This is a genomic window from Streptomyces winkii (genome assembly GCF_032248595.1).
In the GTDB taxonomy this organism is placed as follows: Bacteria; Actinomycetota; Actinomycetes; order Streptomycetales; family Streptomycetaceae; genus Streptomyces; species Streptomyces winkii.
The window spans coordinates 224768-282438 of the sequence record NZ_JASTTH010000003.1 but is presented as its reverse complement, the minus strand read 5'-3'; the positions used below and the strand labels follow the sequence as shown (position 1 = coordinate 282438).

46 protein-coding genes and 4 pseudogenes (2 of these 50 running past the window's edge) are annotated in these 57671 nt (G+C 71.3%); 16 read left to right on the top strand and 34 right to left on the bottom strand.

From position 1 onward, the window contains the following. A protein-coding gene (locus QQM67_RS09745) for a helical backbone metal receptor (protein ID WP_314173283.1) crosses the window boundary here: on the bottom strand, nt 1-575 show its 5' portion. The gene continues 172 nt to the left of window position 1, outside the view; the window shows 575 of its 747 coding nt (coding positions 1-575); the start codon lies at nt 573-575; the stop codon falls past the left edge of the window. A gap of 291 nt (nt 576-866) precedes the next feature. Here QQM67_RS09745 and QQM67_RS09740 point away from each other — a divergent pair, with 291 nt between their 5' ends. After that, nucleotides 867-1781: a 5'-3' exonuclease gene (locus tag QQM67_RS09740; RefSeq protein WP_314173750.1), complete on the top strand. Its 915-nt coding sequence runs from the start codon at nt 867-869 to the stop codon at nt 1779-1781. Nucleotides 1782-1999: 218 nt separating this feature from the next. Next, nucleotides 2000-2854, top strand: coding sequence for a siderophore-interacting protein (locus QQM67_RS09735; RefSeq protein ID WP_314173282.1), 855 nt, complete (start codon nt 2000-2002; stop codon nt 2852-2854). 71 nt (nt 2855-2925) lie between these two features. Here the strand turns inward: QQM67_RS09735 and QQM67_RS09730 are convergent, their stop codons facing one another. The 13 genes and pseudogenes from QQM67_RS09730 to QQM67_RS09670 form a co-directional block, all read right to left on the bottom strand. Continuing rightward, nucleotides 2926-4071 (bottom strand): serine hydrolase domain-containing protein, encoded by a 1146-nt coding sequence (locus QQM67_RS09730; protein ID WP_314173281.1) that lies wholly within the window; start codon nt 4069-4071, stop codon nt 2926-2928. Between the two features lie 100 nt (nt 4072-4171). Beyond that, complete coding sequence (locus tag QQM67_RS09725) at nt 4172-5287, bottom strand: phosphatidylinositol-specific phospholipase C1-like protein (RefSeq protein ID WP_314173280.1); 1116 nt, start codon at nt 5285-5287, stop codon at nt 4172-4174. Nucleotides 5288-5589: 302 nt separating this feature from the next. Beyond that, complete coding sequence (locus tag QQM67_RS09720; protein WP_314173279.1) at nt 5590-8400, bottom strand: DEAD/DEAH box helicase; 2811 nt, start codon at nt 8398-8400, stop codon at nt 5590-5592. A 45-nt stretch (nt 8401-8445) separates the two neighbouring features. Next, nucleotides 8446-9339, bottom strand: coding sequence for a diacylglycerol kinase (locus tag QQM67_RS09715; protein WP_314173278.1), 894 nt, complete (start codon nt 9337-9339; stop codon nt 8446-8448). A gap of 17 nt (nt 9340-9356) precedes the next feature. Continuing rightward, nucleotides 9357-10331: a twin-arginine translocase subunit TatC gene (gene tatC / locus QQM67_RS09710; RefSeq protein ID WP_314173277.1), complete on the bottom strand. Its 975-nt coding sequence runs from the start codon at nt 10329-10331 to the stop codon at nt 9357-9359. A gap of 77 nt (nt 10332-10408) precedes the next feature. Next, complete coding sequence (tatA, locus tag QQM67_RS09705) at nt 10409-10708, bottom strand: Sec-independent protein translocase subunit TatA (protein WP_314173276.1); 300 nt, start codon at nt 10706-10708, stop codon at nt 10409-10411. Between the two features lie 410 nt (nt 10709-11118). Continuing rightward, nucleotides 11119-11313, bottom strand: a pseudogene (locus QQM67_RS09700) (hypothetical protein); the annotation flags it as partial. A 44-nt stretch (nt 11314-11357) separates the two neighbouring features. After that, nucleotides 11358-12320, bottom strand: a complete 963-nt coding sequence (locus QQM67_RS09695; protein WP_314173275.1) for a helix-turn-helix transcriptional regulator — start codon at nt 12318-12320, stop codon at nt 11358-11360. 16 nt (nt 12321-12336) lie between these two features. After that, nucleotides 12337-13311 (bottom strand): helix-turn-helix transcriptional regulator, encoded by a 975-nt coding sequence (locus tag QQM67_RS09690; protein ID WP_314173274.1) that lies wholly within the window; start codon nt 13309-13311, stop codon nt 12337-12339. A gap of 147 nt (nt 13312-13458) precedes the next feature. After that, nucleotides 13459-13833, bottom strand: a complete 375-nt coding sequence (locus QQM67_RS09685) for an FKBP-type peptidyl-prolyl cis-trans isomerase (RefSeq protein WP_314173273.1) — start codon at nt 13831-13833, stop codon at nt 13459-13461. A 61-nt stretch (nt 13834-13894) separates the two neighbouring features. Next, nucleotides 13895-14800, bottom strand: a complete 906-nt coding sequence (locus QQM67_RS09680; RefSeq protein ID WP_314173272.1) for an FKBP-type peptidyl-prolyl cis-trans isomerase — start codon at nt 14798-14800, stop codon at nt 13895-13897. A 136-nt stretch (nt 14801-14936) separates the two neighbouring features. Beyond that, nucleotides 14937-16298 (bottom strand): Pup--protein ligase, encoded by a 1362-nt coding sequence (gene pafA / locus QQM67_RS09675; RefSeq protein WP_314173271.1) that lies wholly within the window; start codon nt 16296-16298, stop codon nt 14937-14939. Nucleotides 16299-16307: 9 nt separating this feature from the next. Further along, the gene (locus tag QQM67_RS09670) at nt 16308-17615 is read right to left on the bottom strand and encodes an MFS transporter (RefSeq protein ID WP_314173270.1); all 1308 of its coding nucleotides are present in this window, start codon (nt 17613-17615) and stop codon (nt 16308-16310) included. Nucleotides 17616-17757: 142 nt separating this feature from the next. Between QQM67_RS09670 and QQM67_RS09665 the strand changes: the two genes are divergently transcribed. Continuing rightward, the gene (locus QQM67_RS09665) at nt 17758-18822 is read left to right on the top strand and encodes a LacI family DNA-binding transcriptional regulator (protein ID WP_314173269.1); all 1065 of its coding nucleotides are present in this window, start codon (nt 17758-17760) and stop codon (nt 18820-18822) included. Nucleotides 18823-18948: 126 nt separating this feature from the next. On the opposite strand, the gene prcA is transcribed toward QQM67_RS09665, so the two are convergent. The 5 genes from prcA to arc form a co-directional block, all read right to left on the bottom strand. Beyond that, nucleotides 18949-19725 (bottom strand): proteasome subunit alpha, encoded by a 777-nt coding sequence (gene prcA, locus QQM67_RS09660; protein ID WP_314173268.1) that lies wholly within the window; start codon nt 19723-19725, stop codon nt 18949-18951. A gap of 57 nt (nt 19726-19782) precedes the next feature. Then, nucleotides 19783-20628, bottom strand: a complete 846-nt coding sequence (prcB, locus tag QQM67_RS09655) for a proteasome subunit beta (protein ID WP_314173266.1) — start codon at nt 20626-20628, stop codon at nt 19783-19785. A gap of 129 nt (nt 20629-20757) precedes the next feature. Next, on the bottom strand, nt 20758-20976 hold the full coding sequence (locus QQM67_RS09650) for a ubiquitin-like protein Pup (RefSeq protein WP_314173265.1): 219 nt from the start codon (nt 20974-20976) through the stop codon (nt 20758-20760). A gap of 140 nt (nt 20977-21116) precedes the next feature. Further along, nucleotides 21117-22628, bottom strand: coding sequence for a depupylase/deamidase Dop (dop, locus tag QQM67_RS09645; RefSeq protein ID WP_314173264.1), 1512 nt, complete (start codon nt 22626-22628; stop codon nt 21117-21119). Nucleotides 22629-22881: 253 nt separating this feature from the next. Further along, entirely contained in the window at nt 22882-24648 is a 1767-nt protein-coding gene (gene arc / locus QQM67_RS09640; RefSeq protein WP_314173263.1) for a proteasome ATPase, read from the bottom strand. Between the two features lie 243 nt (nt 24649-24891). On the opposite strand from arc, the gene QQM67_RS09635 reads away from it, so the two are divergent. Further along, the gene (locus QQM67_RS09635; protein ID WP_314173262.1) at nt 24892-25179 is read left to right on the top strand and encodes a ferredoxin; all 288 of its coding nucleotides are present in this window, start codon (nt 24892-24894) and stop codon (nt 25177-25179) included. A gap of 78 nt (nt 25180-25257) precedes the next feature. Here QQM67_RS09635 and QQM67_RS09630 read toward each other — a convergent pair whose 3' ends face one another. From QQM67_RS09630 to QQM67_RS09620, 3 genes are all read right to left on the bottom strand, one after another. Then, nucleotides 25258-25842 (bottom strand): hypothetical protein, encoded by a 585-nt coding sequence (locus QQM67_RS09630; RefSeq protein ID WP_314173261.1) that lies wholly within the window; start codon nt 25840-25842, stop codon nt 25258-25260. 259 nt (nt 25843-26101) lie between these two features. Next, nucleotides 26102-27001, bottom strand: a complete 900-nt coding sequence (locus QQM67_RS09625) for a tRNA (adenine-N1)-methyltransferase (protein WP_314173260.1) — start codon at nt 26999-27001, stop codon at nt 26102-26104. 32 nt (nt 27002-27033) lie between these two features. Beyond that, nucleotides 27034-28728: a site-2 protease family protein gene (locus tag QQM67_RS09620; protein ID WP_314173259.1), complete on the bottom strand. Its 1695-nt coding sequence runs from the start codon at nt 28726-28728 to the stop codon at nt 27034-27036. 124 nt (nt 28729-28852) lie between these two features. On the opposite strand from QQM67_RS09620, the gene QQM67_RS09615 reads away from it, so the two are divergent. Together QQM67_RS09615 and QQM67_RS09610 are read left to right on the top strand one after the other, a co-directional pair. Continuing rightward, complete coding sequence (locus QQM67_RS09615) at nt 28853-29740, top strand: RecB family exonuclease (protein ID WP_314173258.1); 888 nt, start codon at nt 28853-28855, stop codon at nt 29738-29740. A gap of 44 nt (nt 29741-29784) precedes the next feature. After that, nucleotides 29785-30453 (top strand): response regulator transcription factor, encoded by a 669-nt coding sequence (locus QQM67_RS09610; protein WP_314173256.1) that lies wholly within the window; start codon nt 29785-29787, stop codon nt 30451-30453. A gap of 55 nt (nt 30454-30508) precedes the next feature. Here QQM67_RS09610 and QQM67_RS09605 read toward each other — a convergent pair whose 3' ends face one another. The 3 genes from QQM67_RS09605 to metH form a co-directional block, all read right to left on the bottom strand. Further along, nucleotides 30509-32098, bottom strand: a complete 1590-nt coding sequence (locus tag QQM67_RS09605; RefSeq protein WP_314173255.1) for an ABC transporter substrate-binding protein — start codon at nt 32096-32098, stop codon at nt 30509-30511. A gap of 423 nt (nt 32099-32521) precedes the next feature. After that, nucleotides 32522-33235, bottom strand: coding sequence for an HAD family hydrolase (locus tag QQM67_RS09600; RefSeq protein ID WP_314173254.1), 714 nt, complete (start codon nt 33233-33235; stop codon nt 32522-32524). Nucleotides 33236-33341: 106 nt separating this feature from the next. After that, nucleotides 33342-36866: a methionine synthase gene (gene metH, locus QQM67_RS09595; protein ID WP_314173253.1), complete on the bottom strand. Its 3525-nt coding sequence runs from the start codon at nt 36864-36866 to the stop codon at nt 33342-33344. A 317-nt stretch (nt 36867-37183) separates the two neighbouring features. On the opposite strand from metH, the pseudogene QQM67_RS09590 reads away from it, so the two are divergent. The 5 genes and pseudogenes from QQM67_RS09590 to QQM67_RS09575 all read left to right on the top strand — a co-directional run. Further along, nucleotides 37184-37859, top strand: a pseudogene (locus QQM67_RS09590) (IclR family transcriptional regulator); the annotation flags it as partial. An 83-nt stretch (nt 37860-37942) separates the two neighbouring features. Then, nucleotides 37943-38026 (top strand): annotated as a pseudogene (locus QQM67_RS30625) (IclR family transcriptional regulator); the annotation flags it as partial. Nucleotides 38027-38267: 241 nt separating this feature from the next. Then, nucleotides 38268-39020, top strand: coding sequence for an MIP/aquaporin family protein (locus QQM67_RS09585; protein WP_314173251.1), 753 nt, complete (start codon nt 38268-38270; stop codon nt 39018-39020). 180 nt (nt 39021-39200) lie between these two features. Further along, nucleotides 39201-40748, top strand: coding sequence for a glycerol kinase GlpK (gene glpK / locus QQM67_RS09580; protein WP_314173250.1), 1548 nt, complete (start codon nt 39201-39203; stop codon nt 40746-40748). A gap of 5 nt (nt 40749-40753) precedes the next feature. Further along, nucleotides 40754-42370 (top strand): glycerol-3-phosphate dehydrogenase/oxidase, encoded by a 1617-nt coding sequence (locus QQM67_RS09575; protein ID WP_314173249.1) that lies wholly within the window; start codon nt 40754-40756, stop codon nt 42368-42370. Nucleotides 42371-42633: 263 nt separating this feature from the next. Here the strand turns inward: QQM67_RS09575 and QQM67_RS09570 are convergent, their stop codons facing one another. Beyond that, nucleotides 42634-44367: a glycoside hydrolase family 13 protein gene (locus QQM67_RS09570; RefSeq protein WP_314173248.1), complete on the bottom strand. Its 1734-nt coding sequence runs from the start codon at nt 44365-44367 to the stop codon at nt 42634-42636. A 343-nt stretch (nt 44368-44710) separates the two neighbouring features. Between QQM67_RS09570 and QQM67_RS09565 the strand changes: the two are divergent. Then, a pseudogene (locus QQM67_RS09565) lies at nt 44711-45802 on the top strand (PAC2 family protein); the annotation flags it as partial. Between the two features lie 583 nt (nt 45803-46385). Here QQM67_RS09565 and mshC read toward each other — a convergent pair. The 4 genes from mshC to QQM67_RS09545 all read right to left on the bottom strand — a co-directional run bounded on the left by mshC (nt 46386) and on the right by QQM67_RS09545 (nt 50128). Further along, nucleotides 46386-47615: a cysteine--1-D-myo-inosityl 2-amino-2-deoxy-alpha-D-glucopyranoside ligase gene (mshC, locus tag QQM67_RS09560; protein ID WP_314173247.1), complete on the bottom strand. Its 1230-nt coding sequence runs from the start codon at nt 47613-47615 to the stop codon at nt 46386-46388. Between the two features lie 143 nt (nt 47616-47758). Next, nucleotides 47759-48778 carry an SCO1664 family protein gene (locus tag QQM67_RS09555; RefSeq protein WP_399065984.1) on the bottom strand — a complete coding sequence of 340 codons (1020 nt, stop codon included), beginning with the start codon at nt 48776-48778 and terminating at the stop codon, nt 47759-47761. Further along, nucleotides 48742-49332, bottom strand: a complete 591-nt coding sequence (locus QQM67_RS09550) for a DUF3090 domain-containing protein (RefSeq protein WP_314173245.1) — start codon at nt 49330-49332, stop codon at nt 48742-48744. The genes QQM67_RS09555 and QQM67_RS09550 overlap by 37 nt, the downstream gene beginning before the upstream one ends. A gap of 67 nt (nt 49333-49399) precedes the next feature. Beyond that, nucleotides 49400-50128 carry a histidine phosphatase family protein gene (locus QQM67_RS09545; RefSeq protein ID WP_314173244.1) on the bottom strand — a complete coding sequence of 243 codons (729 nt, stop codon included), beginning with the start codon at nt 50126-50128 and terminating at the stop codon, nt 49400-49402. Nucleotides 50129-50183: 55 nt separating this feature from the next. On the opposite strand from QQM67_RS09545, the gene corA reads away from it, so the two are divergent. After that, nucleotides 50184-51188 carry a magnesium/cobalt transporter CorA gene (corA, locus tag QQM67_RS09540; RefSeq protein WP_314173749.1) on the top strand — a complete coding sequence of 335 codons (1005 nt, stop codon included), beginning with the start codon at nt 50184-50186 and terminating at the stop codon, nt 51186-51188. Between the two features lie 137 nt (nt 51189-51325). Here the strand turns inward: corA and QQM67_RS09535 are convergent, their stop codons facing one another. Further along, complete coding sequence (locus tag QQM67_RS09535) at nt 51326-52390, bottom strand: LLM class F420-dependent oxidoreductase (protein ID WP_314173243.1); 1065 nt, start codon at nt 52388-52390, stop codon at nt 51326-51328. 75 nt (nt 52391-52465) lie between these two features. Here QQM67_RS09535 and QQM67_RS09530 point away from each other — a divergent pair, with 75 nt between their 5' ends. Both QQM67_RS09530 and QQM67_RS09525 read left to right on the top strand, forming a co-directional pair. Then, the gene (locus QQM67_RS09530; protein WP_314173242.1) at nt 52466-53452 is read left to right on the top strand and encodes an aldo/keto reductase; all 987 of its coding nucleotides are present in this window, start codon (nt 52466-52468) and stop codon (nt 53450-53452) included. After that, nucleotides 53449-55572, top strand: a complete 2124-nt coding sequence (locus tag QQM67_RS09525) for a helix-hairpin-helix domain-containing protein (RefSeq protein ID WP_314173241.1) — start codon at nt 53449-53451, stop codon at nt 55570-55572. The genes QQM67_RS09530 and QQM67_RS09525 overlap by 4 nt, the downstream gene beginning before the upstream one ends. A 148-nt stretch (nt 55573-55720) precedes the next feature. On the opposite strand, the gene QQM67_RS09520 is transcribed toward QQM67_RS09525, so the two are convergent. After that, nucleotides 55721-56392: a hypothetical protein gene (locus tag QQM67_RS09520; RefSeq protein ID WP_314173240.1), complete on the bottom strand. Its 672-nt coding sequence runs from the start codon at nt 56390-56392 to the stop codon at nt 55721-55723. 47 nt (nt 56393-56439) lie between these two features. On the opposite strand from QQM67_RS09520, the gene QQM67_RS09515 reads away from it, so the two are divergent. Next, nucleotides 56440-56628: a DUF5703 family protein gene (locus QQM67_RS09515; protein WP_037976561.1), complete on the top strand. Its 189-nt coding sequence runs from the start codon at nt 56440-56442 to the stop codon at nt 56626-56628. A 109-nt stretch (nt 56629-56737) separates the two neighbouring features. On the opposite strand, the gene QQM67_RS09510 is transcribed toward QQM67_RS09515, so the two are convergent. Beyond that, nucleotides 56738-57457 carry a chaplin gene (locus QQM67_RS09510; protein WP_314173239.1) on the bottom strand — a complete coding sequence of 240 codons (720 nt, stop codon included), beginning with the start codon at nt 57455-57457 and terminating at the stop codon, nt 56738-56740. Nucleotides 57458-57628: 171 nt separating this feature from the next. Continuing rightward, nucleotides 57629-57671: the final stretch of a chaplin gene (locus tag QQM67_RS09505; protein WP_314173238.1), read on the bottom strand. 182 nt of this gene lie beyond the right edge of the window; only the last 43 of its 225 coding nucleotides appear in the window; the start codon falls outside the window, past its right edge — the gene reads right to left on this strand; its stop codon occupies nt 57629-57631.

Sequence of the window (57671 nt, the reverse complement as noted above, 5' to 3'; positions counted from 1 at the left end):
TCGGCACGGCCCGGCCCGTTCAACTCGCCGACGGGTACGCGCGGATAGCGATCGGCATGCCGGTCGTAGACGTTGCACACTCCGAGGTGCGCCAGCAGCGCACCGGCGAAGGTGTCGCGGCCCAGCACCATCCACGGCCGGCGCCAGACGGGCACGACGGCCCGCACGTCGAACTCCGCGCTCACCTCGCGCCACGCGTCCTCCGCGTCGTCGAGCCAACCGGGGCGCGGCAGTCCGCAGCCCGCCGTGAACATCCGCTCCAGTTCGGCGAACGCCTGCGGCAGCGTGCGTACTTCGGTGACGAGGATCTCCACTCCGGCGGCGCGCAGCGCGGCGAGATCGCTCTCCCGGTTCTCCTCCTCGTTGGCGACGACGAGATCAGGGCCGAGTGAGACGATCCGCGCGACGTCCGGGTTCTTTGTGCCGCCGATGCGGGCGGCCTCCAGCCCGGGCGGATGGCTGCACCAGTCGGTGACGCCGACCAGGAGTCCGGGCGCTGTCGCCGCCAGCGCCTCGGTCAGGGACGGGACGAGGGAGACGACGCGTCGCACGGTGCCGGTACTTCTGTGCGCCATACCGGCACCGTACGCCCCCCGTGCGGCCCAAGGTGCCGCTCCCCCGTACGGCGGCCCGCCTCGCGGTGGTCGCCCGCCGGGATGCCCCGGCGGCCGGGAGGCGCGTTCCTCGTACGGAGAAGAGCGTAGACCCGGATCGGCCGATGAGGCAGGCCAATTCGCGCCACCCGTGCACGCGGGGCGGTGGCCGCGGCACCTGTGTGGCGGCCCTCCCCGCTGCGTCTCGGCGGCCCGGTTGTCGGACCCGTACGGCATCATCGGTGCGTGACTACGACGACCGCACGACGCCTGATGCTCCTGGACACCTCGTCCCTCTACTTCCGTGCCTACTTCGGGGTGCCGGACTCGGTGAGGGCGCCCGACGGCACCCCGGTCAACGCGGTGCGCGGGCTGCTCGACTTCATCGCGCGGCTGGTGAGCAACCGCGGCCCGGAATCCCTCGTGGCCTGCATGGACTTCGACTGGCGCCCGCAGTGGCGCGTCGAGCTCATCCCGTCGTACAAGGCGCACCGCGTCGCCGAGGAGGTGGCCGCCGGTCCTGACGCGGAGGAGATCCCGGACACGCTCAGCCCCCAGGTGCCGGTCATCGACGAGGTGCTGGACGCGATCGGCATCGCCCGTGTCGGCGCGGCGGGCTACGAGGCGGACGACGTCATCGGCACCCTCACCGCCCGCGCCGACTCGCCCGTGGACATCGTCACCGGCGACCGCGACCTGTTCCAGCTGATCGACGACGAGCGGGGCGTGCGGGTGCTGTATCCGGTCAAGGGCGTGGGCACCCTCGACGTCTACGACGGCGCGGCGCTGCGCTCCAAGTACGGCGTGGACGGCGGGGGTTACGCCGATCTGGCCCTGCTGCGCGGCGACCCGAGCGACGGGCTGCCCGGCGTGCAGGGCATCGGCGAGAAGACCGCCGCGAAGCTTCTGGAGCGCTACGGCGACCTGGCGGGAATCATCGCCGCGGCCGAGGACCCGGGCTCCGCGATCACGCCCGCACAGCGCAAGCGCCTCGCCGAGGCGCGTCCCTATCTGGCCGTGGCGCCGAAGGTGGTGCGGGTCGCGGGAGACGTCGAGCTGCCCGAGTTCGACGCCTCGCTGCCGGTCGAGCCGCGCGATCCGCGGGCCCTGGACGCGCTGGCGGAGCGGTGGGGGCTGGGCGGCTCGCTGGAGCGGCTGCTGAACGTGCTGGCGGAGAGGGCGCGCTGAACCGCGTCGGCGACCGCCGGGGCCCGCAGCCCCCGGGCCGGTACGGGCCGGACCGCCGCGGGGCTCTTCCTCGCTGAGCCGGTCCCTCGCCGAGCCGGTACGGGCCGGTCCGCGCGAGGCCGTGAGCGGGCCGGAGTGGTACGTTGGGAGAACTTAGGTAACCCTAACCACCCTGGTCTCTCCGATTTCCCGCTTCCGCGCCCTTCCTGGAGTCCCACGTGGCAGACCGCACGGCCCGCAGCAAGAATCTGGTCCACCACGCCCGCGTGGTCCGCACCGAGCAGTTGACGCCGCACATGGTGCGCGTCGTGCTCGGCGGCCCCGGCCTGGCGGAGTTCGAGGCGGGCGAGCACACGGATCACTACGTCAAGCTGCTCTTCCCGGTCCCGGGCGTGGAGTATCCCGAGCCCTTCGACATCGCCCGCATCCGAGCGGACTTCCCGCGCGACCAGTGGCCCGTGACCCGTACGTACACGGTGCGGACCTGGGCGCCCTCGGCGAGGGAGCTGACGCTCGACTTCGTCGTCCACGGCGACGAGGGCCTGGCCGGACCGTGGGCGCGGAGCGCACGGCCCGGCGACGAGATCCGCTTCCTCGGCCCGGGCGGCGCCTACTCCCCCTCGCCGGACGCCGACTGGCATCTGCTCGCCGGCGACGAGAGCGCCCTGCCCGCCATCGGCGCGGCGCTCGAAGCGATGCCCGCGGACGCGTGCGTACGGGCGCTGATCGAGGTCGAGGACGCGCGCGAGGAGCAGAAGCTGAGCGCCCCCGACACCGCGAGCGTGGTGTGGCTGCACCGCCGGGGGGCCCGCGTCGGGAAGGCCCTGATCGAGGCCGTACGGGCGCTGGAGTTCCCGCCCGGCACGCCGCAGGCGTTCGTGCACGGTGAGGCGGGCTTCGTGAAGGAGCTCCGCCGCCATCTGCGCCTCGAACGCGGCCTGGAGCGCGATCAGTTGTCCGTCTCGGGCTACTGGCGACTGGGCCACGACGAGGACGGCTGGCAGGAGTCGAAGAAGGAGTGGAAGGCCCAGGTGGAGGCGGAGCAGGAGGCTCCGGGCAGCTCGCGGCCCTGACGGACACCGGGCCGCGGACCCTGGGGCCGCGGGCGGTGACACCGCCCGGCCTCGCCCCGGTCGGCGGGCGGTCAGGCGCCGAGACAGCCGCGCAGGGCGTCGGTCAGCCGCCTGGCGCGGGCGTCTCCGTAACCGATCATCCGGTTTGCCACGTACCCGAAGCCCACGCCCGCCTCGTCGTCGCCGAAGCCGAACTGGCCTCCCGCTCCGTCGTTGGCGAAGCTGCGCGCACCGAGCAGCGGGCGGGACTCCGAGTCGAGCAGGAAGCCCGATCCCCAGCGCTGGCCGAGGTCGAGTCCGGACCACGTCTCGCCCGACGAGGTCTCACGCACGGCCGCGCCGACGGTCTCCGCGGCGAGCAGCCGCGGCCCTCCGTCGATGCCCGTCACCGCCGCCGCGTACAGCCCGGCGAGCCCGCTCGCGGAGGCCGCGCCGCCCGCCCCCGGCAGCTCCATGCCGAGCAGCGCCGGATCGTTCCACCCGTGCGGCTCGTCGAGCCCGGGGAAGGTCAGCGCACCGTTCATCGTCACAATGCGCGTGATCAGCGAGTCCGGGGGCGGCAGTTCGGGACGCCCCTCGGCCTCGACCAGCCGTGCCAGGTCGCCGGTCTCCGCGCGGGGCACCGCGATCCAGGCCCGCAGCCCCAGCGGATCGCCGACGGTGCGGCGGAAGTACGCGCCCGGGGTGAGCCCGGTGATGCGCCGGACGACCTCCCCGATGAGGAAGCCGAAGACGTGGCCGTGGTACTCGTACGCCGTGCCGGGCTCCCACAGGGGCTTCTGCTCCTCGATGGCCCGGATCACGGGCGTCCATGCGGCGATCTCCTCGAATCCCGGCGACCGGTCCAGCACCGGCAGCCCGGCCCGGTGCCCGAGGACCATTCGGCAGGTGACGGCCTCCTTGCCGTGCTGCGCGAACTCGGGCCAGTAACGGCTCACCGGCGCGTCGAGGTCCAAGTGGCCTTCCTGCGCGAGGAGATGGGCGCACAGGCTCACGATGCCCTTGGCGCAGGAGAAGACCGGGACGGCCGTCTCCTGGCGCCACGGCCGCCCGGTGCGCTCGTCCGCGATGCCGCCCCACAGATCGACGACTTTGCGTCCGCCCACGAACACCGCTACGGCCGCCCCCAGTTCGGGCGCTTCGGCGACGTTGCGTGAGAAGGCGTCGGCGACGGCTCCGAAGCCCTCGTCCGCCCACCCCTCGCCGTGCTGAACCATGGCGCCGCTCCCCCGTTCCGTGTCGTCGACGTTCCGTGTGTCATCGACGCGGTCACGGTACGGGGGAGCGGCCGGGCCCCACGAGCGGTTTTCCGGGAGCTCAGCGCTCCATGCGGACGCCCGGGCACACCGGCTCCGGAGCCGTGACCGGATTGCACCTCACCGGGCCGCTGCCACGCGGGAGTTCGGCCACGTAGTCGGAGCCGTAGCGTGCGGCGAGACCGGGGACGGGGAAGTCGGTCGAGACCATCTGGGCGCCGGAGGCGAGCGCGTCGCGCAGCATGCCGGTGTCGCCGCCGGCCGCCTGGTCGAGCGGTTCGTCGGAGCGGGTCCGTACGAAGTAACCCTGCTTCACCAGATCCTGGATGACGGCCTTGTTGGGGCCGGTCGGATCGTTGACCTTCATGAACGCGGCGTCGGGGCGGCCCGGTTCGGAGTCGGTGAACAGCACCCTGCCCTGGAGGCTCTCCCGGCCGCCGGCACGGTAGGCGTCCTGGAGCTTCTGGTCGTCGTTGTCCATCAGGAACATCACCTTGCCGCGGGCGGCGGACAGCCGGGGCCAGCCGTGCTCGCGCACGGACTCCTCCAGCGTCTCGCCGGGGCGGCGGATGTCGTCGGCCGTCAGCGTCGCGTCGTCCGGGAAGACGGTACGGATCTCGGCGTCCAGCGCGTCGAGCATCTTCGTGTCCCAGGGCGGGCTCTTCGCGCCGCCGCGGGCCTCCATCTCCGGGTCGGTCTCCTTGAGTTCGAGGAGGACGGGCACCGGGACGTGGCCGGGGCGCCGCTCGGACCACTGCTTCACCTGCGTCAGGCAGCGCTTCAGGCTGACGCAGCTGCTGTGGTAGTCGAAGTCGGCCCAGTGCATCACCTTGAAGCCCGGCTCGCGCAGCTCCGGATCGTCCTGCGGGGGCAGCCCGGCGTCCTTGCGGATCAGGGGGTCGGCGTAGAGACCGCCGTCCGGGTCGGGGAAGACGTCCAGCTCGATGCCGCGGGCCTGCTGGCGTGAGAACTGCATCGGCAGCGACGCGTGGCTGTAGAGCAGCGTGGAGAAGCCGGGGTCGTGTCGGGCCATCAACTGCTGCTCGGCGAAGGGTGCTTCACGGTGGTAGCTGTTGTGCGTGGCCATCGCCTGGATCTGGGTGACGCGGAGTCCGTCGGCCCCGGACGGCGCCTGAGCGGGCCGTGCTGCGGGCGACGCCGACGAGAGCGTCGCCACCGCGGCGAGGGCGGCCGTCGCGGCCGCCCAGCGCCCGGCCCGGGACCGGGACGAGAGCGACGGCGCGGGCGGCGACGTCGACGCGCTCCGGGGTCTGACGCCGAGCCGGAAGCCGCGCCCGAGTCTTCCTCTGAACCTGCGCCTGGCACTGGATCCGGACGTGGTGCGCACATCGGCCTCCCGCGGCACGAGACATCAGGGCGCGATGTACATGCCCGCACGGCGCGCCCGGCCAACATGCGCCACCTCCGGGCCTGTTCAGCTGTGCGGAGCCCGCGAGCCGTTCGGCGGCCCCCGCCGGGTCAGCCCACGCTCGTGTACGCCACGACCCCGCGCCGCATCGACTCGAGCGCCCTGCGCGCGTTCTTCGCCACGTCCCCGCCGTCCGGCGCCGCCACCGCTATCTGCCCCAGCACGTCGATGCACTGCTTGCACCAGCGCACGAAGTCTCCGGCGGGCATGTCGGCGTCGCGCAGCACCGAATCCAGGCCGTGGCCCTCGGCCCACCGGTACGCGGCCCAGGCGAAGCCCAGATCGGGCTCGCGCTGACCGACGCCCTCGGTCTGGCTGATGCCGTGCTCCTCCTCCAGCGCGTCCAGACGGCCCCAGATGCGGACCATCTCCTCCAGGGCCTCGCGTGCGCCGCCACCCGGCAGCTTCGGCGGCAGCGCGTCGTCGGCAGCACGCGACTCGTACACCAACGCCGAGACGCAGGCGGCCAGTTCGGACGGCGGCAGGCCCTCCCAGACTCGGTCGCGGAGGCACTCGCTCGCCAGCAGATCCAGCTCTCCGTAGAGCCGCGCCAGCCGGCGTCCGTCCTCCGTGACCTCGTCGCCGCGGAGGTAGCCCAGCTCCGTCAGCAGCGCCGAGACCCGGTCGAAGGTGCGGGCGATGGTGTTCGTACGGCCCTCGATCTTGCGCTCCAGCTGGCGCGTGTCCCGCTTGAGGCGGTGGTACCGCTCCGCCCACCGGGCGTGGTCCTCCCGCTCGTCGCAGCCGTGGCAGGGGTGGCGGCGGATCTCGGCGCGCAGCTTCGCGATCTCCTCGTCGTCCGCTCCCGCCGCGCGCTGCTTGCGGTGCCGCGGAGGCGCGTGGTGCCCGGCCTTCGTGCGGAGGGCCGAGGCCAGGTCGCGGCGCGAGGCGGGGCTGCGGGCGTTGAACGAGCGCGGGATGCGCATCCGCTCCAGCGGCTCGACGGGCACCGGGAAGTCGATGGCCCCCAGCCGCTTCACCTGCCGCTGCGCCGTCAGTACGAGAGGACGCGGCCCCTCCTGCTGCTGCCAGCCGCGGTGCTGTGCGGGACCGCGGCCGCCCCCGCCCGTCCCGGGGTCGAGGACCAGCGCCAGCCCGGCGTACTTGCCCGTGGGCACATGGATCACGTCGCCCGGCTTCAGCTTCTCCAGCGCCGCGGCCGCCTGAGCCCTGCGCTGCAACGCGCCCTGCTTGGCGAGTTCCGTCTCGCGGTCCTTCAGCCGGCGGCGCAGCCGCGAGTACTCCTCGAAGTCGCCGAGGTGGCACGTCATGGACTCGCGGTAGCCCTCCAGGCCCTCCTCGTTGCGCTGCACCTGCCGGGAGATGCCCACGACCGAGCGGTCCGCCTGGAACTGCGCGAAGGACGTCTCCAGCAGTTCACGCGAGGTGTGCCGCCCGAACTGGCCGACGAGGTTGACGGCCATGTTGTACGACGGCTTGAAGGACGACCGCAGCGGATACGTGCGCGTGCCGGCCAGCCCCGCCAGCGCCCCCGGGTCCATGCCGCGCTGCCACAGCACCACCGCGTGGCCCTCGATGTCGATGCCGCGGCGCCCGGCCCGTCCGGTCAGCTGTGTGAACTCGCCGGGCGTGATGTCCGCGTGCTGCTCCCCGTTCCACTTGACCAGCTTCTCCAGCACCACCGAACGGGCCGGCATGTTGATCCCGAGCGCGAGGGTCTCCGTCGCGAAGACGGCCTTGACCAGGCCCCGTACGAACAGCTCCTCCACGACCTCCTTGAAGGTGGGCAGCATGCCCGCGTGGTGAGCCGCGATGCCCCGCTCCAGGCCCTCCAGCCACTCGAAGTACCCGAGGACGTGCAGGTCGGAGTCGGGGATGTCGGCCGTGCGCTCCTCGACGATGTCGCGTACGCGCGCCCGCGCCGCGCTGTCGTTGAGCCGCAGCCCGGCGTAGAGGCACTGCTGCACCGCGGCCTCGCAGCCCGCACGGCTGAAGATGAAGGTGATGGCCGGAAGCAGGCCCTCCGAGTCCAGCCTGTCGATGACCTCGGGGCGGCCCGGCGTCCACACGCGCGCTCGCTGGCGCCGCTCCCGCTCCCGGTCGGCCTCTCTGCGCGGGCTGCCGCGGCGGCGGTCGCGCGGACCGGTGATGCGGCTGTTCTCCATGCGGGCCATGCGCACCAGGTCGGGGTTGACCTCGCGCTTGTCGCCCTTCTCCTCGAACAGGTCGTACATGCGGCGCCCCGCCAGCACGTGCTGCCACAGGGGCACCGGCCGGTGCTCGGAGACGATCACCTCGGTGTCGCCGCGGACGGTGTCCAGCCAGTCCCCGAACTCCTCGGCGTTGGAGACGGTGGCCGACAGCGAGACCAGCGTCACCGATTCGGGAAGGTGGATGATCACCTCTTCCCAGACGGCGCCGCGGAACCGGTCGGAGAGATAGTGCACCTCGTCCATGACCACGTAGCCGAGACCGGCGAGCGCCTGAGATCCGGCGTAGAGCATGTTCCGCAGGACCTCTGTGGTCATGACGATGACGGGGGCGTCGGCGTTGACGCTGTTGTCCCCGGTCAGCAGGCCCACCCGGTCCGCGCCGTGCCGCCTGACCAGGTCGTTGAACTTCTGGTTGGACAGCGCCTTGATCGGCGTCGTGTAGAAGCACTTGCGGCCCTGCGTGAGCGCGAGATGCACGGCGAATTCGCCGACGATCGTCTTGCCCGAGCCCGTCGGCGCCGCGACCAGCACTCCCTTCCCGGCTTCGAGCGCTCGGCACGCCTCGATCTGGAACTCGTCGAGATCGAAGTCGTACAGGTCACGGAAGGGGGCGAGAGCGGTGGCCTGCTCTGCGGCGCGCAGCCGCGCCAGTGCATACCGCTCTGCGGGGGAGAGGTCCTCGGTCATCGTGACTACGAGCCTACCGGGCACCTCCGACACCGCTCACGATCACTACTCCCCTACCAGCAGCCGCACCGCCCGCGGAACGACCTGCGCCGTCAGCGGCAGTGGCCCAAGCGGTTCACCGTCCGCGTACCCCGTCACATCCGGCGCCTCCAGGCGCACGCTCCGCGCCCGGTAAGTCGTGACGACGGGATGGGACAGATGGGTGCCCTTGTAGACGCGGGGGAAGACGCGCAGCAGCGTCGCACGGCTGCACTCCCCTACGACCGTCACGTCGAAGAGACCGTCGTCCATCTCGGCGCCGTGACATATGCGCATGCCGCCGCCGTACGACGGGCCGTTGCCGACGGCCACCAGCGTGGCCTCGATCTCCATCGGCTCGCCGTCGTCGAGCGTGATCCGGTACGGGATGGTCTTGAAGGCAGCCAGTTCGGCGAGGATCGCCAGGTCGTACTTGATCTTGCCGGCGGGCCAGCGCATCCGGTTGCCCCGGTCGTTGACGCGTGAGTCGAAGCCCGAGGCGAGCACCGAGCCGAACCAGCGCTCTCCCGCTCTGCCGAGGTCGATGCGGCGCTCGTGCCCGGCCTTGAGCGCCTCGGCGACGAGCCGCCCGGCCTCGGCGGGCTGCCGCACGGGCAGCCCGGTGGAGCGCGCGAAGTCGTTGCCCGTGCCCACGCCGACGACGCCGAGCGGAGTGTCCGTACCGGCGACGGCCTGGAGCGCCAGGGAGGACATGCCGTCGCCGCCGACGGCGATCAGCGCGCCGGTGCCGGCCTGCACGGCCTCGCGCGCCCGCACGAGCGCGTCATCGGCGTCGTTGCCGACGACGGTACGTACGGCGAAGCCGGCCTGGCGCAGTGCCTCAGCGGCGGGCTGCGCGGCGCCGGCGGCACGGCCGCGGCCCGCGGTGGGATTGACGAAGAGGGTGATCTCGCTGGTCACGCGCGGACCATACCGGCTCAGGTCGCGTCGCCGTAACCGTCCTGTCCGTCCCGCCCGCGGGAGCCGCCCGCGTCGCCGGACTCGCCCTCGGGCAGTGCGCGCGGCGCGGGGACGCTCTCGCCCTCCTCCAGGGCGTCGGGGTTGTCGATCTGCGACGCCTCGTCGTCGTCCAGCGCGGCGTACGGGTCGTTACGGCTGCGGCGCCGGTCGTTGAAGAAGCAGACCGCCACGGCCCCGAAGTAGAGCAGCACGATCGGCGCCGCCAGGGCCGCCATCGTCAGCGGATCGCCCGTGGGCGTGGCGATGGCGGAGAAGATCGTGATGCACAGCACCATCACCCGCCACCAGCTCAGCAGCCGGCGCGCGCTGAGGACGCCGGTGAGGTTGAGCATCACCAGCAGCAGCGGAAGTTCGAAGGCGAGCCCGAAGACGATCACCAGCCGCGTGACGATGTCGATGAAGTCGTCCAGCGGGATCAGGTTGCCGGTGCCTTCCGGAGTGAACTCGAGGAGAGCCGCGGCCGCCTGGGGAAGGATCAGGTACGCGAGATAGGCGCCGCCGAGGAAGAGCGGGACGCCGGCGCCGACGAAGGCGCGCGCGTACTTCTTCTCGTGCTTGTGCAGACCGGGGGCGAGGAACGCCCACAGCTGGTGGAGCCAGATCGGGGAGGCGGCAACCACGCCGGCCATCAGCGCGACCTTGAGCATGATCGTGAACGGCGCGATCAAGCCGTTGATGGTGATCTCGGCGCAGGACTCGCCGTCCTCGGCGGCGCGCCCGAAGCCCTGCGTGCAGCCGACGGAATCCCGCACCGGATCGGTGAGGAAGTCGGCGATCGGCTTGTAGTAGATCATCGCCACGACGGTGACGACGAGGATCGCCAGCACCGCCTTCATCAGCCGGTTGCGCAGCTCCCGCAAGTGGTCCGCGAGGGGCATCCGCCCCTCGGGGTCCTTCTCCCTTTTGCCCTGTCTACGGGCCGACTTGAGCAACCCAGGTCCTCGTTGTCTGAAGTGTCGGAAATGCCGGAAGGACCGTACCGCTCGGGTACGGCGGACTCACTCAGCGGTCAGGACGACTGGTTCTGCTGCTTCTGGTTGGCCGGCTCGGTGACGGGCCGCGAACTCGCGACGTCGCCGGGAGCGGCCTGGATGGTCCTCGGCGCCTGCTGGGAGTCGGCGGAGGCGCCCGTGCCGGTGCCGGTCTCGCCGTCGTCGCCGTCCTTCTTCATCTGCTTGGCCTCGCTCTTGAGGATGCGGGCAGACTTGCCGAGCGAACGGGCCATGTCCGGAAGCTTCTTGGCGCCGAACAGCAGCAGGATGACCAGGACGATCAGAACGATCTCCAGGGGCTTCAGGTTGCCGATCATGTGCCACTACCTTCTCGCCGGGGCCGGCGTGTGTCCTTGCCTGCCGTATGAATCGGACGGGCTGCGTCAAGCGAGTGCTCTCAGCGATCGTAACCCTGTGGCCTGAACGACGGGCAATGCCCGTAAGGACGCGAGGTTGCGCTCGCCCACCGCCGCGACGCGGCTCAGTGCAGCTTACCGCTCAAAGGTACGGGCCAGGCAGGGCGCGTGCGCACAGCCGCCGCCCACGCGCTTGTGCTATAGGCCGGGCTCGCACCGAGGCGTGTGCCGTGGGCCACGTACCGGACCGCGCATCACGGGTGTTCGCGGCCCGCCGCGCGTCCGCCGGCCTGCGGATGCCCGCCCGCGTCACCGCGTACGTCACCCGGCCCGTCGCTCCGTACGTCACCGTTCACGTCGCCCCGTGCGTCACGTGCGGCACCCGCCCGCCCGGCCAGCGGCACGGCCGCCCGTTCGAGGTCCTCCGCGGCGCGGGTGATCCGCTCCGAGCTGTCGCCGACCGCCCGGCTGAAGTTGCGCACCTCCAGGCCGACCCGGACGGCCAGCACGCCGAGCACGGCGATTCCGCAGAAGGCGAGCGCGAGAAAGAACATGGGCCAGAGCATGAGCCGAGCCTAGTGGGGCGGCCGGAGGAGCCCCGCGAGCAGTCTCACTCCCCGTACGCCGCCAGCGCCGTGCGCGCCGCTTCCCGTGCGCTGTCGGCGAGTTCACGTGGCTCGACGATCCTGCCGTCGCGGCCCAGCCGCAGCGCGAGCCGCCGCAGCGACGCCGGGTCGGGGGTGCGCAGGGTGACGCGCAGCCCTCCGTCGGGCAACTCCTCGGCGCTGTCGTACGGGTAGTACTCGGCGACCCAGCGGCCTCCGGGGCCGACCTCGACGACGACCTCCGGGTCCTCCGCGGAGGGCTGCACGAGCCCTTCGCTCAGATCGCGGACCTCCATCGGGGGCGGGTCGGCGGGCTCCTGGAGCAGCCGGATCTCCGCGACCCGGTCCAGCCGGAACGTACGGCGGGCCTCCGAGAGCCTGCACCACGCCTCGAGATACGTGTGGCCGACGGCGAAGAGCCGGATCGGATCCACTTCACGCTCGGTGAGCTCGTCGCGCGCCGGCGAGTAGTAGCGCAGCCAGAGCCTGCGCTGCTCGGCGATGGCGCGGTCCACGTCGGCGAAGACCCCGCCCTCCGACTCGAAGGTGACGGACAGCCGCGAGCTGGCGCCGGCGCTCTCCCCCGCCGCCTCCTCCAGCTTGGCGGTGGCCCGCCGCAGCGCGTCGCGGTCGCTCTCGCGCAGACCCGGCAGCGTGGCCACGGCCCGGGCGGCGACGAGCAGGGCCGTGGCCTCGTCGGAGGCGAGGCGCAGCGGCTGCGCCGTGTCGCTGCCCAGGGCGTCGGCGTTGCGCCACCAGATCCGCTCGCCGTCGGTGTCGATCTCCAGCAGGTCGCCGCCGCGGAAGCTGGTGCCGCACATCGGCAGCACGTCGAGATCGGAGATCAGCTCGTCGGAGCTGATGCCGAAGGCGCGGGCCACGTCGTCGATACGGGCGCCGGGACGGTCGCGAAGGTAGGTGACCAGGGACAGCATCCTGCGCGTCTGGTCGATGGCGTTCGGTGCCACGGTCCTTAACTCCCCCTCAGCCCTTCGCGACGGCGCGCAGGCGGTCGACCACTTCGGCGCGCAGCTCGGCCGGCTCCAGCACGATCACGTCCGGCCCGAACTCCACCAGCCAGGCGTCCAGCCCGTGACCGTACGGGATCTCCAACTCCTCCCAGCCGCCGGGCAGTTCCCGGATCTCGGTGGCGCGGGCCCGCAGCGGATAGCCGGCGCCCGCGCGCAGCCGGATGCGCGCGCTGCGCGACGCGCTCTCCCCCGCCCAGCGCTCGACGGTCTCCCGCACGGTCACCTGGTCGGGCACCGGGGCGGTGAACGCCGAGGCGCGCGAGCGCACGGGCCCCGTGATGCGTGAGAGGCGGAAGACGCGCTCCGCCCGCCGCTCCCGGTCGAAGCCCGCGAGATACCAGTGGCCGCGCCAGCACTCCAGCGTCCAGGGCTCGACCTGGCGGCGCTCGGGGCGGGCGGCGTTGGACTTCCGGTAGTCGAAGACGACGGGACGCCGATCCCGGCACGCCAGCATCAGCGGCTCGAAGGCGGCCTCGCGGGCGGGGATGTACGGCTCCAGCGTGCTGTGCGGGACGGACGGTGCGTCGCCGCCCTCCCCGTCGCCGTGCTGCGGCATGCCGCCGGCCGCGTGCAGCTTCTGAAGGGCGCCGCTCGCCGCTCCCGCGAGGCGTGCCTGCTGCCACACGCGCGCGGCCAGGCCGAGGGCGGTGGCCTCCTCGGCGTCGAGGGCGACGGGCGGCAGCCGGTTGCTGTCGCGCTGGGCGCGGTAGCCGATGTCGCCGTCCAGGCTCTCCACCGTGTCGATGACGAGGCCGAGTTCGCGCAGATCGTCCTTGTCGCGCTCGAACATCCTGTTGAAGGCCTCGTCGCCGCCGGCCTCGAGATAGGCCTCGATCGAGGTACGCAGCTCACGCTTCGTCAGCGGGCGCCGGGTCCCGAGCAGGCACAGCGCCAGGTTCATCAGCCGCTCGGCCTTGGCAATCGCCATGGGCTCCCTCGTGCTCCCGTACTTCTCGTACTGCTCTGTGCTCTTCTCGGCAATTGACCGTACCGCTCGCCGCGTCCCCGGCAAAAGCAAAGACCGAGGGCCCCGCCCGCCGGCGGGACCCTCGGCGAAGCCGCTGTGCGGCCCGGCTCAGACGGAGACCAGATCGCAGACGAAGATCAGGGTCTCGTTCGGCTTGATACGGCCGCCGCCCGCGCCCTGCTCGCCGTAGGCAAGGTGCGCGGGAATGGTCAGCCGGCGGCGCCCGCCGACCTTCATGCCCTGCACTCCGCGGTCCCAGCCGGGAATGACCTGGCCGGCGCCGAGCTGGAACTGCAGCGGCTTGCCGCGGTTCCAGCTGGCGTCGAACTCCTCGCCGCTGGAGAAGGAGACGCCCACGTAGTGGACGGAGACGTTGTCGCCGGCCTTGGCCTCGGGCCCGTCGCCCTCCCAGAGATCCACGATCTCCAGGTCGGCAGGCGGCGCGCCCTCGGGGAAGTCGACCTCGGGCTTGTCCATGCTCACGAAATGGCTCCTAGCAACGAATCATTCGGACAACCGCGCCAGTCTTTCACGCCGCGCGGGGTCAGTTGACGTTCAGTACGTCCACGGAGAAGACCACGCCGGAGGAGAACTGCTTCTGCTGCTGCTTCGGGAACTCGCTCTTCGGTACGGAGATCACGACGCGGCTGCCGGCCTTCTTCCCCTTGAGCGCCTCGGCCCAGCCGGGGATCTTGGACACGGGGATCTCCTGCGGGCCGCCCTGCGCCCAGGTGTCGTCGAGCTGCTTGCCGCCCTTCCACAGCTTCGCCGAGAACTGGGTGAGCACCGTGCTCTTCTCCGTGACCTTCTTGCCGTCGCCCTGGATGATCGTCTCGTCGAGCAGCTTGTCCGGAGCCTTGTCCTTGCCCTTGGGCATGGTGATCTCGGGCGCCTTGTCCTTCTCGACCTTGGTGCTGACCTTGGGCAGGTCGGGGTTGTGGTCGAGCTTGGCGGGCTTGCCGTCGATCTTGTTCGGCATGATCTTCTCGAGGTCCACCACGAAGACGAGCGTGGAGTTCTTCGGGATCGTCGGGGGCTGGCCCTGCTTGCCGTAACCCTTCGACGGCGGCACGACGAGTTCGACGCGGCTGCCGAGCTTCTTGCCCACGAGGGCCTCGTCCCAGCCCTTGATCACCTTGCCGGTGCCGATCTGGAACGTCGCGGGCTGACCCCGCTTCCAGCTGCTGTCGAACTCCTTACCGTTCCACAGCTGCCCGTGGTAGTTCGCGTTGAGCGAGTCGCCCTTCTTGACCTTCTGCCCCTTGCCCTCCTTCAGGACCTTGACCTTCAGATCCTTCGGGGGCTTGCCCTTGCCCTTGGCCACCTTGGGCTTCTGGTCCGAGGAACCGGTGACCTGCGGGGGCTGCCCGTTCTCGTCCTTGTCGCTGCCGCAGGCGGCGGCGGAGGCGACCAGTGCGGGCACGGCGAGTGCCACGACCAGGCGGCGCACGAAGGGTTTCCTGGGGCGGGGGGTCGTTCCCCGGGGGGTATGCAGCATTGTGTCCAACTCGCGTCTAGGGATTGTCCGGACGGTCGGTGGCAACCCTACGGCCCCGTCCGGACATCCCGTCCCCCGTCGACACGTCTCACATCCCGGCGATGAGCTTCTCCACGCGCTCGTCGACCGACCGGAACGGGTCTTTGCACAGCACAGTCCGCTGTGCCTGGTCGTTGAGCTTGAGGTGGACCCAGTCGACGGTGAAGTCCCGGCGCTGCTCCTGGGCCCGCCTGATGAAGTCGCCGCGCAGCCGCGCCCGGGTCGTCTGCGGCGGCACCGACTTGCCTTCGAAGATCTTCAGGTCGTTGCAGATGCGGGATGCCTGGCCGTTGCGCTCCAGCAGGTAGTAGAGGCCGCGGCGGCGGTGGATGTCGTGGTACGCGAGATCTATCTGCGCGATGCGCGGGTGCGACATCGTGATGTTGTTCTTGTTCCGGTACCGCTCGATCAACTGGTACTTCATGACCCAGTCGATCTCCGTGTTGATCTTGTCGAGCTCCTGGGTGCGGATGGCGTCGAGCGAGCGGCCCCACAGCTCCAGTACGCGCTCTACGCGGCCGGTACGGATGCCGCGCCGGTCGCAGAAGTCCAGCGCCTTCTCGAAGTACTCCTGCTGCACCTCCAGCGCCGAGGCCTCACGGCCGCTGGCCAGGCGCACCTTGCGCTGACCCGTGATGTCGTGGCTCACCTCGCGGATGGCACGGATCGGGTTCTCCAGCGTCAGGTCGCGCATCACGGTGCCCGCCTCGATCATGCGGAGCACGAGGTCGGTGGCGCCGACCTTCAGCAGCATGGTCGTCTCGGACATGTTGGAGTCGCCCACGATGACGTGGAGACGGCGGTAGCGCTCGGCGTCCGCGTGCGGTTCGTCGCGGGTGTTGATGATCGGACGCGAGCGCGTGGTCGCGGAGCTGACCCCTTCCCAGATGTGCTCGGCGCGCTGGCTGACGCAGTAGACGGCGCCCCGCGGGGTCTGGAGCACCTTGCCCGCGCCGCACACGAGCTGCCGCGTGACGAGGAACGGGATCAGGACGTCCGCCAGCCGCGAGAACTCGCCGTGCCGCGCCACGAGATAGTTCTCGTGGCAGCCGTAGGAGTTGCCCGCCGAGTCGGTGTTGTTCTTGAAGAGAAAGACGTCGCCCGCGATTCCTTCCTCGTGCAGGCGTCGCTCGGCATCGACGAGGAGGCCCTCGAGGATGCGCTCGCCGGACTTGTCGTGGGTGACCAACTCGGTCACGTTGTCGCACTCGGGAGTCGCGTATTCGGGGTGGGAGCCAACGTCCAGGTAGAGGCGGGCACCGTTGCGCAGAAAGACGTTGCTGCTGCGGCCCCATGACACGACACGGCGGAAGAGATACCGCGCCACTTCGTCGGGGGACAGACGGCGCTGGCCCCGGAACGTACACGTGACGCCGTACTCGTTCTCAAGCCCGAAGATTCGGCGGTCCATGACTGAACATTACGCCTGAGGGCCTGTTCTGAAACCGGGTTCGGGGGCAGCATTGCGATCATTTTCCGCCTCGGTGACCGGCGCTGACGCATGGCCAGGACCCGCTGCGGAGCCGGTGAAAGGGGCCGTTCGGGAGGCGCTGGGGGCCGCCGGAAGCGCCCGTGCCGTCAGCAGCAGTACGAGAAACGCCGCCAGTCCTCCCCCGCCGACGACGGCGAAGCCCGCGGAGGCGCCGCCCCGCTCGATGACGGGCCCCACCACGGCCGTACCGGCGGCCGCACCGACCCCGAACGTCGTGACCAGCCACGAGAACGCCTCGGTGACCGTGCCCGAGGGAGCGTGACGGTCGACCACCACGAAGGCGCACGCGAGGGCGGGCGCCAGGAAGAGTCCCGCGATCCCGGCCAGAGCGGTCATGGCGACCACGCCGGGGACGAGGATGAGCGGCAGGTACCCCGCGGCAAGGGCGAAAACAAGCCAAGCCAGCCGTCGTTCGGGCGCGCCGGGCCAGTGCCGCGCCCCGTAGACGACTCCGCCGATGAGCGCGCCGAAGCCCAGTGCGGAGAGCAGATAGCTGGAGATGAGGGCCTCGCCGTGGTCGTCCGCGTAGCTCACGGACGCGACGGCGATGGCGCCCAGCGCGAGTCCCACGAAGAAGAACGTGCCGAGCAGGGCCAGCAGCCCCGGCGAGCGGAGCGCGCCCAGCCAGTGGGGTTCGCGCGGAGCGGAACGCCACGCCCGCGAGGGCGGGGAGACGACGACGGAGAGCGCGCCGAGGACGCCGAGCGCGTTGACGACCAGCAGCGCCGCCGCCTCGTTCCAGAGCGCGACCAGCACCGTCACCAGCAGCGGCCCGACCGCGAACATCACCTCCTGGGCGACGGCGTCGAGCGCGTACGCCCTGTGCACCTTCTCCGGACCCTTGAGGACACTCGGCCACAGTGCGCGCAGTCCGCCCTCCAGAGGCGGCGTGCACACCCCCGCGATCAGCACCCCCAGGGCGGCGGCCCAGACCGGGTCGGTGCCCGCGACGGCGAGCAGCAGCATGCCAAGGGCCGAGAGAACGGCCGCGGGCAGCATCACGCGCGGCTGCCCGTGGAGGTCGACGAGGCGTCCGAGCAAGGGCTGTCCGACGGCGGTCGCCAGGCCGTACACGGCGGAGAGCACGCCCGCGAGGGTGTAACTGCCGCCCTCGGCGCGGGTGAAGAGCACGATCGCCAGGGGGCCGGTGGCGTTGGGCAGCCTGCCCGTCAGGGTGCCGGCGAGCAGCCGCACCGCGTGCCGCGCGCGCAGCAGCTCGGCATAGCCCGTCGCCATGGCTCTCGGCTCCTTCCGGTGCTCACGGGGTAAGTGAGGGTCGTGGGTTGTACGTATAACTCCCGGCGTCATACGTATCATTTCGCTGACCCACGGTCCACCCCGGGCGTCCGGAGCCACGGGCGGCGAAGGAGCGGTACGGATGGCGAGCACCCGGGGGCCCGGCACGGCGGGCCCGCCGGCCGGCGGGGACTCCCCGGGCCGGCCCCGCCCCACCAGCCGTGACGTCGCCCGGCACGCGAACGTCTCGCAGGCGACGGTCTCCCTCGTACTGGGCGGCAAGTGGCGGGGACGGGTCTCCGCCCGTACCGCCGAGACCGTCCGGGACTCCGCGCGGGCGCTCGGCTACCGCCCCAATCTGGCCGCCCGGAGCCTGCGTCTCGGGCGGACCCGCACCGCGCTCCTCGTGGTCCCCGCCCTCACCCACGATTACTTCGCGCGCGTGCACGCCGGGGCCTCGCGGGTGGCCGCCGAGCACGACTTCGGCGTGGTCCTCTACCCCTCGCCCGAAGGCACCGGGCCCGCCGTGGATCCGTTCGGTTCCGCGCGCGCGGCGCTCGACGGCGTGATCGCCTCATCGATGGCTCCGGAGGCGCTGGCCGCCCTGCGGGAGGGCGGTCTGCCGCTCGTGATGCTGGACACCGACCCGGAGGGCGACCGTGCCGCCGCCACGGTGAACCTCGACATCGCCGACGGCATGCACCAGGCGGCCGGGCACCTCCTCGGCCTCGGCCACCGGCGCCTGGCGCACCTGGCGGCGGACGTCGACACCTGGACCTTCGGGGTACGGGCGCGGGCCCTCGCGGAGGCGGTCGCCGGGACGGACGGGGCCGTCGTCGAGACCCGTCGCAGCGACCTCAGCGTGACGGACGCCCTGCGCGCGGCCACGCTCGCCCTCTCGGCGGACCCGCGGCCCACGGCGGTGATCTGCGACGACGATCTGCTGGCCGCGGGCGCCTGCAAGGCGGCGCGGCGGCTGGGGCTGCGCGTGCCGGAGGACGTCTCGGTGACGGGCTTCGACGATCTGAGCCTGGCGACGGCGCTGGAACCGGAGTTGACGACGGTGCGGTTGCCGGCCGAGGAAGTCGGTGCGGCGGGCATGGGCGCGCTGCTGGACGTACTGGCGGGGCATGCGGCGGTCACCCCCGTGCTCCCCGTACAGCTCGTGCGCCGCGGCTCGACGGCGGAGCCGCCCGCCGACCGCTGAGGACCGCTGAGGCACCCGGGGCGGGGGGCCAAGGAGGCGACTCAACACCGCGTGCCCCGCGGGGTGTTGAACCCGCGGGGCACGCGCACGGAACGGAGAGACGGACGGGTAAGCAGCGGCGGCGGGCTACTCCTCCGAGCCTTCGCCGGAGGATTCCTCGCCCTCGTCGCCCGACGACGAGGAGCCCGATCCGCCCGAGCTCTCGTCCTCCCCCAGCAGTCGCCGCAGCTGACTGCCGAGCACCCGCTTGAACTTGCGCTGCTGGACGCGGCTGCGGTCGAGCAGCGCCACCTCCAACTGGTCGGCGGTCACCTCGCGTTCGCCGCCGTTGTTGTCGCGGGCCAGGGACTCCTTGCCGAGCTTGACGGCCTCCGCGAGCGTCATGTCGTCGCGGTGGCGCTGCTCGAGATAGCTGTTGATCTGGTCCGAGTTGCCGCCGACGGCGAGCGAGCCGTGCTCGTCCACGATCGAACCGTCATGCGGAAGCCGGTAGATCTGGTCGTCCTCGGGGCCGGGGCCGACCTCGGCGACGATCAGCTCCACCTCGTAGGGCTTCTCGGCCGCGCTGGAGAAGATCGTGCCCAGCGTCTGTGCGTAGACGTTCGCCAGGCCACGCGCCGTCACATCGGCCCGGTCATAGGTGAATCCGCGCAGATCCGCGTAGCGGACGCCGCCGATGCGCAGATTCTCGAACTCGTTGTACTTGCCCACCGCGGCGAACGCGATGCGGTCGTAGATCTCGCTGATCTTATGGAGCGACCGCGAGGGATTCTCGGCGACGAACACGATGCCGTCGGTGTACTGGAGCACGACCACGCTGCGGCCCCGCGCGATGCCCTTGCGGGCGTACTCGGCGCGGTCCGCCATGGCCTGCTGGGGTGAGACGTAGAACGGCGTCGACACCGGCTATCCGTCCCTTCCTTCTCCTGTCAGAGGGCGCTCGAGGCCCCGTGGCCTTCTTCAGGTGAGCGGGGCCTGCGGCCCGTTGGGCAGCTGGAGCCGGCCCTCGTGCATCGTGCGTACGAGCCCGGAGACGTCGTCCTCGGCAAGCTTCCGGCAGCCCTCGTCGGAGATGACGGTGAGCGTGGGGTAGATCTTGCGGGCCATGTCGGGGCCGCCGGTCGCGGAGTCGTCGTCCGCCGCGTCATAGAGCGCCTGGAGGGCGACCGTGCAGACCTGCTCCTCCGTCAGGTCGTCCCGGTGCAGCTTCTTCAGGGAGCCGCGGGCGAAGACCGAGCCGGAGCCGACGGCGGTGAAGCCCACCTCTTCGGAACGCCCGCCCGTGACGTCGTAGGAGAAGATCCGGCCCTTCTCACGGTCCACGTCGTAGCCCGCGAAGACCGGGACGACGGCCAGGCCCTGGAGGGCCATGCCGAGGTTGCTGCGGATCATGGTGGAGAGGCGGTTCGCCTTGCCCTCCAGCGAGAGCGTCGAGCCCTCCACCTTCTCGAAGTGCTCCAGCTCCAGCTGGAAGAGCTTCACCATCTCCACCGCGAGGCCCGCCGTGCCGGCGATTCCGACGGCCGAGTACTCATCGGCGGGGAAGACCTTCTCGATGTCCCGCTGCGCGATGACGTTGCCCATCGTCGCCCGCCGGTCGCCCGCGAGCACGACGCCGCCCGCGTACGTGGCCGCGACGATGGTCGTGCCGTGCGGAGCCTGCACGGCGCCCTCGACGGCAGGCAGGGGCCGGCTGCCGGGCAGCACCTCGGGCGCATGCTCGGACAGGAAGTCCATGAACGAGGACGAGCCGGGCGTCAGGAAGGCAGCCGGCAGACGCCCTGTGTCACGAGTGTTGGCTTCCACACGTTTCCTTCCACTGATCGGAAGTCGGTTCGGAGGGATCTTGGAACACTGCACGGACCCTACCCTCAGGCCGGGAAGTCATCCGTCCTGCGCCCCCGCTGCCGGGGACGCAGGACGGTGATCACGCGATTACTCTCCGCCCTTCTGAACGAAGGACCGCACAAAGTCCTCGGCGTTCTCCTCAAGGACGTCGTCGATCTCGTCCAGGACGGAGTCCACATCCTCCGAGAGTGCTTCCTGGCGCTCCTTGAGGTCCTCGGAGACCTGTGTCTCGTCGGTCTGCTCCTCGGTTTCCTCGGTCTGGCGGGTGGCCTTCTGCTGGCCGCCGCCGGTGTCCTTGGTCGCCATATCCTCACCCCGCTCGGTTCGGTGTACGCGTGACGTACAAGATCAGACCCTACAAGCAGGGACTGACATCGGCCCTTCACTTCTCCAACGTCGGAGTACCACCCCGGTGATTCCCGCATGCGGGGGCGAATAGCCGTCGTTCAGCCTCCGGAAAGCACTCTCACCAGGTCCTCGGCGGTGCGGCAGCGGTCCAGAAGTTCCTTGACGTGGTCGCGGGTGCCGCGCAGCGGCTCCAGCGTGGGCACCCGTTGCAGAGAGTCACGGCCCGGCAGATCGAAGATGACCGAGTCCCACGAGGCGGCGGCGACGTCGTCCGCGTACTGCTCGAGGCAGCGGCCGCGGAAGTAGGCGCGGGTGTCCTCCGGCGGCTTGCCGACGGCCCGCTGGATGTCGTCCTCCTGAAGCAGCCGCTGGATGTTGCCGCGGTTCGCGAGGCGGTTGTAGAGGCCCTTGTCCGGCCGTACGTCCGCGTACTGCAGGTCCACCAGGTGCAGCCGCGCCGCGTCCCAGCCGAGGCGGTCACGGCGGCGGTAGCCCTCCATCAGCTCGCGCTTGGCGACCCAGTCCAGCTCGCCGGAGAGGCCCATCGGGTCCTGCTCGAGTCTCGTCAGGACGTCTTCCCAGCGTGTGAGCACGTCCTTGGTCTGCTCGTCGGCGTCGGCGCCCCAGCGCTCCTCGACGTACTTGCGCGCCAGCTCGCAGTACTCCATCTGAAGCTGGACGCCCGTGAGCGTACGGCCGCTGCGCAGCGTGATCAGCTTGCCCAGGGAGGGGTCGTGCGAGACGTGGTGGAGCGTGCGGACGGGCTGGTCGACCGCGAGATCGACGGCGATGAAGTTGTCCTCGACCATCGACAGCACGAGCGCGGTGGTGCCCAGCTTGAGATACGTGGAGATCTCGGAGAGGTTCGCGTCCCCGATGATCACGTGCAGCCTGCGGTACTTCTCCGCGTCGGCGTGGGGTTCGTCACGCGTGTTGATGATCGGGCGCTTCAGCGTCGTCTCCAGGCCGACCTCGACCTCGAAGTAGTCGGCGCGCTGACTGAGCTGGAATCCGTGTTCGCTGCCGTCCTGGCCCAGCCCGACGCGGCCGGCACCGCAGATCACCTGCCGGGAGACGAAGAAGGGCGTCAGGTGGCGGACGATGTCCGAGAACGGCGTCTCCCGCTTCATCAGGTAGTTCTCGTGCGTGCCGTAGGAGGCGCCCTTGTTGTCGGTGTTGTTCTTGTAGAGGTGGATGGCCTGGGTGCCGGGGACCTCGGCGGCGCGCTCCGCGGCCTCGGCCATGATCCGCTCGCCCGCCTTGTCCCACAGGACGGCGTCGAGGGGGTTGGTGACCTCCGGGGCGCTGTACTCGGGGTGGGCGTGGTCGACGTAGAGACGGGCGCCGTTGGTGAGGATCACGTTGGCCAGACCGATGTCCTCGTCGGTGAGCTGGCTGGCGTCGGCGGACTCCCGGGCCAGGTCGAAGCCGCGGGCGTCCCGCAGCGGGTTCTCCTCCTCGAAGTCCCAGCGGGCACGGCGTGCCCTGTGCATCGCCGCGGCGTAGGCGTTGACGATCTGGGATGAGGTGAGCATGGCATTGGCGTTGGGATGACCGGGTACGGAGATTCCGTACTCCGTCTCGATGCCCATTACTCGCCGTACGGTCATGCGGCCCTCCTTGCCCGGCAACGACCCGCCTGTGGGCCGCGGCTCAAGTCCCGCTGCGCATCCGCCCCGTCTGCGGTCCTTCCCTCAGCACTGCGCGTAGCGGCACTACGGACGAGCCTAGAACGCACGACCTGAAGTCGGGAGATCACTCAGCGGACTTCCTCGGACTGCTCAAAAAGGATCCGGCCACGGACGCCCTCCCCTGCCTTCGGCGGGGGTCCACCAGGGGCGTCCGCAGCCGGATCGCGTCTGCTTACAGGTACTGACCGGTGTTGGCCACGGTGTCGATGGAACGGCCCGTGTCCGCGCCCTGCTTTCCGGTGACCAGCGTGCGGATGTAGACGATCCGCTCGCCCTTCTTGCCGGAGATGCGGGCCCAGTCGTCGGGGTTGGTGGTGTTCGGCAGGTCCTCGTTCTCCTTGAACTCGTCCACGCAGGCGGCGAGCAGGTGGGAGACGCGCAGGCCCTTCTGGTTCTGGTCGAGGTACGCCTTGATCGCCATCTTCTTGGCGCGGCCGACGATGTTCTCGATCATGGCGCCCGAGTTGAAGTCCTTGAAGTAGAGCACTTCCTTGTCACCGTTGGCGTAGGTGACCTCCAGGAAGCGGTTCTCCTCGGACTCCGCGTACATCTGCTCCACGACGGACTGGATCATGGCGTCCACCGCGGCGTTGGTGTTGCCGCCGTGCTCGGAGACGTCGTCCGCGTGCAGGGGGAGGTTCGCGGTCAGGTACTTCGAGAAGATGTCCTTCGCGGCCTCCGCGTCCGGACGCTCGATCTTGATCTTCACGTCGAGCCGGCCGGGGCGCAGGATCGCCGGGTCGATCATGTCCTCACGGTTGGAGGCGCCGATGACGATGACGTTCTCCAGGCCCTCCACACCGTCGATCTCGGAGAGCAGCTGCGGGACGATCGTGTTCTCCACGTCCGAGCTGACGCCGGAGCCGCGGGTGCGGAAGAGGGAGTCCATCTCGTCGAAGAAGACGATGACCGGTGTGCCCTCGCTCGCCTTCTCCCGGGCGCGCTGGAAGACGAGGCGGATGTGCCGCTCCGTCTCGCCCACGTACTTGTTGAGGAGCTCGGGGCCCTTGATGTTGAGGAAGTAGCTCTTCCCCTGGGGCTTCCCCGTGACCTCCGCCACCTTCTTGGCCAGCGAGTTGGCGACGGCCTTGGCGATGAGCGTCTTGCCGCAGCCGGGCGGGCCGTAGAGCAGAACGCCCTTCGGCGGGCGCAGTTCGTGCTCCTTGAAGAGATCCGGGTGCAGGTACGGCAGTTCCACCGCGTCGCGGATCTGCTCGATCTGGCCGCGCAGACCGCCGATCTTGGCGTAGTCGATGTCGGGGACCTCTTCGAGGACGAGTTCCTCGACCTCGCTCTTCGGCACGACCTCGAAGACGTAACCGGAGCGCGGCTCCAGCAGCAGGGCGTCGCCCGCGCGGAGCGTGGTCTCCAGCAGGGGCTCGGCGAGGCGCACGACCCGCTCCTCGTCGGTGTGCCCGACGACCAGGGCGCGCTCGCCGTCCTCCAGTACCTCCTTGAGCATGACGATGTCGCCCGCGGTCTCGAACTCCATCGCCTCGACCACGTTGAGCGCTTCGTTGAGCATCAGCTCCTGACCGCGCCGGAGCTCTTCGAGTTCGACGCTGGGGCTCACGTTCACGCGGAGCTTGCGGCCACCGGTGAAGATGTCCGCCGTGCCGTCCTCGTTCGCGGTCAGGAAGACCCCGAAGCCGGCCGGCGGCTGCGCGAGGCGGTCGACCTCTTCCTTGAGGGCGACGATCTGATCGCGCGCCTCACGGAGAGTGTTGGAGAGCCGCTCGTTCTGCGCGGAGACGCCGGCCAGGTTGGTCTGTAGCTCGACGATCCGCTCCTCAAGAATCCGAGTGTGCCGCGGAGAGTCGGCGAGCTTGCGGCGCAGGACGGCGATTTCCTGCTCCAGATACGCGACCTGGCCGGACGGGTCTTCGGAACCCCGACCGGGCCGGATGCCGCGGTTGCTGTCATCGTCGTGGGCTGCCACGGTCCTCACCTCCTCCAGGGGGAGCTGGACGCTTCCTGACCCTACCTGGGCGGGTACAGGTTGAAACCCTAGATCACAAAGACGGTCGCGGTGTGTCTGATCTTCACCCTTGCGCGCTCCCTCACGCCAGGGGAATACCCACCCATGACCATCCGAAAGCGGCCGGTTGTAGGGTCGGGACGGTCAACACCCCTTCATGGACAGCAGCTTTCCACCGCGAACGCAGGAACGGCAGGCGACAGAATGAGCACCGGAGACGAGGCACTCGAGGTCTGGATCGACCAGGACCTGTGCACCGGCGACGGCATCTGCGCGCAGTACGCACCCGAGGTGTTCGAGCTGGACATCGACGGCTTGGCCTATGTGAAGAGCGCCGACGACGAGCTTCTCCAGGACAAGGGGGCGGTGACTCCCGTACCGCTCCCGCTCCTCAGCGACGTCGTCGACTCCGCCAAGGAGTGCCCCGGTGACTGCATCCATGTCCGCCGTGTTTCGGACAGTGTTGAAGTGTACGGCCCCGACGCGGATTAGCACTCGGAGTCACGAACGCTCACGCTGAGTCCCCGCCCGTCCTTCCGGAAAGCGGTGCCGTACACGGTGCGTTGATCGTCAGACGCTCTCCGCGCTGCCCGGCACGGGAGCGGCCTCGAGCGCGAACTTCCCGTCCTTCCACTCCCACTTCACCTTCCGCTGCCGGTCCGGGCAGCAGCTGGGCACCGACGGCGAGGAGTAGCCGAGGAGCTTGGCCGAGACCGTACGGCCGGCGACCTTGAGATGCTGGACGGTCATCCGCTCCTTGGTCCGCAGCATCGTCGCGACCACGCGGGGCGCCGCGTCGGGTCGGGACGCGGCCGCGAGCACGAACAGGGCGTTGGGCGGCGAGCCCGTACCGGAGTGGCAGCGCACCGACGCGACGGTCTCCTTGCGTCCGTCGCCGTCGAAGTCCGTGGAGCCCTTGTCGACGACGTCGATCTTGACGGAGGGCCTGCCGCAATCGACGGGGAAGTCCGCCTTCTTCGGGTCGGGGGCGGGGCCGGAGGAGGCCGTGGAGAGCGTCGGCTGGGCGGAGGCGCCCGCGGGCTGGATGAGGGCCGAGGCCCCGACGACGGCGGCGAGGGCCACGGCCGTGCTGAGCCAGTGCATCATGCGGGTACGGGTGTGCGGGAGTTCCAGTTCGAGTTCCGGTTGCGTCACGCCGGGTGACTCCTGTGGGAAGTGTGCTTGGGGGTGCTCAGCATCGTGCCATACGTCACACCGCACCGGAACGGGCGGGACACCGGTTGTGCGCACGGATGGTGACGGCGCGTCAGGTCGGCCGACTCAACGCGCGTGCCCCGTCCCCGGGTTGGCGACCGGGCGGCGGGCGAGACGTCGGACGGCGGGGCGTGCGGGTGCCGGTGCACGGGCCCGGGCGGAACGCCGGCGCGACCGCCGTACGGCGTCAACGGGCCTTTCAGGAACGGCCGGAGGTGCTTCCGGGCCCGGTGTAGTCGTCCCCGTAGGCGCCCTTGGCGGGACGGCGGCGGCGCAGCGGCGGCTCGACGCCGTCCGCGAGGCGGCGGGCCGTCAGCAGGAAGCCGGTGTGCCCGATCATGCGGTGGTCGGGGCGTACGGCGAGACCCTCCACGTGCCAGTTGCGCACCATGGTCTCCCACGCCTGCGGCTCGTTGAACGTGCCGTGCTCGCGGATCGACTCGACCATGCGCGCCAGTTGTGTCGTGGTGGCGACGTAGCAGCACACGATGCCGCCCGGCACGAGGGCCTTGGAGACGGCCTCCAGGCACTCCCAGGGGGCGAGCATGTCGAGGATCACACGGTCGACGTCGGTGTCCGAGAGGTGGTCCTGGAGGTCTCCGACCGTGAGCGTCCAGGCGGGGTGCGGTTCGCCGAAGTAGCGCTCGACGTTCTGCTGGGCGATCTCCGCGAAGTCCGCGCGCCGCTCGTAGCTGTGCAGCATGCCCATCTCGCCGATGGCCCGCAGCAGGAACATGCTCAGCGAACCGGAGCCCACGCCCGCCTCGACGACGCGCGCGCCGGGGAAGATGTCGGCCATCGCGAGGACTTGGCCCGCGTCCTTGGGATAGACGACGGCGGCGCCGCGCGGCATGGACAGGACGTAGTCGGGGAGCAGGGGGCGCAGCGCGAGGTAGGCGACGTTTCCCGTCGTACGGACGACACTGCCCTCGGGAGCACCGATCAGCTCGTCGTGGGGGAAGGCTCCCTTGTGGGTGTGGAAGCTCTTTCCCTCTTCGAGCGTGAACGTGTAGTGGCGTCCCTTGGGATCGGTGAGCTGGACCTGGTCCCCGACCTTGAAGGGCCCGCGACGGCGGGCTGCACCGGTCGGTTCGGACATGCCGACAGACTAACGGGTCTGGTCAGGGCCCCTCACGCCGAGGGCTTGGCCATCGCGGCGACGAAGGCGCGCTCGACGTCGCCGGTGGAGAGCACCCCGTAGATCTCGCCGGTCTCCTCGACCACCAGGTACTCGGTCGCCGGGGTGGCGCGCAGATGCTCCAGCAGCTCCTCGCCTGCCAGCTCCGCCGGGACGCGCATGCCGTCCTTCAGCTCCTGGGCGAGGCTGGCGACCGCGACCCAGGGACGGCGGTGCGAGGGGACGCCGGCGATGGCCGCCTCCCGTACGAGCGAGACGGGGCCGCCGGCGCCGTCGACGACGACGAGGGCGCGGGCTCCGGCGTCGTTGGCGCGGCGGAGCGCCTCCGAGAGCGGTGTGTCGGTGGGCACGGGGACGGCGCGCCTGGTGAGCGTGCGGGCGCGCAGCTCGGGGAGGTGCTCGCGCAGCCGCGCCATGCGCAGGCTGTTGCCGGCGCCGGTCCAGATGATGGCGGCGAGGATGGCGGCGAGCAGCGCGTCCATGAGGGAGTCGACGCCGCCGATGGTCTCCTGCGAGAAGTCGCCCGCGTGCGTCGCGAGCGGCAGCCCGATCAGTACGGCGATGGCGAGCGCCCTGCCGATCCAGGCCGCGAAGACGGTGCCGGCCATCGGACGTCCGCTCAGCTTCCAGACCAGGGCGCGCAGCATCCTTCCCCCGTCCAGGGGCAGTCCGGGGAGGAGGTTGAAGGCGGCCACGATGAGGTTGGAGAACATCAGCCCCGCCAGCAGCACGCCCGGCACGGAGTCCGGCCGCACGGCCTGCATCCCGGCGTAGAAGACCCCGGCCAGCACCAGGGAGAGCAGCGGCCCGACGACGGCGAGCACGAACTCGCGGCCCGGGGTCTCGGCCTCCTTCTCGATCTCGGAGACGCCGCCGAAGAACTGCAACTGGATGCGGCGCACGGGGAGTTTGAAGCGCAGCGCGGCGACGGTGTGGGCGAGTTCGTGCACGAGGACGGACGCGTAGAAGGCCACGGCGAAGAACAGCGCGATGAGGTAGCGCACCGTGCCGAGGTGGGGCAGCACGCGGTCCAGCTGCCCGCCGAAGACCCAGGTGATCAGGGCGGCGACGAGGAACCAGCTGGGCGCCACGTAGACGGGGACGCCGAAGGGGCGGCCCATCAGCAGGCCGCCGCCGAAGGGGCGGGCACGCCGGGGCTTGTCCGGGCCGAGGCCCTGGGGGCCGGGGCTCTGGGGACCGGGGTTCTGGGGGCTTGCGCTCTGTGAGCGGGGTGGCTGGGGGACGGCGTCCTGCGGGCCGGGGAACTGCGGAGCGGAGCCCGCGGGGCCGCCGGGACCTGCTCCGTCGGAGCTCGCGGGGCGGTTCACGGGGCCGGGCTCCGGGGCGGGCCCGGCAGCCTTGCCGGGGCCTTCGCCGGGGTCCTCGCCCGCGTCCGGGGCGGCGGCGGTGGTGGTGTCCGGTGGGGGCTCGCCCGCGTCCTTCGCGTCCCGTTCGGACGGGATCCCGGGAACGGGCTCGGCGCCGGGTCCTTCGCCGTCGTCATCCCTGCCGTGCGCGGCATCTGACGTGCCGTCCGCCGTTCCGTGGCCCGCCGGCTCCGCGTCCGGGTACGCCGCAGACTCCGGACGGTCCGGGAGAGATGCCGTGCCCTCCCCCGCCGTTCCGGAGTCGCCGGAGCCACCGGAGCCGCCCGAACGCGGGCTGCCGCCGTCTTCCGTGTCCGCCACGGGTTCCCCTCTGCCGCTTCCTCGCACTCCGCTGCGCTGCCTGTGCCCGTGAGGCGTGCAGGGCGGGTGCGCCGCCTCGATGGTATGCGTCCGTTGTCAGTGCGGGGCCCTAGGGTCGTACGTCATGACCACCCGCGTCGCCTCGCCGCCGAACTCCCTCTCGCCGTCCCGCGCAAGTGACTTCATGCAGTGCCCGCTGCTCTACCGCTTCCGGGTGATCGACAAACTGCCGGAGAGACCTTCCGCGGCGGCGACGCGGGGCACGGTCGTGCACGCGGTGCTGGAGCGGCTCTTCGACGCCCCCGCGGAGCAGCGCAGTCTGCCACGAGCGCGGAGCCTCGTCGCGCGCGAATGGGAGCGGCTGCTGGCGAAACGGCCGGAGCTGAAGGAGCTGTTCGCCGAGGAGGGTCAGGAGGAGGCCGGCGGCGAGGAGCTGGCGGCCTGGCTCGCGCAGGCGGAGCGCCTCGTCGAGCGCTGGTTCTCGCTGGAGGACCCGACGCGGCTGGAGCCCGCGGAGCGGGAGATGTTCGTCGAGGCCACGCTGGATTCCGGGCTGCGGCTGCGCGGCATCATCGACCGGGTCGACGTCGCGCCCACGGGCGAGGTGCGCATCGTCGACTACAAGACGGGCAAGGCCCCGCCCCCGCAGTTCTCCGACGGGCCGCTCTTCCAGATGAAGTTCTACGCGCTGGTCGTCTGGCGCCTGCGCGGAATCGTGCCGCGCCGTCTCCAACTGGTCTTCCTGGGCAGCGGAGATGTGCTGACGTACGACCCGGACGAGGAGGATCTGCGCCGCGTCGAGCGCAAGGTGCTGGCGCTGTGGGAGGCGATCACGAGAGCCACGGAGACGGGCGACTGGCGGCCCCGGCCGGGCAGGCTCTGCGACTGGTGCGACCACCAGGCGCACTGCCCGGAATTCGGCGGCTCTCCCCCGCCGTATCCGCTCACGGTCCAGCCGCGGCTGCCCGAGCCACGCGACGAAGGCCCACAGGGATCGGCGGACGGTGCTTAGGCAAGAATAGGTCCTGTTGCGTGCCGCCCGCCGAAGGAGATCCCGTGGCTATCCGCGTCCTGTTGGTCGACGACCAGCCGCTGCTGCGCACCGGTTTCCGGATGATCCTGGAGGCGGAGCAGGACATCGCCGTCGTCGGTGAGGCCGGCGACGGTCTCCAGGCGCTGGATCAGGTACGGGCGTTGCAGCCCGATGTGGTCCTGATGGACATCCGCATGCCGCGCATGGACGGGGTGGAGGCCACGCGGCGCATCACCGGGCCCGCGAAGGACGGCCCGGCCAAGGTGCTCGTGCTGACGACCTTCGACCTCGACGAGTACGTGGTGGAGGCGCTGCGCGCCGGTGCCAGCGGCTTCCTGCTCAAGGACGCGCCGGCGGCGGAGCTGGTGCAGGCGATCCGCGTCGTCGCGGACGGCGAGGCGATGCTCGCGCCGAGCATCACGCGCCGCCTGCTCGACAAGTACGCGGGGAAGCTCCCCTCGGGCGACGAGCCCGTGCCGGACACGCTCCATCAGCTGACGGAGCGTGAGGTGGAGGTGCTGAAGCTGGTCGCGCGCGGCCTGTCGAACTCGGAGATCGCGGCGGACCTCTTCGTCAGCGAGACGACCGTCAAGACGCACGTCGGGCACGTGCTGACGAAGCTGGGCCTGCGCGACCGCGTGCAGGCCGCGGTCTACGCATACGAGAGCGGTCTGGTGCGGCCCGGCGCGTGACCCGCCGCCGGCCACCCCCTGCACTCCGACGCGCGCGGACCCCCGGTCCGCCGCGTCACGTGTCGGTGTTGCGCCCCAGCTCCCACAGCTGAAGCACCGACGAGGAGTTGAGCGCCCATTCGACTCCGGTGATGTCGTCCCGGGCCGCGATGAACTGCTTGCCCTGCCACAGCGGAAGCACCGGCACCTCGTCGGCGACGATGTCCTGCGCGCGGGCGAAGCCCCTCTCGGTGCGGACGCGGTCGGTCTTCTGCCGTGTCTGCGGGATCACCTTGTTGCGTATCTCGGTGCTGATGTAAGGGCTGTTGAGGAAGTTGTCGCGCTCGAAGAAGGGCGCGATGTAGTTGTCGGCGTCCGGGAAGTCGGGGAACCAGCCGTATCCGTAGACCTGGTACTTCCCCTTCAGGGCGTCGGTCCGGTACGTGTCCCAGGGCCGGCCCCGCACCTCCGCGTCGAACAGGCCGCTGCCGTTGAGCTGCTCCTGGAGCTTCTCGAACTCCTTCTTGGTGACGGCGCCGTAATGGTCGGTGGTGTAGGCGAGTTCGACGTCGACGGGGGTCGAGACCCCGGCCTTGCGCAGGGTGCGCCGCGCGGCGTCCGCCCCGGCCTCGCCGTACTTGTTGAAGAAGGAGTTGCGGTGTCCGGGCACGCCCGAGGGCACCAGGGAGTAGAGCGGGTCGGCGGTGCGTGCGTAGACGTCGCGCACGAGGGACTCGCGGTCGATCAGCTGCGCCATCGCGCGCCGGACGGCCAGCCGGCCCGCGGTCTCGTCGTCGGTGTTGAAGACGAGGTACCGGATCTCCTGCCCGGGCTGCTGCACGAGGTCGATGCGGTCGTCCCCGGGCGCTTCGAGCCGCTCGATCTGCTGCGGGGAGATGGTGCGGTTCATCAGGTCGATCTCCCCCGCGCGCAGCGCCCTCTCCATGGCGGCGGAGTCCCTGAACGAGCGCAGTTCGACCTTCTCGCTGCGGACCTTCAGCCCGCCCCGGTAGTCGGGGTTGCGCGTGAAGACCGTCTTCTTCGCGTCGCTGTCGTAGTCGAGCGTGTAGGGGCCCGAGCCCGCCGTGCGGAAGCCCTTGGCGAAGCCGTTCGCGGGGTAGCTCTCCTGATCGAGGATCGAGGCGGCCGGAGTTGCGATCTTGTACGGGAAGGTGGCGTCCGGCTTGCGCAGGTTGAAGACGACCTCACGGTCGCTGGTGGCCTCGACCTTGGCTATGCCGCCGAGCAGCGAGGCGGGCCCGTTGGCGAAGCGGATGCGCAGGACGCGGTCGATGGAGAACTCGACGTCTTTGGCGTCGAGGGTGTGGCCGTTGGAGAAGGTCAGGCCCTCGCGCAGGGTGCAGCGGTACTGCTCGTTCCGCTCGTCGGTGAAGCCGCACCTCTCCGCGGCGTCCCGGACGGGGCGGGTGCCCGAGCGGGGCATTCTCAGCAGTGTCTGAAACGCGTTGCGCATGACGTTCCATGAGCTGACGTCGTACGCGGCGGCCGGGTCGAAGGGAGCGGGCGTGGCCTTGCTGACGGCGAAGACGTCCGTCGTACCGACCACGATCGCGGGTGCGTCGCTCCCCGTCCCCTGTCCGCAGGCGCTGAGCAGGGAGGCCAGCAGGCCGGCCGCCGTGGTCAGCGCCAAGGGCTTGCGGTGCATCAGGCACGGTCCTCTCGTCAGGCCGGACGGGTCACGGCGGCGAAAGGACGGGCGGAAGTCGCAGACGGGCCCAGGTGGCCATTCCTGAACTGGACGTCCTGGCAACGGACTCGGAGCCCGATTGGGATCACCCCCGATTGGTCGAAACGGGACAGGTCGGATGCACCCCCTGACCGGTACGCCGGCAGCGACGTGAAGTGCCTGCTGAATGTCACAGCGCTCTTCGGGCCACGTCAAGAGGATTCGCGGTATTGACAGAAGGGAGCCGACGGGGCGTCACGACCCGTATGAGCAGGGTTTCCTGAAAGGTCCGCGGACGACGCGGACTTCCGCGGAGGCTTCGACGGAGCGGCTCCGCGCGAGGGCAGGGGCCCGCCTCCGCGGACGCGGCCGCCAGGCCGCTGGGCGGGCGTCAGGCTGGCGTCAGGAGAGGCTCTGGTGGGCCACCGGAACCATGGAACGCAGGAAGGCGAGATTCACTTCTTCGAGCGATTCCACGACGGTGCGCCCGGGAACAGCCTCGATCGGCGCGACGGAAGGCACCGCCACCACCCGGCAGCCCGCCGCCTCGGCGGAGGCCACCCCGGTCACCGTGTCCTCGACGACGGCGCAGCGGGCCGGGTCCGCGCCCAGGCGGGAGGCGGCCGTCAGATAGGGGTCGGGGTGCGGCTTCGTACGCGTCAGCTCGTCCCCGGCGACCGTGAGGTCGAAGTGCTCCTTGCCGAGCGAGACCAGCATCTCGTCGACGACCGTGCGGTGCGAGGCGGAGACGAGCGCGGTGGGCACCCCGTGCAGCGACAGTTCGGCGAGCAGGCGCCGGGCGCCCGGTACCAGCTGCACGCCGCGGCGCAGGCGCTCGATGAACTTGTCGTTGAGCAGCACGGTCAGCTCCTCGATGGTGATGTCCGCCGCCGTCGCCTCGATGAGGAACCCCGCGCTGCGCGTCATCGGGCCGCCCACGACGACCTCGCGCCATTCGTCCTTCAGTACGTGACCGAGCTCCGCGAAGGCCTCGCTCTCGGCGTCCCACCAGAAGCCTTCCGTGTCGACCAGGGTGCCGTCCATGTCGAGGAGCACCGCCTGTAGCGACGAGCCTTCGGCCGTAAGAGTGCCGAGCGCGGGGATGGAGCTGGTCATCCGCGTACACCTCCGTGAGGGACAACAAGGCCGGCCGCCCGCCCCACAGGAGCGAACGACCGGCCTGTACCGGATCGACCATTCTACGACGGTTCGGCCGGAGCCGTTATCGGGCGTTGAAGTACTTGGCCTCCGGATGGTGGATGACGATCGCGTCGGTGGACTGCTCGGGGTGCAGCTGGAACTCCTCCGACAGCTCGACGCCGATGCGTTCGGGCTTCAGCAGGTCCGCGATCTTCGCCCGGTCCTCCAGGTTGGGGCATGCCCCGTATCCGAGGGAGAAGCGGGCGCCCCGGTACTTCAGGTCGAACATGTCCGTCATGGCGGCCGGGTCCTCGCCCGCGAAGCCCAGCTCGGAGCGGACGCGGGCGTGCCAGTACTCGGCCAGCGCCTCCGCGAGCTGGACGGACAGGCCGTGCAGCTCCAGGTAGTCCCTGTACGCGTCCTTCGCGAAGAGCTCCGCCGTGGCCTCGCCGATCTTCGAGCCGACGGTGACGACCTGGAGGCCGACGACGTCCTGCTCGCCGGACTCCTCCGGGCGGAAGAAGTCCGCGAGGCACAGCCGCCTGCCGCGCCGCTGCCGCGGGAAGGTGAAGCGGGTGCGCTCGCTGCCGTCCTCGTTGAGCAGAATCAGGTCGTCGCCCTTGGAGACGCAGGGGTAGTAGCCGTAGACGACGGCCGACTCCAGCATGTTCTCCGTGTGCAGCCGCTCCAGCCAGCCGCGCAGCCGCGGACGGCCGTCCGTCTCCACCAGCTCCGCGTAATCCGGGCCGTCGCCCGTACGGGACTCCTTCAGGCCCCACTGGCCCTTGAAGAGCGCGCCCTCGTCGATCCAGGACGCGTAGTCCTTGAGGCCGATGCCCTTGACCACGCGGCTGCCCCAGAACGGGGGCGTCGGCAGCGGATTGTCGGTGGCGACGTCGGAGCGCACCGAACCGTCGTTGACCTCGGCCTCCGGCACCTGTCCCGCCTCGGACGAGGGGCGCTTGGGCACGCGGCGCTGCTTCAGCGGCGGCAGCTCGGCGCCGGGGACGCCGCGCTTGACGCCGATGAGGGCGTCCATGAGGCGCAGTCCCTCGAAGGCGTCGCGGGCGTAGCGGACCTCGCCCTCGTAGATCTCGTGCAGATCCTGCTCGACGTACGCGCGGGTGAGCGCGGCGCCGCCGAGGATGACCGGGAAGTCGGCGGCCATCTTGCGCTGGTTCAGCTCCTCCAGGTTCTCCTTCATGATCACCGTGGACTTCACCAGCAGGCCGGACATGCCGATGACGTCGGCCTTGTGCTCCTCGGCGGCGTCGAGGATCGCGGCGACGGGCTGCTTGATGCCCAGATTGACCACGTTGTAGCCGTTGTTGGAGAGGATGATGTCGACGAGGTTCTTGCCGATGTCGTGCACGTCACCGCGCACCGTGGCGAGCACGATCGTGCCCTTGCCCTCGTCGTCGGACTTCTCCATGTGCGGTTCGAGGTAGGCGACCGCGGTCTTCATCACCTCGGCGGACTGGAGCACGAACGGCAGCTGCATCTTGCCCGCGCCGAACAGCTCGCCGACGACCTTCATGCCCGCGAGCAGGGTGTCGTTGACGATGTCGAGGGCGGGGCGTTCGCCCAGCGCCTCGTCCAAGTCGGCTTCCAGGCCGTTGCGTTCGCCGTCGATGATGCGCCGCTGGAGGCGCTCGTCCAGCGGCAGTGCCGCCAGCTCCTCGGCCTTGCCGGCCTTCATCGCCTTGGTGTCGACGCCCTCGAACAGCTCCAGGAGGCGCTGGAGCGGGTCGTAGCCCTCGCTGCGCCGGTCGTAGATCAGGTCGAGCGCGGTGGCGACCTGCTCCTCCTCCAGGCGCGCGATCGGCAGGATCTTGCTGGCGTGCACGATCGCGGAGTCCAGACCCGCCTTGACGCACTCGTCGAGGAAGACGGAGTTGAGCACGATGCGCGCGGCGGGGTTGAGACCGAAGGAGATGTTGGAGAGGCCGAGCGTGGTCTGCACGTCCGGGTGGCGCTTCTTCAACTCGCGGATGGCCTCGATGGTGTTGATGCCGTCCTTGCGGGACTCCTCCTGGCCCGTGCAGATGGTGAACGTCAGGCAGTCGATGAGGATGCTCGACTCGTCGATGCCGTAGTTGGTAGTCAGGTCCTCGATGATGCGCTCGGCGATGGCGACCTTGTTCTCGGCCGTACGGGCCTGGCCCTCCTCGTCGATGGTCAGGGCCATCAGGGCGGCGCCGTGCTCTCGGGCGAGCGCGGCGACGCGAGCGAAGCGGGACTCGGGGCCGTCGCCGTCCTCGTAGTTGACGGAGTTGATGACTGCGCGCCCGCCGAGCTTCTCCAACCCGGCCTGGATCACCGGGACTTCGGTGGAGTCGAGGACGATGGGCAGGGTCGAGGAGGTCGCGAAGCGGCCGGCGAGCTCGTTCATGTCGGCGACGCCGTCCCGGCCGACGTAGTCCACGCACAGGTCGAGCATGTGCGCGCCCTCGCGGATCTGGTCGCGGGCCATCTCGACGCAGTCGTCCCAGCGGCCGTCCAGCATCGCCTCACGGAACTTCTTGGAGCCGTTGGCGTTCGTACGCTCGCCGATCGCCAGATACGAGGTGTCCTGGCGGAAGGGCACCATCTGGTAGAGCGAGGCGGCGCCCGGCTCGGGGGTGGGGTTGCGGGCGACGTGCTCCTTGCCCCGCACGCGCTCCACGAGCTGGCGCAGATGCTCGGGCGTCGTACCGCAGCAGCCGCCGACGAGGGAGAGGCCGTAGTCGCGGACGAAGCCCTCGTGGGCGTCGCACAGCTCCTCGGGCGTGAGCGGGTAGTGGGCGCCGTCCTTGCCCAGCACGGGCAGGCCCGCGTTGGGCATGCAGGAGATCGGCACCCGCGAGTGCTGTGCCAGATAGCGCAGGTGCTCGCTCATCTCGGCGGGCCCCGTGGCGCAGTTGAGGCCGATCATGTCGATGCCGAGCGGCTCCAGGGCGGTCAGGGCCGCCCCGATCTCGGAGCCGAGGAGCATCGTGCCGGTGGTCTCGACGGTCACGGAGCAGATCAGCGGCAGGGCGTGCGCGCCGGTGGCGTCCATGGCGCGGCGGGCGCCGATGACGGCCGCCTTGGTCTGGAGCAGGTCCTGCGTGGTCTCCACGAGCAGCGCGTCGGCGCCGCCGGCGATCATGCCTTCGGCGTTCTGCTGGTAGGCGTCGCGCAGCGTGGTGTACGGGGCGTGGCCCAGTGTCGGCAGCTTGGTGCCGGGGCCCATCGAGCCGAGCACCCAGCGGGGGCGGCCGTCGGCCTCGAACTCGTCCGCGACGTCGCGGGCGATGCGCGCGCCCTTCTCGGAGAGCTCGAAGACGCGATCGGTGATCTCGTACTCGCCCAGGGCGGCGTGGTTGGCTCCGAAGGTGTTGGTCTCGACACAGTCCACGCCGGCTTCGAAGTACTCGGTGTGGACCGAGCGCACGATGTCGGGACGTGTCACGTTGAGGATCTCGTTGCAGCCTTCGAGCTGCTGGAAGTCGTCGAGGGACGGGTCCTGCGCCTGAATCATGGTGCCCATCGCGCCGTCGGCGACGATCACGCGCTCCGTGAGCGCCTTGCGCAGGGCTGCTGCCCGCGGGAAGGCGGAATCGGGCGTACTGCTCGGCGAGGCCATGAAGGGTTCTCCCTAAGGTGCGACGGCTGTCGGCTATGCGCGGTCCCGTCTCTCGGTGAGGACGGCGCACCTGATCAGGGTATCGGGCCGGCACAAGAGTGCAGCCGGGCGTTCCGCGCACCGGACAGGCCGGGGCCGGGATCGCGGGGAGGCGGAGGGCTCGGGGAGCCGGGGCGCAGGATGCCGGCGCAGGGAGAATCCCGCGCGCTCGCTCGTACGGGGACCGGGCTACCGTCCGTCGACATCAAGCGATACCGTTCGGCATTGTCGAACTCGATTCAGAGCGGCCAGTTGCGAGCAGGTCAGGGAGGTGCGCGGTGGCCCGGCCCATCCAGTCGCTGGAGCGCGCGGCAGCCGTGCTGCGGCTTCTGGCGGGCGGTGAACGCAGGCTCGGCCTGTCCGACATCGCCTCGTCCATGGATCTTCCGAAGGGCACGGCGCACGGTCTGCTGCGCACCCTCCAGCAGGAGGGATTCGTCGAGCAGGACGACGCGACGGGCAAGTACCAGCTGGGCGCGGAGCTGCTGCGGCTGGGCACGAGCTATCTGGACGTGCACGAGCTGCGCTCGCGGGCCCTGGTCTGGGCGGACGACCTGGCGCGCTCCAGCGGCGAGAGCGTCTATCTGGGAGTTCTGCACCAGCAGGGCGTGCTGATCGTCCACCACGTCTTCCGGCCGGACAACAGCCGTCAGGTGCTGGAGGTCGGCGCGATGCAGCCGCTGCACAGCACGGCGCTCGGCAAGGTGCTCTCTTCCTTCGACCCCGTGGCGCACAGCGAGGCCGTGGACGGCGAGCGCCCCCGCTTCACGGAGCGCACGGTCACCTCGCTCGAGGACTTCGAGGACGTACTGGAGCTGACGCGGGCGCGCGGCTGGGCCTCCGACGTGGAGGAGACCTGGGAGGGGCTGGCCTCCATCGCCGCCCCGATCCGGGACCGCCGCGGCATGCCGGTGGGCGCGGTCGGCGTGACGGGCGCGGTGGAGCGGGTCTGCGAGGAGGTCGCGGGCGGCACGGGCGTCGTCGGCGCCGCCTCCCCGCCCCTCGCAGGCAACGGCGCGGGGAGCGCTCCAATCGAGGCCGAGCTGCGTCCGATGCTGGTCGCGGCCGTACGGGACTGCGCCCGGGCCGTCTCACGGGATCTGGGCGCACGCCGGTTCTGAACGCCCTTGTCCGAGCGGGCCGTTGGCGGCGCACGGCGGTGCGGGGAGCCGGTGCGGCGCCCGGCGCTCAGCCCTGCCCGGAGTTGATCTCCCCTGCGTACACGGTCTGCACGAGTCCTGAGTCACACCTCTTGACGGGACCACCACCAGGGACAAAACTGCCCAGTCGGCGGTCGGCATTGTCGAACACTGGACGGAACCGACCCGCCCTCCCATATGGACGACACCAAAGGAGTCGCGGGTGTCCAGCTCCGACATCTTCTTCAGCGAAGTAACAGGTACAGCTCTGCTCATTCTGCTCGGTGGCGGCGTCTGCGCCGCCGTGACCTTCAAGCGCTCGAAGGCGTTCAACGCCGGATGGGTCGCCATCGCCTTCGGCTGGGGCTTCGCGGTCCTGACCGGCGGCTACGTCGCCCAGATATCCGGCGCCCACCTCAACCCGGCGGTCACGCTGGCCCTCGCGATCGAGGGCACCACGCCGTGGGGCGACGTCCCGCTCTACTGGGCCAGCGAACTGCTCGGCGCGATGATCGGCGCCGTTCTGGTGTGGCTGACCTACTACGGCCAGTTCCACGCGGATCTGAGCGAACCGGAGATGGCCGAGCGCAGGGGCGAGAACCCCGGCCCGGTGCACGGCGTCTTCTTCACCTCCCCGGAGATCCGCAACACCGTCCAGAACCTCGTCACCGAGATCATCGCCACGTTCGTGCTCGTCATCGCGATCCTGAACCTCGGCCTGACCAAGGGCGTCGGGATCTCCGGGATCGGGGTGCTGATCGTGGCGCTGGTCGTCGTGGGCATCGGCCTGTCGCTCGGTGGCCCGACGGGATACGCCATCAACCCGGTCCGTGACCTCGGCCCCCGCATCGTGCACGCGCTGCTGCCCCTGCCCAACAAGGGCGGCTCCGGCTGGGCCTACTCCTGGATTCCGGTCGTGGGCCCGCTGATCGGTTCCGCTATAGCGGCCGGGCTGCACCAGGTCGCCTTCGCCTGAGCCCGTTGCCGCAGTGCCTGCGGCCCGGCAACGTACGAGCCCGAGCAAGGGACGAGCCCCGGCGGCGTACGAGCCGCGCTGACGGACGAGCAGCGCACGGGCCGCAGGCACGGCCGGCCGGAACAGACCGGGCAGCGCAGTCGAGAGCCCCTTTCCGACGAACCACTTGGAGCAGGACACATGAGCGAGACCGAAACCCAATCCGCCGCTTCCAACCACGGCGAGGGCCCCTTCATCGCCGCCATCGACCAGGGCACGACCTCCAGCCGCTGCATCGTCTTCGACAAGGACGGCCGCATCGTCGCCGTCGACCAGAAGGAACACGAGCAGATCTTCCCGAAGCCCGGCTGGGTCGAGCACGACGCCGCGGAGATATGGACGAACGTCCAGCAGGTCGTCATAGGCGCCCTGGACAAGGCCGGCATCACCAAGGCCGACGTGAAGGCCCTCGGCATCACCAACCAGCGTGAGACGACGCTGCTGTGGGACAAGGCCACCGGCCAGCCCGTGCACAACGCGCTGGTCTGGCAGGACACCCGCACCGACACGCTCTGCCGCGAACTGGGCCGCAACGTCGGCCAGGACCGCTTCCGCCGCGAGACCGGGCTGCCGCTGGCCTCCTACTTCTCCGGGCCGAAGATCCGCTGGCTGCTCGACAACGTCGACGGGCTCCGCGAGCGCGCCGAGCGCGGCGAACTCCTCTTCGGAACCATGGACTCCTGGGTCATCTGGAACCTCACCGGCGGCCCGGACGGCGGGCGTCACGTCACGGACGTGACGAACGCCTCCCGCACCATGCTGATGAACCTGCACTCGATGAACTGGGACGAGAAGATCTGCAACTCCATGGGAGTCCCCATGTCGTTGCTTCCCGAGATCCGTTCCTCGGCGGAGGTGTACGGCGAGGCCACGGGCGCGCTCGCGGGCGTGCCGGTCGCGTCCGCCCTCGGCGACCAGCAGGCGGCGCTCTTCGGGCAGACGTGCTTCTCCGAGGGCGAGGCGAAGTCCACGTACGGGACGGGGACGTTCCTGCTGCTCAACACCGGCCACGAGGCGGTCAACTCGTACAACGGGCTGCTCACCACGGTCGGCTACCGCATCGGCGACGAGCGCCCCGTCTACGCGCTGGAGGGCGCGATCGCCGTCACCGGTTCGCTGGTGCAGTGGATGCGCGACCAGATGGGCCTGATCAGCACCGCGGCCGAGATCGAGACCCTGGCCCTGTCCGTCGAGGACAACGGCGGCGCCTACTTCGTGCCGGCCTTCTCCGGTCTCTTCGCCCCGTACTGGCGCGACGACGCCCGCGGGGTGATCGCCGGGCTCACCCGGTACGTGACCAAGGCGCACCTCGCCCGTGCCGTGCTGGAGGCGACGGCCTGGCAGACGCGGGAGATCGTCGACGCGATGCAGAAGGACTCCGGCGTCGAGCTGACGGCGCTCAAGGTCGACGGCGGCATGACGTCCAACAACCTGCTGATGCAGACCATGTCGGACTTCCTCGACGCTCCCGTCGTGCGCCCGATGGTCGCGGAGACGACCTGTCTCGGCGCCGCCTACGCGGCGGGTCTCGCCGTCGGCTTCTGGTCCGACACCGACGAGCTGCGCGCCAACTGGAAGCGGGCGGCCGAGTGGACGCCCCACATGGACGCGGCCGATCGCGACCGCGAGTACAAGAACTGGCTCAAGGCCGTGCAGCGGACCATGGGCTGGATCGAAGAGGAGAACTGAAACAGATGAACACCCCGCTCAGCGTCCCGACCCTCGGGACGCACCCGGCTGCCGGCGGCAATCCGAGCCGTGCCGAGACCAGGGAGCTGCTCGCGGGAGCGACGTACGACCTGCTCGTGATCGGCGGCGGCATCCTCGGAACCTCGGTGGCCTGGCACGCCGCGCAGTCGGGGCTGCGGGTGGCGATGGTGGACGCCGGCGACTTCGCCGGCGCCACCTCCTCCGCCTCCTCCAAGCTGGTGCACGGCGGGCTGCGCTATCTCCAGACCGGCGCGGTGAAGCTGGTGGCGGAGAACCACCACGAGCGGCGGGTGCTGGCCAAGGACGTGGCCCCGCACCTGGTCAATCCGCTCAAGTTCTATCTGCCCGTCTACAAGGGCGGGCCGCACGGTGCGGCGAAGCTGGGCGCCGGCGTCTTCGCCTACAGCGCGCTCTCCGCGTTCGGCGACGGCGTGGGGCGCGTGGTCTCGCCCTCGCGCGCCGCCGCCGACAATCCCGGGCTGCGTACGGAGAACCTCAAGGCCGTGGCCGTCTACGGCGACCACCAGATGAACGACTCGCGCATGGCCGTCATGACCGTGCGCGCCGCCGTCGACTCCGGTGCCGTGGTCCTCAACCACGCAGAGGTGACGGACCTGCGCAGCACCGGCGGCCGCATCACGGGCGCCGAGCTGCGCGACCGCGTCGACGGCAGCGAATTCGGCGTCGACGCCCGCCTGGTGCTCAACGCGACCGGCCCGTGGGTGGACCACCTGCGCAGGATGGAGGACAAGGGCGCGGCTCCCAGCGTCCGGCTCTCCAAGGGCGCGCATCTCGTGCTGCGGCGCAAGGCGCCGTGGCGCGCGGCCATGGCGACGCCCATCGACAAGTACCGCATCACCTTCGCGCTCCCGTGGGAGGACCAGCTGCTGCTGGGCACCACCGACGAGGCGTACGAGGGCGACCCGGGCGACGTGCGGGCCACCGAGGCCGACATCCAGCAGATCCTGGACGAGGCCGCGTTCTCCGTACGCGACGAGCATCTGACCCGCGATCTGATCAGCTACGCCTTCGCGGGCCTGCGCGTGCTGCCGGGCGGCCCCGGCGGGGTGACGGCGGCGAAGCGGGAGACGGTCGTCAGCGAGGGCATCGGCGGGATGCTCTCGGTGGCCGGCGGCAAGTGGACGACGTACCGGCACATCGGCCGCGCCGTGATGGACAAGCTGGCGAAGCTGCCCGGCGGTTCGATCGCGCAGGACATGGAGCCCGTACGGGAGCTGGTGCGCCGCGCTCCCCTGCCCGGCATCTCCAACCCGAACGCGGTCGCGCACCGGCTGCTCGTGGACCGCGAGCGCGAACCGGGGCCGCGCATGGACCCGTTGACGGCGCGCCACCTCGCGACGCACTACGGCTCGCTCTCCTTCGACATCGCACGGCTGGTCAACGAGGACCCGTCGCTGGGCGAGCGCATCCACCCGGACGGGCCGGAGATCTGGGCACAGGTCGTGCACGCCCGCGACCACGAGTGGGCGGAGACCGCGGACGACGTGCTGCGGCGGCGCACCACGCTCACCATCCGCGGCCTGGACACCGAAGAGGTGCGCGGACGCGTCGAGAAGATGCTGGCGGAGCGCCGCGGCTGACCGGCAGCCAGGGGGCAGGGGGAGCGCGTCCCCGTGCGGCCGTGACGGGACCGCACGGGGAACGCCGGCGGGCGGGCCGCGCCGGGGGGCCGGCCCGCCCGCCTCACGCTCGCGTCCGGCCCGCGCGTACGTCCTCGTACGGCCGGCACACCGTGGTGCCTGGTCGTGCGCGCCGACTCCCCGGTGCTGCCCGGGAGTTCGTCTCCGCTCCGTCCGATCGGGTGCGCAACAGCTGCGCACGCCAGAGGCCCGCAGGGCGGAGTTCAGCCCTCGTCGCGGGACGGCGCCGCTCCGGGCCGCCGTCCGAGCCAGACCGCGGTGTCGGGCGGGAGCACGCCTGCGTATGGCCCGTGCGGATCGTCCGGGCCGCCCTCGCTCGCGAGCAGCGGTACGGCCCCCGCCGGAAGCGGCACGGGCCGGCCGGAGAGGTTGACGCGGCACTCCAGCGGCCCGTCCGAGCCGTCCCGACCGCCCCTGCGGAACGCCAGCTCCCCCTCCCCCGCCTCGAGCCACTCCAGCCGCTCGCCGCCGGGCGCGCCGCGGAACCCGCGGCGCAGCCGCAGCGCGGTGCGGTACAGCTCCAGGAAGCTGCCGTCGACACCGGCCTGCGCCTCCGCGGAGTGGGCGCCCCAGCCCTCGGGCTGCGGAAGCCAGCTGCCGCCGGGGCCGAATCCGTACGAGGGTCCCCGCAGCCGCCACGGCAGCGGTACGCGGCAGCCGTCCCGGCCCTTGTGCGTACGGCCGGTGCGCTCCCACATCGGGTCGCGCAGCGCGTCGGCAGGCAGGTCCGCGACCTCCGGGAGCCCCAACTCCTCGCCCTGGTAGAGGTATGCGGTACCGGGCAGCGCCAGCGTCAGCAGCGCCGCGCGGGCCCGGCGCCGGCCGAGCCCGTGGTCGGGGGCGGGCCGGTGTCCGTCGGAGGCGAGCCACTCGGCGAAGTCGGTGCCCTCGGGCAGCCCGTAGCGGGTCGCGTGCCGCACGACGTCGTGGTTGGAGAGCACCCAGGTCGGCAGCGTGCCCACGGAGCGCGCGCCCGCGAGGGACTCGTCGATGACGCGGCGGAAGGACGCCGCGTCCCAACCGCACCGCAGATGGAAGAAGTTGAAGGCCTGGTGGAGCTCGTCGGGCCGGGTGTAGAGCGGCAGCCGGGCGGCGCTGACGCCCGCCTCGGCGACGGCGATGCGGGGCGGTTCGTAGGAGTCGAGGATCTTCCGCCAGGAGCGGTAGATCTCATGGACCCCGTCGCGGTCCCAGAAGGGGTGATCGTCGCCCTCCGGCGGAGAGTTGAGCGGCGCCGCGTCGTTGCCGCAGGTGTCGCGCAGGGGCGGAGCGAGGTCCTTGCGCAGGCCGTGGGCGACGTCCACGCGGAAGCCGTCGACGCCGAGATCGAGCCAGAAGCGCAGAGTCCGCTCGAACTCGGCGGCGACCTCCGGGTTCTCCCAGTTCAGGTCGGGCTGTTCGGCGGCGAATATGTGCATGTACCACTGCCCGTCCGGGGTCCTGGTCCAGGCGCCGCCGCCGAACTTGGACTGCCAGTCCGCGGGCGGCTCACCGCCGTCCGGCCCGGTGCCGTCCCGGAAGTGAAAGCGGTCGCGGGCGGCGGAACCGGGCTCGGCGGCCAGCGCCTCCGCGAACCACGGGTGCCGGTCGGAGCAGTGGTTCGGGACGATGTCGACGATGACCTTCAGCCCGTGGCCGTGAGCGCGCGCGAGGAGATCGCGGAAGTCGCCGAGCGTGCCGTGGCGCGGGTCGACACCGCGGTAGTCGGAGACGTCGTAGCCTCCGTCGGCCCACGGCGAGGGGTAGAACGGCGTCAGCCAGAGCGCGTCGACGCCCAGCCCGGCGAGGTGGCCGAGGCGGTCGGCGACGCCGCGCAGATCGCCCATGCCGTCGCCGTCGGAGTCGGCGAAGCTGGGCACGTAGACCTGGTAGACGACCGCCTCGCGCCACCAGTCGTCGGTCGTCTCCGTGGGCTGCTGGGGCGTGCTGCGTGTCACGGTGTCCTCTCATGAAGCGGTGCGCACGGGCCGTGCAACTTCCTTGTGTCCCGGCTTGTGTCAGGGCTCGCGTCCGGCCCTCCGGATGCGGGGCGACGCCGACCGGCACTGTACGTCCGCCGCCGTCCGCCGACTCCGGCTTCCGCCACGAGCCTCACCAGGGACACCTCGCAGGTCAAGACGGTGGACGGCGCTCAGGCGGACGGTGCTCGCGCCCCTGGCTTGCGGGTGCGGCCAGGGCTGCGGCACGCGAGCCCTCACGCCGTAGGCTGGTTGCCGCACGGAACGGAACGGCAGCCGGGTGCGCGTCTTCGCACACCACCCGGCCGGAAGGAGGCGCTGGGTGATCGAGCTCGAGGGAGTTCCCGAGCTGGTCGACCCGGTCATGGTGGCCGCGTTCGAAGGCTGGAACGACGCCGGCGACGCCGCCTCCACCGCGGTCGGGCACATGGAGCGGGAGTGGAAGGGCGAGGTCTTCGCGGCGCTGGACGCGGAGGACTACTACGACTTCCAGGTCAACAGGCCGCAGGTGTGGCTGGACGCCGGTTCACGCAAGATCACATGGCCGACGACCCGCCTCGCTGTCGTACGCGTCGGCGACGCCGGCGGGAAGGGAAGGCCGCGCGATCTCGTGCTGGTCCGCGGCATCGAGCCGAGCATGCGCTGGCGCTCCTTCTGCAACGAGATCCTGGGATTCGCCCACGAGTTGGGCGTCGAGATGGTGGTCGTGCTGGGCGCGCTGCTCGGTGACACCCCGCACAGCAGGCCCGTCCCGGTCACCGGGGTGACGTCCGATCCGGACCTCGCCCGCACCATGAACCTGGAGGAGTCACGGTACGAGGGCCCCACGGGCATCGTCGGCATCCTCCAGGAGGCCTGCACCCACGCCGGCGTACCGGCGGTGAGTCTGTGGGCGTCCGTGCCGCACTACGTCTCGCAGCCACCGAACCCGAAGGCGACTCTCGCGCTGCTCAACCGCCTCGAGGATCTGCTGGAGCTGAACGTGCCCCTGGGCGAACTCCAGGAGGACGCGCGGGCCTGGCAGCTGGGGGTGGACCAGCTGGCCGCGGAGGACAGCGAGGTCGCCGAGTACGTGCAGTCTCTGGAGGAGGCGCGGGACACGGCCGAGCTGCCGGAGGCCTCGGGAGAGGCCATCGCGAAGGAGTTCGAGCGGTATCTGCGGCGCCGCGACGGCGGGCCGGGTTCCGCGGGAAGCGGCGCTCCGGGCGGCAACGCGCGGGAATCGGGGCCGGGTTCGTCCCCGGGCTTCGGCGGTGACGCTCAGCGGCGCGGCACCGGCGGGCGGCGCTCCCGTCCGTCGAAGCCGTCGGCGAAGGAGGACGGCGACGACGGCGCGGACGAGGGCGAGAAGGCCAAGCCCGGCGGGCAGACCGGCGACGGCGGCGAAGAAGAAAAGGACAAGGACGGCAAGGACGCGACGGACGGCGGCGACGCCAAGCCTGCGAAGCCCGCCAAACCCACGAAGGCCGCCAAACCCAAGCGGCCCGCGAAAAAGCCCGCCAAGCGCAGCGGCACCACCGGAAGCGGCAAGAGCGGAAGCAAGACCACGAAGAGTCCCCGGAGCACCGGCCGCGGCAGCCGCGGCGGCAAGTCCGCGGAAGAGGGCGGCAAGTCCGCGGAGGACGGCGGCGAGAACGCGGACAAGAGCGGCGACGCCAAGCCCGGGAAGGCCGCCGACGAAGAGCAGGGCAAGCAGGACGGGAAGGGCCGCCGGGGCGGCGACGGCGCGGCGGACGGCGAACAGGGCACGGACTCGGGAAAGGGCGACGCCGGAAAGGGCAAGCGCTCCGACGAGGAGTGAGCGCCGTAGACACCGGACGCACCACACACGAGGGACGCCCCGCGCACGATCGGCGGGGCGTCCCTCGCGTTGGTAGGGGGAGAAGTGCCGTGGTGTACGGGGAAGTTGGCGAACCGTCCGCCCGCTCCGGCCCCGGCTCCCGGCAGCCCGCGACGGCGAGCCGCGAGGCGCGCGGCCCGAAGCGCGAGCGCGGACGCTACAGCGCGACCCCCAACAGCGCGTCCACCGCACGCGACACCGTGCCGGGCGCGCCCTCGTCCGTACCGCCGCCCGCCTCCTGCGCCGCCGCCCAGCGGTCGACGGCGGCCAGCGCCGCGGGCGAGTTCAGATCGTCGGCGAGTGCCGCGCGGATCTCCTCGACGACGGCGTCTGCCGGCGGCCCGTCGGGCCGTGAGACGGCCGCGCGCCACCGCGCGAGCCGGGCCTGGGCCTCCTCCAGGAGAGCGGGCGTGTACTCCCAGTCCGACCGGTAGTGCTCGGCGAGCAGCGTGAGCCGGATCGCGGCCGGATCGACGCCCTCGCGCCGCAGCTGCGAGACGAAGACCAGATTGCCCTTCGACTTCGACATCTTCTCGCCGTCGAGGCCGACCATCCCGGCGTGGACGTAGGTCTGCGCGAAGGGGTATTCACCGGTGAGCGCCTGCGCGTGCGAGGCGCCCATCTCGTGGTGGGGGAAGGCGAGATCGGAGCCGCCGCCCTGGACGTCGAAGCCCATGCCGAGGTGCTCCAGGGCGATGGCGACGCACTCGATGTGCCAGCCGGGGCGGCCGGGCCCGAGCGACGCACCGTCCCATTGCGGCTCCCCCTCGCGGGCCGCGCGCCACAGCATCGGGTCGAGCGGGCTCTTCTTGCCCGGCCGGTCGGGGTCGCCGCCGCGCTCCGCGGACAGGATCCGCATGGTCTCCGCGTCGAGGTGCGCGACCTCCCCGAAGTGAGTGTCGGCGTCGACGGAGAAGTAGACGTCCCCGTCCAGTTCGTACGCGGCGCCCTGGTCCCGCAGCCGCTCCACGAGCGGCACGATGCGCGGGATCGACTCGACCGCACCGACGAACTGCCGTGGCGGCAGCATCCGCAGGGCCGTCATGTCCTCACGGAAGAGCGACGTCTCCCGCTCCGCGAGCGCCGCCCACTCGTCGCCCGTGGCCTCGGCCCGCTCCAGCAGAGGGTCGTCGATGTCGGTGACGTTCTGTATGTAGTGAACCTGCCGCTTGGTGTCGAGCCACACGCGCTGCACGAGGTCGAAGGCGTTGTAGGTCGCCGCGTGCCCCAGGTGCGTGGCGTCGTACGGGGTGATCCCGCAGACGTATATGCGGGCGACGGGGCCCGGGGCCAGGGTGACGCGGGACCCCGTCGCGGTGTCGTGGATCTCCAGGTCGCGACCCTGGCCAGGCAGGGTGGGGACCTCGGAAGCGGGCCAGGCATGCATTCCTTGAGCCTAACCCGGACGGGAGTTCGGCATCCTGACGGGACGGCCGCCCTCCGTACCGCTCCTGCGTAAATGGCCGGATTCGCGGTCTTGACCACGTACGCCGGCGTGCGTACGCGCTCACGCGGGCGGGAGCCGCCGGATCACACGGGGGGCCACGGGATCGCCGGCCAGTCGCCGCTGGGCAGCGGGTGGCGGCCGGAGCTGATCAGCCCGTCGACCCGCTTGCGCAGGGCCTCGAGTTCGGCCGTGGTGATCAGTTCGGAGAGCCGGGCGGCGAGCGGGGCTCCCTCGGCGAGAGCCGAGGCCAGCCCGCGCAGCGTGGCCGTCGCCTCCGCGGTCAGTTCCTCGCCCGCCCAGCCCCACAGCAGGGTGCGCAGCTTGTCGTCGACGTGGAAGCTCACGCCGTGGTCGATGGCGTACAGCGCGCCCGTGGGGAGGGTCAGCAGATGACCGCCCTTGCGGTCGCCGTTGTTGATGACCGCGTCGACGACGGCCAGCCGGCGCAGCCGCGGGTCGTCGGCGTGCACGAGCAGCGCGGGGCGCGCGCTGCCGGTGTCCACGTGCCCGACGGGCTTCCAGCCCTCCCCCGGTTCGTCGCCCTCTACGATGGCGAGCAGCTCCGCGCCGTCACCGGCCTCGTCGCCCGCACTCCCATGGGTGCCGCCGCCGTCCTCGTCCCCGTCCGCAGCCTCCGCCACTTCCTCGTCGAAGGCCCCGTCCAGGTCCTGGTCCAGGTCCTCGTCCGACGGCGCGGTCCCCGGCACGGGCCCCACCCACGCCTGGCACATGCCCTCGCCGTACGGCCCGTCCCGCAGCACCGTCGCCGGAATCAGGTCCCAGCCCGTGGCGCGCGAGATCTCGTACGCCGCCACCTCGCGCTGCGCGAGCGTGCCGTCGGGGAAGTCCCACAGCGGCCGCTCGCCCGCCACCGGCTTGTACACGCACGGCACCCGCCGCCCCTCGTGCTCGACCTCGCCGAAGAGCACGGCGTTGGAGGCCTGCCGGATCTGCCCCAGCACGGTCAGCGTCCCCAGCGCGAGGCGGGTGCGCGTCTCCTCGGCCGCGGGCGAGGCGGCCGGCGGCTCCTTGTGCGACGGCTGACGGCCGCAGTCGGCTGCCGTGTTCATTCGCCCCGCCGGTATCCGTTCTGACGCGGGCACACATGCCCTTCCGGGTCGAGCGGGAGGCTGCACAGCGGGCACGGGGGCCGACCCGCGTTGACGACTTCGAGCGCGCGCTTGGCGAAGGCGCGTGCCATCGTCCCGTCCAGCCGCACCCGGAGCATGGGCGGCCCGTTCTCGTCGTCCTGGAGCAGCCGCTCCTCGGCGTCGGCGAGGTCCTCGTCGGAGTCGGCCTCCAGTTCGACGACGGCCTGCGCCTCGACGACCATCCGCTCGCCGTCGCCGTCCCAGGCCAGCGCCATGGTGCCGACGCGGAACTCCTCCTCGACGGGGGTCTCCAGGGGCTCCGTGTCGTCGAGTTCGGTGGGTGCGACGGCCGGTACGGGAGCGTTGCCGCCGGACCGCCGCACGACCTCGTCGAGCAGTTCGTCGATCCGCTCGGCCAGTGCCTCCACCTGTGCCTTCTCCAGGGCGACGCTGGTGGTGCGGCCCGAGGCCGACGCCTGGAGATAGAAGGTGCGCCGTCCTGGCAGCCCCACCGTACCGGCGATGAATCGGTCCGGCGGGTCGTAGAGGAACACCTGACGGGACACGTCCTGCTCCGTTGTCGTCGACGTCTAATCGGTCTAAGGCACCCTACTGCCGCGCCGATCTTCCTGCTTAGGCTCCGCCCCCCACAGTGGCGTCGCTGCCCGGCTGCCGGCTGCCCTCCGAGTCCCGCTCGCCTTCCTCGCCTTCGTCGCCGGGCGACGGCTCGGGCGGTACGAGGGAGTCCAGTTCGCCGGTCTCGCCCAGCCGCAGCAGGAAGGGCCGCAGCGGCGTGTAGCGGACGGCCGTGAGCGAGCACGGCCCGACGGCGATCCTCTGGAAGAGGTCGAGATGCATGCCGAGGGCGTCGGCGACCACCGCTTTGATGATGTCCCCGTGCGAGCACATCGCATAGAGCGCGTCCGCGCCGTGCTCGGCCTCGACGCGTACGTTCCACTCCCGTACGGCCTCGACCGCGCGCGACTGCATCGCCCGCATCGACTCCCCGCCGGGGAAGGCGGCCGCCGAGGGGTGCTGCTGAACCGTCGTCATCAGCGGCTCCTCGGCGAGCTCGGCCAGCTTGCGGCCGCTCCAGTCGCCGTAGTCGCACTCGGCGATGCGCTCCTCGGTGTGCAGCGGCAGACCGGGACGGGCCTCGGTCAGCGGTTCCACGGTCTCGCGGCAGCGCTGCAAGGGACTGCTGACCACGGCGGCCAGGGGCAGGGCGCTCAGCCGCCCGGGAAGGGCCGCGGCCTGGGTACGGCCGTGCTCGTCCAGGGCCACTCCGGGCATGCGGCCCGCGAGCAGTCCGTCTGTGTTGGCGGTGGAACGGCCGTGCCGTACCAGGATGAGCGTGGGCATGCCTGCCAGCGTAGGCGAGCGCTCCGCGGCGTTCGCCGGTGGTCGCACGGGCGCCATGAGGGCACAATGGCCACTCGTGATCGTGGACTGCGCCATCTACCGGGACGGACGCCGCATGGAGCGGCCGTCCGACTACTCCGACGCCCTCGACGAGGCCAGGGAGACGGGCGACGCCTTCCTGTGGATCGGCCTGTACGAGCCCACGGAGGCCGAATTCGCCCATGTGACGAGCGAGTTCGGGCTGCACCCGCTCGCCGTCGAGGACGCGCTCCACGCACACCAGCGCCCGAAGCTGGAGGTCTACGAGGACTCCCTCTTCCTGGTGCTCAAGCCCGTCTCGTACGACCAGTCCACGGCGACCGTCTCCGCGGGCGAGCTGATGCTCTTCGTCGGCGACTCCTTCGTGGTGACGGTGCGCCACGGGGACGCCAACCCGCTCGGCACGGTGCGCGAGCGGCTGGAGCAGGACCCGGAGGTCCTGCGGCACGGGCCGACGGCCGTGATGTACGCGGTCAGCGACGCCATCGTGGACAAGTACACGGAGGTCGCCGCCGACCTCCAAGTCAGCCTCGACGGGCTGGAGGAGGACGTCTTCTCACCCGAGGCACCGGTCGCGCGCGACACCGCCGGGCGCATCTACACCTTCAAGCGGCAGGTCCTGGGATTCCGGCGGGCGACGGGCCCGCTCACGGAGCCGCTGGAGCGGCTGACGCACGGGGGTCTGCCGTTCCTCCACGAGGACGCGCGCCCCTTCTTCCGCGACGTGGGCGATCACCTGCTCCGCGTCAACGAACAGGTCGACGGCCTGGACCGGCTGCTGTCCGACATCCTCTCCGCCAACCTCGCGCAGATGAGCGTCCGGCAGAACGACAACATGCGGAAGATCTCCGCCTGGGCCGCCATGTTCGCGATCCCGACCGCCATCGCGGGCATCTACGGCATGAACTTCGAGCACATGCCGGAGCTGCACTGGGTGTGGGCGTATCCGGCGGTGCTGTTCATCATCGCGACGGCATGTCTGGTGCTCTTCCGCGTCTTCAAGCGCCGCGGCTGGATGTGAGCGCCCGTACGCGCCCGGCCCGTCGTGCGTTTCGATGCGTAACCCTTGCGCGTGCCGCGCGTTGAGCTGCGTGACGGCCGTGGCGGGGAAGACCCCCGAGCCCCCTCCACGGCCGCAGTCATGCCTCCGGCCGGGCGCTACGACGCGGCCCCGGCCCGCTCCAGAGCCTCAACTCCCGCCCGCAGTCCGGCGATGCGCTCGTCCAGCGTGAAGCCGGAGGGCGCGAGCGAGAGCGTGGTCACTCCGGCCTCGGCGTAGGCGCGCATCCGCTCGGCGATGCGGTCGACGGGGCCGAGGAGGGTGGTGGAGTCGATGAGTTCGTGCGGCACGGCGGCCGCCGCGCCGTCCTTGTCCCCCGCCAGGTACTTGTCCTGGATCTCGGCGGCCTCCTTCTCGTAACCCATGCGCTGTGCCAGCCGGTTGTAGAAGTTCTGCTTCCGGCTGCCCATGCCGCCGACGTACAGCGCCGTGTACGGGCGGAACTGGTCGGCCAGCGCGGGGATGTCCTCACCGACCGCGAGCGGCACCGTCGGGCAGACGTCGAAGCCCCCGAGCCCGCCGCCCTCGCCCTTGCCGGCCTTCTCGCGTCCCGCTCGCAGATGCCGCAGCGTGGTCTCCTCGGCGTGCTCGGGCGAGAAGAAGATCAGCAGGGCGCCGTCGGCGATCTCGCCTGTCTGCTCAAGGTTCTTGGGGCCGATCGCCGCGATGTAGAGCGGGATCTCCTCGCGCACGGGGTGCACGGTGAGCTTGATGGGCTTGCCCGGTCCGTCCGGCAGCGGCAGCGTCCAGTGCTCCCCCTGGTGGCTGAGGCGCTCGCGCGACATGGCCTTGCGGATGATCTCGACGTACTCGCGGGTGCGGGAGAGCGGCTTGTCGAACTTCACCCCGTACCAGCCCTCGGAGACCTGCGGGCCCGAGACGCCCAGGCCCAGCCGGAAGCGCCCGCCGGAGAGCGAGTCGAGCGTGGCGGCCGTCATGGCCGTCATCGCGGGAGTACGGGCGGGGATCTGGAAGATGCCCGAACCGACGTCGATGCGCTCCGTCTGCGCGGCCACCCAGGACAGGACGGTGGGAGCGTCGGAGCCGTATGCCTCGGCGGCCCAGCAGACCGAGTAGCCGAGCCGGTCGGCCTCCTTGGCGACGGCGAGGTTGTCCGCGTCCATCCCCGCGCCCCAGTAGCCGAGGTTGATACCGAGCCGCATACCGGCCCCCTTACTGATCAGTAACGTCACTGTCCCGGGGACTCTAGCGTGCGCTCGCAAGTAACCTCAACGCCCATGGAGGCAAGGCACCTCGGCCGTACCGGCCTGCGCGTATCCCGTATCGGCCTCGGAACCCTCACATGGGCCCGGGACACCGGCGAGCGGGACGCCGCCGACCAGCTCAAGACGTTCTGGGAAGCGGGCGGGACGCTGGTCGACACCGCCGACGTGTACGGGGACGGCGGCGCCGAGTACCTGCTTGGGAGGCTACTGGAGGGGCTCGTGCCCCGCCGGGACCTGGTGATCGCCACCAAGGCCGGAAGCGTGCCGGACCCCGACCGGCGCTTCGACTGCTCGCGGGGCCATCTCCTCGCGGCGCTCGACGCCTCCCTGGAGCGGCTGCGCACCGACTACGTGGACCTGTGGCAGGTGCACGCCTTCGACCCCCAGACGCCGCTGGACGAGACGTTGCAGGCCCTGGACATCGCCGTCAGCACCGGCCGGGCGCGCTACGTGGGCATCTCCAACTTCAGCGGCTGGCAGCTCGCCAAGGCGGCCACCTGGCAGCTCGCGGCCCCCGGTACGCGCACCCGGCTGGCGTCCACACAGATGGAGTACTCACTGCTCCAGCGCGGAGTCGAGCGTGAACTGCTGCCCGCCGCCGTCGACTTGGGGCTCGGGCTGCTGCCCTCGTCGCCGCTCGGGCGCGGTGTGCTCACCGGGAAGTACCGCCGGGCGGAGCCGCCGCCGGACTCGCGTGGCGCCTCCGAGCATCTGGCGCCCTTCGTCGCCCCGTACCTCGACGAGACGGCGGGCCTCATCGTCGACGCCGTCTCCACCGCCGCCGACGGGCTCGCCGTCTCGCCGCTGCAAGTGGCCCTGGCCTGGGTGCGGGACCGGCCGGGGGTCACCGCGCCGATCATCGGTTCCCGTACGTCCGCGCAGCTCACCGAGGCGCTGTCAGTGGAGGCCCTTAGTCTTCCCGACGAGATCTGCCGCGCGCTCGACGACGTCTCGGCGCCGGTGCACCGCTACCCCGACCAGGACTGGAGCGAGCTGTGACGGACGACAAGGCAGCCCAACTCCTCGCGGCGGTAAGGGCGGTGGAGAGCGGGGAGCGTTCCGCCGCGTCGTTCTTCACCGAGTCCGCCCAGCAGGCCGCGCCCCGGCCGCAACGGCCCGCGCCGCCGCCGGGCCCGCAGGGACGCGGCCCGGCGCCCGGCGGCGGAGGCGCCGCCTCGGAGCGCGGCCCCGTCACCGTCCCGGAGGAGCTGCGCCAGGTGCTCGCCGAGGGAGGCGCACCGGAGACGCTGGCCGCGCGGGCCGCGGAGACGCTCGGCGAGCAGGCCGCCCCGCTGCTGCGCTCCGACCCGTGGCAGCTCCTCGCGGTTCCGGGCGTACGGCCCGAGCAGGCGGACGGCTTCGCCCGCACGCTGCTCGGCGAGGAGAGCGGCCCGGGCGACGAGCGGCGCGCCCAGGCGCTCGTGGTGTGGCTGCTGGAGCGCGCCGCGCTGGCCGGGCACACGGCGCTGGAGCCGGCCGAGCTGTCCAAGGGCCTGTCCCAGTACGCGGTTCCGGAGCCCGACGAGGCGGTCCGTACGGCGATCGACGCCGGAGCGGTCCTCGTCTTCGAGGACGCGCTCGACACCATGCCGGGCGGCGGTCTCCCGCCTGGCGGGGCGGCCGAGCGAGGGGAAGAGGACGAAGAGCGGCCCGTGCGGCTGCTGGCGGGGCTGGAGCGCTATGCGATGGCGGAGGAGAGCCTCGCGGACGGGCTGGCGCGGCTGATCAGCACCGGCGCCTCCACCGGCGCCTCGCAGGGCGCCCCGGCCGGGGAACAGCACGACGACGTGCGCGGGGCGACCCCCGAGGAGTGGGAGGCCGCCGCGGCCTCGGCGCCGTCGCCCTCGGCGGCGGAGCTGATCCGTGCGGTCGCCGGCCACGGGCTGGTCGTGCACACGGGAGGCGAGGCGGCGCGGGCCGAGCCCGCCGCACTCCTGGCCGCCGCAGGGCAGTTGGGGCTGCGTGCCTGCGCCGCCGCGCACAGCAGCAGTGGGCGCGACCGGCTGGCGGCCCTCCTTCCGGGCCGCGAGGACGACGCCGCTGACGACAGCAGCGGTGACGGAACCGACGTCGGCACCGGCACCGGAGCCGCGCAGGCGCACCCTCCTGTCGTCACCGTCGCCGGGCTCCTCGACGGCCACGAGGGGCCGGGCCGCGGCGTGGGCGGAGTCTGGGAGCTCGACCTGCTGATCGTCTGCGACGCTCCGCAGCTCGACGCCGAGACGGCCGCCGCCCTCGTGGAGTCCCTGCCCGACGGTGCGCGCCTGGTGCTCAGCGGCGACCCGAACGTGCTCGGCTCGGCCGGTCCCGGCCAGGTGTTCGCGGACGTTCTCTCCTCCGGCGCCTGTCCGCGCCTCGCCTCGCGCACGCCCGACCCCGGGCCCCTCGGCGAGCTCGTCTCCGGCATCGGCGTCGGCGAGCTGAACCAGGTCGAGGCCCCCGGCAAGGAGGTCGTCATCGTCCCGGTCCGGGATGCCGGCGAGGCCGTGCACCGCACGGTCCAGCTCGTCGCCGACTCGGTCCCCAGGGCGATCGGCGTCCCCGCCGCCGACACACAGGTGATCACCACGGGCCACGGCGGGGCCGCGGGCACCCGGGTCCTGAACGCCGCCCTCAAGGAGCGGCTCCATCCCGGCCCCGGGCGCTTCGGCGGTTTCGACCCGGGCGACCGCGTCGTCCACTCACCGTCCCGTGGCCGTACGAGGGCGGCGGTGGTCGTCTCCGGCGAGGAGGACGGGCTGCGGCTGGAGTACGCCGGTCCGGCTGAGAGCGTCGTCGTCCCGCGGGATCACGTCGCGGACGAGGTCAGGCACGGCTGGGCCGTCACCGCGCATCAGGCCGCGGGCATGAGCTGGCCCGCCGTGGTGGCGGTGCTGCCGGGCGACGCGGCGCAGGCGCTCACTCGCGAGTGGGTCTACACGGCCTTCGGCCGGGGCGAGCGGCATCTCTCGGTCGTGCACGGCGCGGAGGACGCGCTTCCGAAGGCCGTCGCGTCGGTGACCTCCCCCGCCCGCACCACGCGGCTGGGCGCCCTGCTGGCACAGTCCGCCCGCGCGGCCGAGGCCGCGGCGTCCCCGCCGGAGAACCCGGCCGACGGCGGTCCGGAGGAGAGTCTGTAGGCCGGATTGCCGTAGCACGGGTCGCCGTCGTACGGACGGGACGGGTGGCGGCGCATCCGTAGCGGCGCCCGCACTCGCATCGGTGCGGAACCGTGCCTCGCGGCGGCGCCGGACCGCTGTCGGCCGGCACCCGCGGCGGCGCGAGCCGTCACTCCTCGTCGTCCAGCTCGACGTCCGCCTCGTCGAAGACCGAGCTGACGTCGAAGCGGCAGATCACCCTTTCGGGGTCGGCCTGCTCGAAGGGCGCCGTCAGCCACTCCCCCGGCTCGCTCGGCTCGTCGGCCGCCGCCACCCACAGCGTCGAGTCCCCCTCGTCGAGGCCGAACTCCTTGTGGCGGGTGGCGATTTCGTCGGCCTCGTACTCCCCGAAGAGGACGCCGAGCGCCGCGTGCACGCTGCTGCCCGCCGAGGCCGCAGCGGGGCTCTCCTCGTCCGCCGAGTCCGGGTCCAGGTCGGTGACGCGCTGGGCCTGCGCCAGCAGCCGCTGGGGCTCCACGACCGTGTAGTCCCGCCTGATCAGCACGCTCAGGGCGCTGGGCGTCTCGGGACCGGTGTAGGCGGGCATCGAGTCGCCCCCGGGGATCTCGAACGGAGTGACCTCGTCGTAGATCTCGTAGAGCAGCTCGTCGTAGGCCTCGCCGGCCGCGGCGAGTTCGTCGAAGGCGGCGTACACGGCCGTGTCGGAGGAGCCGTTCCCGTTGTCGTTCCCGGCGCCTTCCGCCCGGCGCTCGACCGCTTCGAGGTGCCGGTCCAGCGCGGCTTTCACCGCTTCGGCGGCGGCGCGTACGTCGGCAGCGGTGGGCTGCTCAGCATCAGACATAGTGCAGACGCTATCCGGATCGGTCCTCTGCCCGCACAATAGATGAGATGCCGGAATACGAATTTCGCGATGTGTACGTCCCTCGCGGGGTCTCCCGCAAGGCGGCGACCCGACTGCTGACCGACCATGCCGAGTACGGGCACTGGGAGTTGGCCCGCACGCGGCTCTACCCCGACGGCAGCCGCAGGGTCCGGCTGCGCCGCCGGATCATCCGCCAGCTGCACGCGACCTGGTGAGCCGCCTCCTCTCCGGAGGGGGCGTCGGGACAAGGCGGCGGAGCGGGCCCCACCCGTGTGGTGCCCGCTCCGCCGTCTTTCTTCCGGCTGTCCCGGCTCAGCGCCTCATTCAGCGCCGCGCGAGCCGCGAGGCCCGGCGGTAGAGGACGAAGCCGCCGATCAGCAGGCCCGCGCTCAGCGGCGCGGCGACGCCGATCATGTCGCCGGCGCCGGTGTGCGCCAGCTCGCCCGCGGCCGGCTCGGACTGGGTCCGCACGTCGGAGGCCGGCGCGACGTCCGAGTCGTCGGAACCGCCACCGGGGTTCTCCGAGCCCGGGTTGTCATCCCCCGGGTTGTCGGGGCACGAGTCGTCGCACGGGTTGTCCGGGTCCGGGTCGTCGGTACCGGGGTTGTCCGGGCCCGGGTTGTCCGGCTCGTCGCCCGGCGGCGTCGCCTCGGAGTCGCCGCAGCCCGACGCGCTGGTGTTCGTGCTCAGCGCGCTGATGCCGTTCCCGCACACGTTGACCGGGACGTTCACCGGCGCCTGGACCTGGTTCCCGGAGCCGATGCCCTCCGAGCCCCTGGCCGAGCCGCTCGTCCGCGCCGACCCGCTGTCGGCGCAGCTGCCCGACGACGAGTTGAGCGTGCCGAGGACGCTCACCGTGTTGCCGCACACGTTGACCGGGACGCTGACGGGTGCCTGGACGGCGTTGCCCGAAAGCACCCCGGACGAGTTCCCGGTGGCCGCGTGAGCCCCGGTGTCCGCGAACGCCGTACCTCCCGAGAACGTGGCGAGCACGCCGCCCGCCGCGGCCACGGTGATCAGGCCTTTTCTTGTGACCTGTCGCATGGTTCTGATTCCCCTGCCTTGCTTTCTGCCAGTGGGTGTTACAAGGACACACAAAGGGGAGTGGATTCGTGAATTCGCGCATCCGCCCCCAGGAAGGCCGGACGGCACGAGGCCGCGTCAACACGCGCCAGACCGCCCGGACTTCACTTCCTCATGCGTTGAGGGATGACCTCAGTTGCCGGTGCAGCGGGCCAGGTTCAGGTCCCCGAGTACG

Bases quoted from the DNA above. Each gene is read 5' to 3' on its own strand.
- pafA (WP_314173271.1), bottom strand. From the start codon at position 16,298: ATGGACCGCCGAATCTTCGGGCTTGAGAACGAGTACGGCGTCACGTGT.
- QQM67_RS09530 (WP_314173242.1), top strand. From the start codon at position 52,466: ATGGAGGCAAGGCACCTCGGCCGTACCGGCCTGCGCGTATCCCGTATC.
- QQM67_RS09635 (WP_314173262.1), top strand. From the start codon at position 24,892: ATGAGCACCGGAGACGAGGCACTCGAGGTCTGGATCGACCAGGACCTG.
- corA (WP_314173749.1), top strand. From the start codon at position 50,184: ATGAGGGCACAATGGCCACTCGTGATCGTGGACTGCGCCATCTACCGG.
- QQM67_RS09650 (WP_314173265.1), bottom strand. From the start codon at position 20,976: ATGGCGACCAAGGACACCGGCGGCGGCCAGCAGAAGGCCACCCGCCAG.
- tatA (WP_314173276.1), bottom strand. From the start codon at position 10,708: ATGATCGGCAACCTGAAGCCCCTGGAGATCGTTCTGATCGTCCTGGTC.
- mshC (WP_314173247.1), bottom strand. From the start codon at position 47,615: ATGCATGCCTGGCCCGCTTCCGAGGTCCCCACCCTGCCTGGCCAGGGT.
- QQM67_RS09545 (WP_314173244.1), bottom strand. From the start codon at position 50,128: ATGCCCACGCTCATCCTGGTACGGCACGGCCGTTCCACCGCCAACACA.
- QQM67_RS09615 (WP_314173258.1), top strand. From the start codon at position 28,853: ATGACCACCCGCGTCGCCTCGCCGCCGAACTCCCTCTCGCCGTCCCGC.
- QQM67_RS09665 (WP_314173269.1), top strand. From the start codon at position 17,758: ATGGCGAGCACCCGGGGGCCCGGCACGGCGGGCCCGCCGGCCGGCGGG.
- QQM67_RS09515 (WP_037976561.1), top strand. From the start codon at position 56,440: ATGCCGGAATACGAATTTCGCGATGTGTACGTCCCTCGCGGGGTCTCC.
- dop (WP_314173264.1), bottom strand. From the start codon at position 22,628: ATGACCGTACGGCGAGTAATGGGCATCGAGACGGAGTACGGAATCTCC.
- QQM67_RS09535 (WP_314173243.1), bottom strand. From the start codon at position 52,390: ATGCGGCTCGGTATCAACCTCGGCTACTGGGGCGCGGGGATGGACGCG.
- QQM67_RS09575 (WP_314173249.1), top strand. From the start codon at position 40,754: ATGAACACCCCGCTCAGCGTCCCGACCCTCGGGACGCACCCGGCTGCC.
- QQM67_RS09720 (WP_314173279.1), bottom strand. From the start codon at position 8,400: ATGACCGAGGACCTCTCCCCCGCAGAGCGGTATGCACTGGCGCGGCTG.
- QQM67_RS09510 (WP_314173239.1), bottom strand. From the start codon at position 57,457: ATGCGACAGGTCACAAGAAAAGGCCTGATCACCGTGGCCGCGGCGGGC.
- QQM67_RS09670 (WP_314173270.1), bottom strand. From the start codon at position 17,615: ATGGCGACGGGCTATGCCGAGCTGCTGCGCGCGCGGCACGCGGTGCGG.
- QQM67_RS09520 (WP_314173240.1), bottom strand. From the start codon at position 56,392: ATGTCTGATGCTGAGCAGCCCACCGCTGCCGACGTACGCGCCGCCGCC.
- metH (WP_314173253.1), bottom strand. From the start codon at position 36,866: ATGGCCTCGCCGAGCAGTACGCCCGATTCCGCCTTCCCGCGGGCAGCA.
- QQM67_RS09740 (WP_314173750.1), top strand. From the start codon at position 867: ATGCTCCTGGACACCTCGTCCCTCTACTTCCGTGCCTACTTCGGGGTG.
- QQM67_RS09600 (WP_314173254.1), bottom strand. From the start codon at position 33,235: ATGACCAGCTCCATCCCCGCGCTCGGCACTCTTACGGCCGAAGGCTCG.
- QQM67_RS09730 (WP_314173281.1), bottom strand. From the start codon at position 4,071: ATGGTTCAGCACGGCGAGGGGTGGGCGGACGAGGGCTTCGGAGCCGTC.
- QQM67_RS09605 (WP_314173255.1), bottom strand. From the start codon at position 32,098: ATGCACCGCAAGCCCTTGGCGCTGACCACGGCGGCCGGCCTGCTGGCC.
- QQM67_RS09690 (WP_314173274.1), bottom strand. From the start codon at position 13,311: ATGGCGATTGCCAAGGCCGAGCGGCTGATGAACCTGGCGCTGTGCCTG.
- QQM67_RS09625 (WP_314173260.1), bottom strand. From the start codon at position 27,001: ATGTCCGAACCGACCGGTGCAGCCCGCCGTCGCGGGCCCTTCAAGGTC.
- glpK (WP_314173250.1), top strand. From the start codon at position 39,201: ATGAGCGAGACCGAAACCCAATCCGCCGCTTCCAACCACGGCGAGGGC.